The sequence below is a fragment of the Sphaerisporangium sp. NPDC049002 genome, from assembly GCF_040649355.1.
Classification (GTDB): domain Bacteria; phylum Actinomycetota; class Actinomycetes; order Streptosporangiales; family Streptosporangiaceae; genus Sphaerisporangium.
Genome location: NZ_JBEZFH010000002.1, coordinates 1 through 57,523, shown reverse-complemented (window position 1 = coordinate 57,523; position 57,523 = coordinate 1). Strand labels below are relative to the sequence as shown.

51 protein-coding genes (1 of these 51 cut by a window edge) are annotated in these 57,523 nt (G+C 70.4%); 24 read left to right on the top strand and 27 right to left on the bottom strand.

The genetic code is table 11. The annotated features are described in order from the left end of the window. Both xseA and AB0B89_RS00940 read left to right on the top strand, forming a co-directional pair. On the top strand, positions 1-148 hold the 3' portion of the coding sequence (gene xseA / locus AB0B89_RS00945; protein ID WP_358546163.1) for an exodeoxyribonuclease VII large subunit. It extends 1,064 nt beyond the left edge of the window; 148 of the gene's 1,212 nt are visible here — the last part of the coding sequence; its start codon lies off the left edge, out of view; the stop codon is at positions 146-148. Positions 149-161: 13 nt separating this feature from the next. Further along, positions 162-425 (top strand): exodeoxyribonuclease VII small subunit, encoded by a 264-nt coding sequence (locus AB0B89_RS00940; protein WP_358546160.1) that lies wholly within the window; start codon positions 162-164, stop codon positions 423-425. Positions 426-512: 87 nt separating this feature from the next. On the opposite strand, the gene AB0B89_RS00935 is transcribed toward AB0B89_RS00940, so the two are convergent. After that, positions 513-1,085 carry a DUF4245 domain-containing protein gene (locus AB0B89_RS00935; protein WP_358546157.1) on the bottom strand — a complete coding sequence of 191 codons (573 nt, stop codon included), beginning with the start codon at positions 1,083-1,085 and terminating at the stop codon, positions 513-515. A gap of 48 nt (positions 1,086-1,133) precedes the next feature. Next, complete coding sequence (locus tag AB0B89_RS00930; protein WP_358546155.1) at positions 1,134-1,730, bottom strand: TetR/AcrR family transcriptional regulator; 597 nt, start codon at positions 1,728-1,730, stop codon at positions 1,134-1,136. 144 nt (positions 1,731-1,874) lie between these two features. On the opposite strand from AB0B89_RS00930, the gene glpX reads away from it, so the two are divergent. Next, complete coding sequence (gene glpX / locus AB0B89_RS00925; RefSeq protein WP_358546152.1) at positions 1,875-2,909, top strand: class II fructose-bisphosphatase; 1,035 nt, start codon at positions 1,875-1,877, stop codon at positions 2,907-2,909. Positions 2,910-3,008: 99 nt separating this feature from the next. On the opposite strand, the gene AB0B89_RS00920 is transcribed toward glpX, so the two are convergent. After that, positions 3,009-3,704, bottom strand: a complete 696-nt coding sequence (locus AB0B89_RS00920) for a DUF1707 domain-containing protein (protein WP_358546149.1) — start codon at positions 3,702-3,704, stop codon at positions 3,009-3,011. A 188-nt stretch (positions 3,705-3,892) separates the two neighbouring features. On the opposite strand from AB0B89_RS00920, the gene AB0B89_RS00915 reads away from it, so the two are divergent. Both AB0B89_RS00915 and AB0B89_RS00910 read left to right on the top strand, forming a co-directional pair. Then, a complete protein-coding gene (locus AB0B89_RS00915; RefSeq protein ID WP_358546147.1) occupies positions 3,893-4,294 on the top strand; it encodes a hypothetical protein in 402 nt (133 codons plus the stop codon). 174 nt (positions 4,295-4,468) lie between these two features. After that, positions 4,469-5,668, top strand: a complete 1,200-nt coding sequence (locus AB0B89_RS00910; RefSeq protein WP_358546145.1) for an MFS transporter — start codon at positions 4,469-4,471, stop codon at positions 5,666-5,668. A 23-nt stretch (positions 5,669-5,691) separates the two neighbouring features. On the opposite strand, the gene iolD is transcribed toward AB0B89_RS00910, so the two are convergent. The 7 genes from iolD to AB0B89_RS00875 all read right to left on the bottom strand — a co-directional run bounded on the left by iolD (position 5,692) and on the right by AB0B89_RS00875 (position 12,722). After that, entirely contained in the window at positions 5,692-7,533 is a 1,842-nt protein-coding gene (iolD, locus tag AB0B89_RS00905; protein ID WP_358546142.1) for a 3D-(3,5/4)-trihydroxycyclohexane-1,2-dione acylhydrolase (decyclizing), read from the bottom strand. Continuing rightward, positions 7,530-8,408 (bottom strand): 5-deoxy-glucuronate isomerase, encoded by an 879-nt coding sequence (gene iolB / locus AB0B89_RS00900; protein WP_358546140.1) that lies wholly within the window; start codon positions 8,406-8,408, stop codon positions 7,530-7,532. The genes iolD and iolB overlap by 4 nt, the downstream gene beginning before the upstream one ends. Further along, complete coding sequence (locus tag AB0B89_RS00895) at positions 8,408-9,289, bottom strand: deoxyribose-phosphate aldolase (protein WP_358546137.1); 882 nt, start codon at positions 9,287-9,289, stop codon at positions 8,408-8,410. The genes iolB and AB0B89_RS00895 overlap by 1 nt, the downstream gene beginning before the upstream one ends. Further along, positions 9,282-10,253 (bottom strand): 5-dehydro-2-deoxygluconokinase, encoded by a 972-nt coding sequence (iolC, locus tag AB0B89_RS00890; protein WP_358546135.1) that lies wholly within the window; start codon positions 10,251-10,253, stop codon positions 9,282-9,284. The genes AB0B89_RS00895 and iolC overlap by 8 nt, the downstream gene beginning before the upstream one ends. Then, positions 10,250-11,221 (bottom strand): TIM barrel protein, encoded by a 972-nt coding sequence (locus AB0B89_RS00885; RefSeq protein ID WP_358546132.1) that lies wholly within the window; start codon positions 11,219-11,221, stop codon positions 10,250-10,252. Before AB0B89_RS00885 ends, iolC begins: the two co-directional genes overlap by 4 nt. Beyond that, on the bottom strand, positions 11,218-12,201 hold the full coding sequence (locus tag AB0B89_RS00880) for a Gfo/Idh/MocA family oxidoreductase (protein ID WP_358546129.1): 984 nt from the start codon (positions 12,199-12,201) through the stop codon (positions 11,218-11,220). The genes AB0B89_RS00885 and AB0B89_RS00880 overlap by 4 nt, the downstream gene beginning before the upstream one ends. Positions 12,202-12,407: 206 nt before the next feature. After that, positions 12,408-12,722 (bottom strand): hypothetical protein, encoded by a 315-nt coding sequence (locus AB0B89_RS00875; protein ID WP_358546126.1) that lies wholly within the window; start codon positions 12,720-12,722, stop codon positions 12,408-12,410. A 206-nt stretch (positions 12,723-12,928) separates the two neighbouring features. Between AB0B89_RS00875 and AB0B89_RS00870 the strand changes: the two genes are divergently transcribed. From AB0B89_RS00870 to AB0B89_RS00855, 4 genes are all read left to right on the top strand, one after another. Next, positions 12,929-14,584 (top strand): fumarate hydratase, encoded by a 1,656-nt coding sequence (locus tag AB0B89_RS00870; protein WP_358546124.1) that lies wholly within the window; start codon positions 12,929-12,931, stop codon positions 14,582-14,584. An 80-nt stretch (positions 14,585-14,664) separates the two neighbouring features. Beyond that, positions 14,665-15,885 (top strand): protein kinase, encoded by a 1,221-nt coding sequence (locus AB0B89_RS00865; RefSeq protein WP_358546122.1) that lies wholly within the window; start codon positions 14,665-14,667, stop codon positions 15,883-15,885. A 45-nt stretch (positions 15,886-15,930) separates the two neighbouring features. Next, positions 15,931-17,712 (top strand): protein kinase, encoded by a 1,782-nt coding sequence (locus AB0B89_RS00860; protein WP_358546119.1) that lies wholly within the window; start codon positions 15,931-15,933, stop codon positions 17,710-17,712. 15 nt (positions 17,713-17,727) lie between these two features. Further along, positions 17,728-19,140 (top strand): class II fumarate hydratase, encoded by a 1,413-nt coding sequence (locus AB0B89_RS00855; protein ID WP_358546117.1) that lies wholly within the window; start codon positions 17,728-17,730, stop codon positions 19,138-19,140. Here AB0B89_RS00855 and AB0B89_RS00850 read toward each other — a convergent pair. Further along, positions 19,113-21,113, bottom strand: coding sequence for a glycosyltransferase family 2 protein (locus tag AB0B89_RS00850; protein WP_358546114.1), 2,001 nt, complete (start codon positions 21,111-21,113; stop codon positions 19,113-19,115). The two genes, AB0B89_RS00855 and AB0B89_RS00850, sit on opposite strands and share 28 nt — an antisense overlap. Positions 21,114-21,219: 106 nt before the next feature. Further along, complete coding sequence (locus AB0B89_RS00845; RefSeq protein ID WP_358546112.1) at positions 21,220-21,954, bottom strand: lytic transglycosylase domain-containing protein; 735 nt, start codon at positions 21,952-21,954, stop codon at positions 21,220-21,222. Between the two features lie 279 nt (positions 21,955-22,233). On the opposite strand from AB0B89_RS00845, the gene AB0B89_RS00840 reads away from it, so the two are divergent. Genes AB0B89_RS00840 through AB0B89_RS00830 form a run of 3 tightly spaced genes read left to right on the top strand, consistent with a single transcriptional unit; the run spans position 22,234 to position 24,922 of the window. Further along, entirely contained in the window at positions 22,234-22,908 is a 675-nt protein-coding gene (locus AB0B89_RS00840) for a response regulator transcription factor (protein ID WP_248961623.1), read from the top strand. Next, positions 22,905-24,344, top strand: coding sequence for an ATP-binding protein (locus AB0B89_RS00835; protein ID WP_358546108.1), 1,440 nt, complete (start codon positions 22,905-22,907; stop codon positions 24,342-24,344). Before AB0B89_RS00840 ends, AB0B89_RS00835 begins: the two co-directional genes overlap by 4 nt. Further along, positions 24,341-24,922 (top strand): hypothetical protein, encoded by a 582-nt coding sequence (locus tag AB0B89_RS00830; protein WP_358546106.1) that lies wholly within the window; start codon positions 24,341-24,343, stop codon positions 24,920-24,922. Before AB0B89_RS00835 ends, AB0B89_RS00830 begins: the two co-directional genes overlap by 4 nt. Before the next feature lie 38 nt (positions 24,923-24,960). Here AB0B89_RS00830 and AB0B89_RS00825 read toward each other — a convergent pair whose 3' ends face one another. The 4 genes from AB0B89_RS00825 to AB0B89_RS00810 form a co-directional block, all read right to left on the bottom strand. Beyond that, positions 24,961-26,229: a PhoH family protein gene (locus AB0B89_RS00825; protein WP_358546278.1), complete on the bottom strand. Its 1,269-nt coding sequence runs from the start codon at positions 26,227-26,229 to the stop codon at positions 24,961-24,963. 312 nt (positions 26,230-26,541) lie between these two features. Next, a complete protein-coding gene (locus AB0B89_RS00820; protein WP_358546103.1) occupies positions 26,542-27,303 on the bottom strand; it encodes an isoprenyl transferase in 762 nt (253 codons plus the stop codon). Between the two features lie 155 nt (positions 27,304-27,458). Then, the gene (locus tag AB0B89_RS00815; protein ID WP_358546276.1) at positions 27,459-29,255 is read right to left on the bottom strand and encodes a phosphoenolpyruvate carboxykinase (GTP); all 1,797 of its coding nucleotides are present in this window, start codon (positions 29,253-29,255) and stop codon (positions 27,459-27,461) included. 383 nt (positions 29,256-29,638) lie between these two features. Further along, positions 29,639-30,160, bottom strand: coding sequence for a hypothetical protein (locus AB0B89_RS00810; RefSeq protein WP_358546101.1), 522 nt, complete (start codon positions 30,158-30,160; stop codon positions 29,639-29,641). A gap of 143 nt (positions 30,161-30,303) precedes the next feature. Here AB0B89_RS00810 and AB0B89_RS00805 point away from each other — a divergent pair, with 143 nt between their 5' ends. Continuing rightward, positions 30,304-30,912, top strand: a complete 609-nt coding sequence (locus AB0B89_RS00805; protein ID WP_358546098.1) for a TetR family transcriptional regulator — start codon at positions 30,304-30,306, stop codon at positions 30,910-30,912. A gap of 63 nt (positions 30,913-30,975) precedes the next feature. Here the strand turns inward: AB0B89_RS00805 and AB0B89_RS00800 are convergent, their stop codons facing one another. The 6 genes from AB0B89_RS00800 to AB0B89_RS00775 all read right to left on the bottom strand — a co-directional run bounded on the left by AB0B89_RS00800 (position 30,976) and on the right by AB0B89_RS00775 (position 35,921). Further along, positions 30,976-31,995, bottom strand: coding sequence for a TIGR04500 family putative peptide maturation system protein (locus tag AB0B89_RS00800; RefSeq protein WP_358546096.1), 1,020 nt, complete (start codon positions 31,993-31,995; stop codon positions 30,976-30,978). 2 nt (positions 31,996-31,997) lie between these two features. Next, positions 31,998-32,969, bottom strand: a complete 972-nt coding sequence (locus AB0B89_RS00795; RefSeq protein ID WP_358546093.1) for an MvdC/MvdD family ATP grasp protein — start codon at positions 32,967-32,969, stop codon at positions 31,998-32,000. Between the two features lie 54 nt (positions 32,970-33,023). After that, positions 33,024-33,173 (bottom strand): hypothetical protein, encoded by a 150-nt coding sequence (locus tag AB0B89_RS00790; RefSeq protein ID WP_358546091.1) that lies wholly within the window; start codon positions 33,171-33,173, stop codon positions 33,024-33,026. A 190-nt stretch (positions 33,174-33,363) separates the two neighbouring features. Beyond that, on the bottom strand, positions 33,364-34,695 hold the full coding sequence (locus AB0B89_RS00785) for an NlpC/P60 family protein (protein WP_358546089.1): 1,332 nt from the start codon (positions 34,693-34,695) through the stop codon (positions 33,364-33,366). Positions 34,696-34,890: 195 nt separating this feature from the next. Next, positions 34,891-35,394 (bottom strand): transcription elongation factor GreA, encoded by a 504-nt coding sequence (greA, locus tag AB0B89_RS00780; protein WP_358546086.1) that lies wholly within the window; start codon positions 35,392-35,394, stop codon positions 34,891-34,893. An 89-nt stretch (positions 35,395-35,483) separates the two neighbouring features. After that, entirely contained in the window at positions 35,484-35,921 is a 438-nt protein-coding gene (locus AB0B89_RS00775) for a DUF4307 domain-containing protein (RefSeq protein WP_358546084.1), read from the bottom strand. 134 nt (positions 35,922-36,055) lie between these two features. On the opposite strand from AB0B89_RS00775, the gene mca reads away from it, so the two are divergent. The 3 genes from mca (at position 36,056) to AB0B89_RS00760 (ending at position 37,616) form a co-directional block, all read left to right on the top strand. Then, entirely contained in the window at positions 36,056-36,940 is an 885-nt protein-coding gene (mca, locus tag AB0B89_RS00770) for a mycothiol conjugate amidase Mca (RefSeq protein ID WP_358546081.1), read from the top strand. A gap of 74 nt (positions 36,941-37,014) precedes the next feature. Next, positions 37,015-37,269, top strand: a complete 255-nt coding sequence (locus tag AB0B89_RS00765) for a hypothetical protein (protein WP_358546079.1) — start codon at positions 37,015-37,017, stop codon at positions 37,267-37,269. 29 nt (positions 37,270-37,298) lie between these two features. Further along, a complete protein-coding gene (locus tag AB0B89_RS00760; RefSeq protein WP_358546077.1) occupies positions 37,299-37,616 on the top strand; it encodes a GNAT family N-acetyltransferase in 318 nt (105 codons plus the stop codon). 4 nt (positions 37,617-37,620) lie between these two features. Here the strand turns inward: AB0B89_RS00760 and AB0B89_RS00755 are convergent, their stop codons facing one another. Both AB0B89_RS00755 and AB0B89_RS00750 read right to left on the bottom strand, forming a co-directional pair. After that, a complete protein-coding gene (locus tag AB0B89_RS00755) occupies positions 37,621-38,760 on the bottom strand; it encodes a hypothetical protein (RefSeq protein ID WP_358546273.1) in 1,140 nt (379 codons plus the stop codon). A gap of 444 nt (positions 38,761-39,204) precedes the next feature. Next, a complete protein-coding gene (locus AB0B89_RS00750) occupies positions 39,205-39,534 on the bottom strand; it encodes a hypothetical protein (protein ID WP_358546075.1) in 330 nt (109 codons plus the stop codon). Between the two features lie 310 nt (positions 39,535-39,844). Here AB0B89_RS00750 and AB0B89_RS00745 point away from each other — a divergent pair, with 310 nt between their 5' ends. The 5 genes from AB0B89_RS00745 to AB0B89_RS00725 all read left to right on the top strand — a co-directional run bounded on the left by AB0B89_RS00745 (position 39,845) and on the right by AB0B89_RS00725 (position 50,712). Beyond that, on the top strand, positions 39,845-44,086 hold the full coding sequence (locus tag AB0B89_RS00745; protein WP_358546073.1) for an HAD-IC family P-type ATPase: 4,242 nt from the start codon (positions 39,845-39,847) through the stop codon (positions 44,084-44,086). Positions 44,087-44,492: 406 nt separating this feature from the next. Continuing rightward, entirely contained in the window at positions 44,493-45,209 is a 717-nt protein-coding gene (locus AB0B89_RS00740) for a dihydrofolate reductase family protein (protein ID WP_358546070.1), read from the top strand. Next, complete coding sequence (locus AB0B89_RS00735) at positions 45,206-45,667, top strand: deaminase (protein ID WP_358546067.1); 462 nt, start codon at positions 45,206-45,208, stop codon at positions 45,665-45,667. The genes AB0B89_RS00740 and AB0B89_RS00735 overlap by 4 nt, the downstream gene beginning before the upstream one ends. Positions 45,668-46,178: 511 nt before the next feature. Then, the gene (locus AB0B89_RS00730; protein WP_358546064.1) at positions 46,179-48,149 is read left to right on the top strand and encodes a thioredoxin domain-containing protein; all 1,971 of its coding nucleotides are present in this window, start codon (positions 46,179-46,181) and stop codon (positions 48,147-48,149) included. A 439-nt stretch (positions 48,150-48,588) separates the two neighbouring features. Further along, a complete protein-coding gene (locus tag AB0B89_RS00725) occupies positions 48,589-50,712 on the top strand; it encodes a DUF222 domain-containing protein (protein WP_358546061.1) in 2,124 nt (707 codons plus the stop codon). A gap of 23 nt (positions 50,713-50,735) precedes the next feature. Here the strand turns inward: AB0B89_RS00725 and AB0B89_RS00720 are convergent, their stop codons facing one another. After that, positions 50,736-52,904 (bottom strand): transglycosylase domain-containing protein, encoded by a 2,169-nt coding sequence (locus tag AB0B89_RS00720; RefSeq protein WP_358546059.1) that lies wholly within the window; start codon positions 52,902-52,904, stop codon positions 50,736-50,738. 234 nt (positions 52,905-53,138) lie between these two features. Then, positions 53,139-53,618, bottom strand: coding sequence for an Lrp/AsnC family transcriptional regulator (locus tag AB0B89_RS00715; RefSeq protein ID WP_358546057.1), 480 nt, complete (start codon positions 53,616-53,618; stop codon positions 53,139-53,141). A 102-nt stretch (positions 53,619-53,720) separates the two neighbouring features. Here AB0B89_RS00715 and hppD point away from each other — a divergent pair, with 102 nt between their 5' ends. Genes hppD through AB0B89_RS00700 form a run of 3 tightly spaced genes read left to right on the top strand, consistent with a single transcriptional unit; the run spans position 53,721 to position 56,796 of the window. Next, positions 53,721-54,821, top strand: coding sequence for a 4-hydroxyphenylpyruvate dioxygenase (gene hppD, locus AB0B89_RS00710; RefSeq protein ID WP_358546055.1), 1,101 nt, complete (start codon positions 53,721-53,723; stop codon positions 54,819-54,821). A gap of 53 nt (positions 54,822-54,874) precedes the next feature. Then, positions 54,875-55,312, top strand: a complete 438-nt coding sequence (locus tag AB0B89_RS00705) for an RDD family protein (protein ID WP_358546053.1) — start codon at positions 54,875-54,877, stop codon at positions 55,310-55,312. Between the two features lie 32 nt (positions 55,313-55,344). Further along, positions 55,345-56,796 (top strand): M1 family metallopeptidase, encoded by a 1,452-nt coding sequence (locus tag AB0B89_RS00700; protein ID WP_358546050.1) that lies wholly within the window; start codon positions 55,345-55,347, stop codon positions 56,794-56,796. On the opposite strand, the gene AB0B89_RS00695 is transcribed toward AB0B89_RS00700, so the two are convergent. Further along, positions 56,789-57,502: a pyridoxal-phosphate dependent enzyme gene (locus tag AB0B89_RS00695; RefSeq protein WP_358546270.1), complete on the bottom strand. Its 714-nt coding sequence runs from the start codon at positions 57,500-57,502 to the stop codon at positions 56,789-56,791. The two genes, AB0B89_RS00700 and AB0B89_RS00695, sit on opposite strands and share 8 nt — an antisense overlap. Positions 57,503-57,523 lie beyond the last annotated feature (21 nt).

Below are 57,523 nucleotides of genomic sequence, written 5' to 3'. Positions count from 1 at the left end.
GGCCACCCTCGAACGCGGCTACGCCATCGTGCAGCTTCCCTCCGGTGAGGTCGTACGGCTGGCGTCGAGCGTCAGGGCCGGCGAGGAGCTGAGCGTGCGGTTCTCCGACGACCGCGTCGACGTCACGGTGGCGAAGCCTTCGGCCTGAGGCGTCTGGGGCCATGGCTGCCAATAGGGTGGGTGACGTGGCTGAGGAGAAGGCTGAGACCCCGTCGTACGAGCAGGCCCGCGAGGAGCTGACCGAGGTGGTTCGGCGGCTGGAGACGGGCGGCCTCACCCTGGAGCAGTCGATCGAGCTCTGGGAGCGTGGCGAGAAGCTCGCCGCCATCTGCGAGGAGTGGCTCCAGGGAGCCAGGGTCAGGCTGGCGGCGGCGATGGCCCGCCGCGAGGAGCCGGGCGCCGAGCCGGAGAACGCCCCCTTCTAACCGCCCTTCACGACTTCCAGCGGTTTTTCACCACGCGGAGTGCTCCTTCACGACGCGGAGTGCTCCTTCACGACGCGGCGGGCTCTTTCACGACGCGGCGGGGCTCGCCGTCGACGGCTGGGTGGGCTCGATCGTGGAGCTCCCCCTGGGCTGGGCCTTCAGGGAGCCGGCGAGCCGCGCCAGCTCGTCCCATTCGGCGAGGCCGGTGACGACGATCGTGACGCCGGACTGGAAGCTGACCAGCGAGCGCTGGTTCTTGTCGGGGCGGAAGCGCTCCTGCCAGGTCTGCCCGTTGATCTGCCGGGTGCCCGTGACCTTGTCGCTGTTGGCGAGCCGGTTGGCGAAGTCCTGGCCGGGCTGGTCGCTCTGGGCCAGCAAGGCGTGGGAGCGCTTGGCCGTCGCGAACCCCAGCCGCCAGGTGACGTACGGCTTCTCCTCGACGGTGGAGCTGTTCGGCACCCAGCCGGCGGGGACGGGCTCGGGGACCCGCACCTCGTACGGCGCGACGCGGCGCAGGTTGGCGAGGGTGATCGAGTAGTCGACCCTGGGGATGTGCTCTTCGCGGCTCTGCGGCGCGATCAGCAGGAAGACTCCGACGAGCGCCAGGCAGACGAGCACGGCGAACGCGTATCCGTAGAAGCCCTCGGTGAATCGACGCACAACCAGCGAGAATACCGGCCGGGAAGGGCGGCCCGAGACGCGCGGCCCCTACGGGCGCCGGATCCGGGCGATGATCGTGAGGACGTCCTCGGCGAGCCGCCTGGAGGCGGTCACGTCGTCGGACAGCGCCACCTCGGACACGGCGGCGGCCAGCGCGCCCGTGACGACCACCACCAGGGCTCCCCTGTCGTCCTCGAACAGGGCGGCGTTGCGCCGCGCCCACTGCCGCATGCGGTCGCGCATGATCACCTCGAAGCCCGGGGGCCCGTCTCCGCGCAGGAACAGCGCGGCGAGCTCGCGCTCGTCGAAGCACCCTTCGAGGTAGGCGCGGGCACCGGCGATGAACAGGCGCATCGGGTCGGACTCGCCCTCGGTGCGCGCCGCCTGGACCGCCTGCTTGGTGCGCTGGGTCTGACGGGTCTGGAACTCGTCGAAGAGCGTGAGGTAGAGGTCGGCCTTGCCGGAGAAATGGTGATAGAGGCTGCCGACGCTGGCCCCCGCACGGGAGACGACATCGGTGACCCCGGCCTCGGCGAAGCCCCGTGTGACGAATGTCTCCCTGGCGGCGTCCAAGAGGGCGCCGCGCGTGGCGGCGCCGCGCTCGGAGGTGCGCACAGTCACGGGCCGTTCCGTGTCGCTGCTCATGCAGGTGACAGTATCCCTCCGTCGGCCGCGGAAGTGGGACAACTACGATCGTTGGAGTCGGCTGGATTAGAAAGCGCGGAACCTGGTAGGTCCAGTACAGGGCGTCCCGATCGCCGATCGTACGAATTAGAGGGGCTTGTAACCATGTCGGAGCAGACGTCCGTACCGCCCGCGCTGGCCACAGAAGACCGCGCGCCCGATCGCAACCTCGCTCTGGAGTTGGTCCGCGTCACCGAGGCGGCGTCGATGGCCGCGGCACGCTGGGTGGGCCGGGGCGACAAGAACGGCGCCGACGGCTCGGCGGTCAACGCGATGCGACAGCTGATCAACACGGTCTCGATGGACGGTGTCGTGGTGATCGGCGAGGGCGAGAAGGACAACGCCCCCATGCTCTACAACGGCGAGCGCGTCGGTGACGGCAGCGGCGCCGAGTGCGACGTCGCCGTGGACCCGATCGACGGCACCCGCCTGACCGCGCTGGGCATGCCCAACGCCATCTCCGTGATCGCCGTGAGCCCGCGCGGCTCGATGTACGACCCGTCGGCGGTCTTCTACATGGACAAGCTGGTGACCGGTCCCGAGGCGGCGGACGCGGTGGACATCGACGCTCCCGTTGCCGCCAACGTCGCCGCCGTCGCCCGCGCCAAGGGATGCTCGCCGTCCGACGTCATGGTGGTGGTCCTCGACCGGCCCCGCCACGAGCGGCTCGTCAAGGAGATCCGCGAGACGGGGGCGCGCATCAAGTTCATCACCGACGGCGACGTGGCCGGCGCGATCATGGCGGCTCGCCCGGACACCGGCGTCGACCTCATGCTCGGCGTCGGCGGCACACCCGAGGGCATCATCGCGGCGTGCGCCCTGAAGTGCCTCGGGGGTGTGATCCAGGGCAAGCTCTGGCCGCGTGACGACGACGAGCGCCGCCGCGCGCTCGACGCGGGGCACGACCTCGACCGCGTGCTGACCACCGACGACCTGGTGACCTCCGAGGACGTGTTCTTCGCCGCCTCGGGGATCACCGACGGGGAGCTGATGGCCGGCGTCCGCTACCGCAGCGGGGCGGCGGTCACGCACTCGCTGGTCATGCGCGGCCGTTCCGGCACCGTGCGCAAGGTGGAGAGCGAGCACCAGCTGTGGAAGCTCCGGGCCTACAGCGCGATCAACTTCGACACCGCCACCTGACCCCGGCCGGTCCTCGTGAGGACGTACGGCCCCTGAGACGCGGACGGCCGCCCTGCGACGCGGGGCGGCCGTGCGACGGCGAGCGGCGCCGGCTCCCGGTCAGGGCCTGTCGCGCCGGGTCCAGCCGCGTCTCGGCGGCTTCGGGACCTTCGCCACGACGTTGCCCATCATGATCATGCCGGTGATCTCGATCACGGGGGCGTCGGGAGGGGCGGAGTCCGGTACCCGGTTCTTCTTCCCTCCGAGGACGGCGGACGCGGGGATGTCCACGCGTACGCCCGCAGGGACGATCAGCGTGAGCGTCGCGCCCACCACGGTGGCCTGGACGGTGATGTGGCTGCTCTGGAGCAGCGCGTCACGCAGGTCGAGCGTGACGCCGGTGCCGACGGCCGTGACCGAGTAGTTCGAGGGCACCACCCAGCGGCCCTCGCGCTGCTCTGAGCGGAACAGCGCCATCACCGGCCGTCCGTCGGCGCGCAGCGGCTGGAGGTGCTCGGGCAGCAGGTCGGCGGTGAGGGAGGCCAGCTCGCCGAAGGTGCGGGCGTTGTAGACGGCCTCGACGCGTTCCTCGTGCTCGGCGTGGGTGAGTCTGCCGTCGGCCACGGCACTGGCCAGCACGGTGACCACGCGTTCGCGATCGGCGTCGGAAGCTCTCAGCTCGTGGGGAGCCGGGCCCTGCCGGTCGGCCGCCACGCCGTTGAGCACGCCGGACAGGAACTGGCGGAGGGCCGGTGCTCCCTGCCGGCTCCAACGGTCGTTCCAGCGGTCGTAACGCGGTCCGCGTTGGGGTTCCACGCCTCGACATTAACCCGCGAAGCGACCCGTGACGTACCCCTACCGCCATTACTTGGCGGAATACCACCAGGTACGAAGCACATCAGGACAGAAGATCCGTCAGAATTATCTGACTCGGCCGTTATGGCCGCCCCGCTCACCGGGGCCGCCGTGATGATCGCCGACCTGTTCGAGGAGGAGCCGACCGCGTGAGCTACCGGGACGATGCCGCTTTCTGGGCGTGCCCCCACGGGCAGGATGCCCGCCACGGCTGTGTCAGCTGCTATGAGGAGTCGGCCGATCCGGACCCCGGACTGCCTGTCTGGGACGTCGCCGTATGGTTCACCTCCGACCAGCCGATCCCGGTCAAGGCCCTTCAGGATGTCCACCGCCACGGCCGCCGGTTCCTGCTCGACAAGCTGTCGGCTCCCCGCATCTACCTTCTGACCGGCCACGCGAACGCCGCGGTGGGCGGGCAGGCCGTGGCCGGGGTCGTCGGCTTCCTGGTCCACAACCGGCACGTGGTGGACGCCTTCACCGTCCAGGACACCCGAGCGGTACGCCTGTCGCCGTCCTCGGACGTCCCGAGCGGCGAGAGAGTCTGGCCCTGAGCGAGCCGGCCCTGGGCGAGCCGGCCCTGAGCGAGCCGGCCCTGGGCGAGCCGGCCCTGGGCGAGCCGGCCCTGGGCGAACGGCGTCCCCGCGGGGCCATTGACCGGCGTGGGCCATGACCATACCCTGGCGAAACCTGAATTAGCCTCATGTTTCCCCTTCTCGGAGGCCGCGGTGCCTACCCCACGTGACCGGCGCGCCCGCCTCGCCACCTTCGCCGTCTTCTTCGTCCAGGGGCTGACGTTCGCCACCTTGCTCACCCAGGTCGCGGCCCTGCAGAAGAAGCACGGGCTCAGCGACGGCGAGCTGTCCATCCTGCTGCTGATCGTGCCCGTGATCGCGGGTGCGGGCAGCGTTCTCGCGGGGGAGATCGCCAAGCGGTACGGCAGCCGGGTGGTGCTCCGGATCGCCCAGCCGCTGGCCGGTCTCGCGGTCGTGCTGGCGGGGCTCGCGGCCACCGTCCCCGAGTTGGTCGCCGCGAACGTGCTGTTCGGCCTGTGCCTCGGCGCGGTGGACGCGGGCATGAACATGCAGGCCGTCACGATCGAGCGGAGGTACGGCAGGGCGATCCTCACCGGCTTCCACGCCCTGTGGAGCGCCGCGGCGGTCATCGGCGCGGTCTGGGCCTCGGCCGCCGGTGGCATGGGGCTGAACCTTCCCGTCACCTTCGCCGTCGCCATGGTCACCGGCGTCGCCATCGCCGTCGTCGCCGGTCCCACCCTGTGCGCCCCCGAAGAAGAGCATGTGCGACCGGCGGGACCCGCACCCGGCACGGACGTACCCGCTGGAGGCCGGTTCCCATGGAGGCCGATCCTGCCGCTGTGCCTGGCGATGGCCTTCCTCTACGTCGGCGACGCGTCGATCTCCAACTTCGGGTCCGTCTACATGGACAAGATCATGCATGCGTCCGCGGCGGTCGTCCCGCTGGCACTCGGGGCCTACCAGGCCACGACCTTCGTGGTCAGGGCCGGCGGCGACCTCGCCGTCCGCAGGTACGGCCCCGCCGCGATCGTCCGCATCGGCGGGGCGCTCGCCGCCCTGGGCTTCGCCGGAATCGTCGCCGCGCCGAACGAGCCGCTGGCCATCGTCGCCTTCGGCGTGACAGGGGTGGGCCTGTCCGTCGTCGCCCCTCAGTCGTTCTCGGCGGCCGGACGGCTCGACCCCGCCGGTACGGGCGTGGCGATCGCGCGGGTCAACATGTTCAACTACGTGGGCTTCATCGTGGGAGCGGCCCTGGTCGGCGGCATCGCCGACGCCGCCGACTACCAGGTGGCCTTCGCGGCACCCCTCGTCCTCGCCGCGGCCATCATCCTCCTGGCCCGCGGCTTCCAGCCGTCACGAGCCCTTCTGGCGCCGCGGCCCAGTGAGGCCTGAGCCCTGCACAGCGCTGCACAGATCTACAGGTACGGGCGCTGCCCGCGCTTGGCCTCGTTGTAGCGGTGGTGGAGGTCGGGGGTGGAGGAGACCTCGGCGACGGGGACGTCCCACCAGGCGGTCGTGTCGGGAGAGGGGCCGGGCACGGTCTCGACGTACACGACGGTCGTGACCGCGGACTCGCGCGCCTTGGTGAGGGCCACGCGCAGGGAGCCGGGGCCGGAGGCGCGCAGGACGTCGGCTCCAAGGCTCGCGGCGTTGGCGGCCAGGTCCACCGGCAGGTACGGCCCGTCGAGCCCTCCATCCGGGGAGCGCCTGCGGTAGGCCGTGCCGAGCCGTCGCGCGCCCACGGACTCCGAGAGGCCGCCGATCGACGCGAAGCCGTGGTTGTCCACGATCACGACGATCAGCTTGACGCCCTCCTGGACGGCGGTGGCGATCTCCTGGGCCATCATGAGGTACGACCCGTCGCCGACCAGCACGAACACCTCGCGCTCGGGCGCCGCCAGCTTCACACCGAGACCGCCCGCGATCTCGTATCCCATGCACGAGTAGCCGTACTCGACGTGGTACGCCTTCGGATCGGAGGACCGCCACAGTTTGTGCAGGTCGCCGGGCATCGACCCGGCGGCGTTGACCACCACGCCGTCCGTCCCCGCGACCTCGTTGAGCACGCCCAGCACCACCGGCTGGGTCAGCGTTTCCCCCGCGTACAGCGCCGACACCTTGTCGTGCCAGGCACGGCTCAGCCCGGTGGCCCGGGAGGTCCACGACGGGTCGGCCGTCCAGCCGTCCAGGTCGAGCACCGCGAGTCCTTCGCGGGCGTCGCCCACCAGCATGATCCCGGCGTGCTTGGCCGCGTCGAAGGCCGTGACGTTGAGGTTCACGAAGCGCGCGTCGCCGAAGAGCGTGCGCGAGGCCGTCGTGAAGTCGGTGTAGCGGGTGCCGACCCCGATGACCAGGTCGGCCTCGCGGGCGATCGCGTTCGCGGCGGCCGTGCCGGTGTGCCCGATCGCCCCGAGCGCGCACGGATGGTCGTACGGCAGGACGCCCTTGCCCGCCTGGGTCTCCCCGACGGGCACGCCGTGGGACTCGGCGAAGGCGGTGAGCTCCTCCCACGCCTCGCTGTAGATCACGCCGCCGCCCGCGACGATCAGCGGGCGCCGGGAACGCCTGATCGCCTCCGCGGCCCGCTCCACGGCGGCCGCGTCGGGGATGGGCCTCGCCACGTGCCAGACCCTGCGGGCGAACATCTCGGCGGGCCAGTCGTACGCCTCGGCCTGCACGTCCTGCGGCAGGGCGATCGTCACCGCGCCGGTCTCGGCGGGGTCGGTGAGCACCCGCATCGCCGCCATCAGCGCCGAAGGGAGCTGCTCGGGCCGGTTGATCCGGTCGAAGAAGCGCGACACCGGCCGCAGGCAGTCGTTGACGCTGACGTCGTACGAGCGTGGGTCCTCAAGCTCCTGCAGGACGGCCCCGGCGGCGCGGGTCGCGAAGATGTCGCCCGGCAGGAGGAGCACCGGGATCCTGTTGATCGTCGCGAGCGCGGCGCCGGTCACCATGTTGGTGGCGCCCGGACCGATCGAAGACGTGCAGGCGAAGGTCGAGAGGCGGTTGCGCGTCCTGGCGAAGCCCACGGCCGTGTGGACCATGGCCTGCTCGTTCCTCGCCAGGTAGTAGGGCAGCGGATCGCCGAGGCCCGCGCCGCGCTCCGCGAGCGCCTGGCCGACGCCGGCGACGTTCCCGTGCCCGAAGATGCCGAAGCAGCCCTCGATGAGCCGCTGCTCCACCCCGTCGCGCTCGCTCCACTGCTCGCCGAGGAACCGCACCAGCGCCTGGGCCACGGTCAGCCGGATCGTCGTCATGCCTTCGCCTCCGGCTCGCCGTTCGCGGATGCCGGCTCGTGGGTCCTCGGGGGCCGGGTCATGGGGACGCGGGGGTCCACCGGCTGGTCGTGCCAGGTGGAGCGGATCCAGGCGTGGCGGGGGTCGTCGCAGAAGGCCATGGAACGCTTCGGCGCCGGCCCGGCCAGCACGTTCAGGTAGTACAGGTCGTAGCCGGGAGCCGCCATCGAGGGCCCGTGGTAGCCGTGCGGCACCAGCACCACGTCCCCGCAGCTCACCTCCGCCAGCACGTCGATGGGCCTGCCCGGCGATCCGTACACCCGCTGGTATCCGGGGCCGCCCTCGAAGTAGTAGATCTCCTCCAGCACGGCCTCGCCGTCGCCCGGCGTGTCGTGCTTGTGCGGAGGGTAGGACGACCAGTTGCCCTCGGGGGTCAGCACCTCGACCGCGACGAGCTTGTCGCACTCGAAGGCGTCCGGGGCGCAGAAGTTGTTGACCTGGCGGCTGGCCCGCCCCGCTCCCCGCACCTCCACGGGGACGTCCTCGGCCGGGCCGTACCGCACCGGGAGCCGCCGCGTCGCGACGGCCGACGGCAGGGCGAAGCGGCCCCGCCCGCTCAGCCGGACGCCCGACCCGATGGGCAGGTAGGCGAAGTCCGTCACGGCGCCGAAGACCGACTCGCGGCCCCGCAGGTCGAGGCGTACCCCATCGCACTCGACGAGGCAGGACCCGGACAGCGGGACGACGAGCATCTCCTCGTCGCCGGTGCCGAACTCGACCGTCTCGCCGGAGATGTTGAGCGCCCGGAGCCCGGCGTAGGTCCATCCGGCGGTCTCGGGCGAGATCCGCAGCGCCCAGGGAGCCTCGGCGGTGGAGCCGGCGGGGATGTAGGACATCAGGTCACCTCCAGCAGCCCGGCGGCGATGTCGACGGCCGCGGCCACATCGTCGTCGGGCGGGTAGAGCAGCGCGCGTCCGACGACCAGGCCGCGCACACCGGGAAGCCGCAGCGCGTCGCGCCACGATGAGTACACCCGGTCGGGGGCCGCCGTGGGGTCGCCGCCGAGCAGCAGGGTGGGCAGGGTGGTCGCCTCGGTGACCCGCTCCATCTCGTCGATGACCGGGATCTTGAGCCAGGTGCGCGCGGAGGTCGCGCCGAGCCCCTGGGCGACGTGGATGGCGTGGATCATGCCTTCCGGGGACAGGTCGTGGTGGACGACGCCCTCGTCCCTGTGGGACCAGAACGGCTCGATCATGGCGACCAGGCTCTGCCTGGCCAGGCTCGTCACGGCACGCGAGCATGCCTCCAGCGTGTTGACCGTCTCGGCCGAGCGCACGCCGATGCGGCAGAGCATCTTGCCCCCGTCGAGCCGCATCTGGACGATCGACTCGGTGTCGTAGGCCGTGAAGCGGTCGTCGAACTCGAACGCCGTGCCGTGGACGCCGCCCCGGTTCATCGACCCGATCACCACCTTGTCGTGGAGCGCGCCGAGCAGCAGCAGATCTTCGACGATGTCGGGGGTGGCGAGCAGGCCGTCGACCCCGGGCCGCGCCAGCGCGACGCCGAGCCGGTCGAGCAGGTCGACGCGGCTGGCCATGGCCATCGGCCGCCCGCGCACGCCGATCGCGCCTCTGGCCGGGTGGTCGGCCGCGATGATCAGGAGCTGGTCGCGGTCGGCCAGCAGCGGCCTGCGCCGGCGTTCGGCGGCGGCCTGGGCGATCTTCTCGGGATACCTGGCGCGGTACTCGGCCAGCCTCCTGCGATCGTCGTCACGCATGGGCTTCCCCCGGGAGCCCTGAGAGCCCTGAGAGCCCAGAGAGCACGGCCTCGACTTCCTTGGCCGTGGGCATGGCCGGCGCGCAGGCGAGCCGTCCGGCGACGATCGCCCCGGCCGCGTTGGCGAAGCGCAGGGTCTCCTCAAGGCTCCGGCCGGCGAGCAGGCCGTCGCAGAGCGCGCCGCCGAACGCGTCGCCCGCGCCGAGCCCGTTCACCACCTCGACCGGCACCGGTGGCACCTCCACGGTCTCCCCTGCCGTCATGCCCAGCACGCCCGCGGATCCCCGCTTCACGACCGCCAGCTCGACGCCCTGGTCGAGCAGCGCCCTGGCGGCCTCGTACGGCTCGCGCGTGCCGGTGGCCACCTCGCACTCGTCGAGGTTCCCCACGGCCACGGTGACCTGCCCGAGGGCCTTGCGTACCCATTCTCGCGCCGCTTCGGGCGACGCCCAGAACATGGGGCGGTAGTCGAGGTCGAGCACGGTCAGCGGCGCGCGGCCCCTGGCCTCCCAGGCGGCGAAGTGGGCGCTTCTGGACGGTTCCTCGGACAGCCCGGTGATCGTCGCCCAGAACAGGCGCGCCCCCCTGATCGCCGCGAGGTCCAGCTCCTCCGGATAGATCTCCAGGTCGGGGGCCTTGGGGTAGCGGTAGAAGAACAGCGGGAAGTCCTCGGGAGGGCGGATCTCGCAGAAGGTCACGGGTGTCGGCAGCCCCCGGACCTCGGTGACGTGGCGGTCGTCGACGCCGTACGAGCGCAGCGCGTCGTGGACGAACTCCCCGAACGGATCGGCCCCTGTGCGGGTGATCACGGCGGACTCGCGGCCCAGCCGGGCGGCGGCGACCGCGACGTTGGAAGGGCTGCCGCCGAGGTACTTGCCGAAGGTCTCCACCTCGCGCAGCGAGACGCCGACCTGGAGCGGGTAGATGTCGACGCCCACCCTGCCGATCGTGAGCACCTCGGTCATGCGTCGCCTTCCCTGCCGTACCCGGGCAGACCGGACCCCGGCACCGCCTCGGGCGCGGGATGCGAGAGCGCGGACAGGTACGCCAGGCTCTCGCGGACGGCGGCCATCGGCCCCTCGCCGCTCGGCGGCTCCCCGTCGAGGACGACGTCCTGCTCCATGACGTACCAGCCCTGGTAGTGGGCGTCGCCGAGCCGGGTCACGATGCCCGCCACGTCGACGTCGCCCCTGCCGAGGGGGCGGTAGATCCCGGCGCGCACGGCGTCGGTGTAGGTGAGCTTTCCCGCGCGGACCTGCTCGGCGAGCGTGGCGTCCACGTCTTTGAGGTGAACGTGTGCGACTCTGGCTGCTGCCCTGGACACCAGGTCAAGCGGGTCGGTGCCCCCGATGAGAAGGTGGCCGGTGTCCAGGCAGAGTGGCATCTCCGAGCCGTCGAGCACCCGGCCGACCTCGTCACGCGTCTCGATCATGGTGCCGACGTGCGGGTGGAGGGTGACGGCCCGCTCGAACCGCTCGGCCGCCTCCAGCACCCGTCCGAGGTTGGCCAGAAGCGTCTTCCAGCCCTCGGCGTCGAGCACGGGTCTCTCGTCGTAGCCGTCGGCGCCGGTCGCGGCCGCGAGCACGACCGTCCCCACGTCACCGTCGGCGAACGCCCGCAACGTGGCCTGCGCCTCCGGCACAGGGTCGTACGCGGGATCGTGCAGCACGACCGGGACGAAGCCCCCGATGCCGCTCAGGCCGTACGACGCGAGGAGCGTGCGGCGGTGCCCGGGGGACGGGGGCAGGAAGCCGTCGGGGCCCAGCTCGGTCGCGGTGAGGCCGAGCGCGCGCATCTCACCGAGGACGCGGTCGCGGTCGAGCTGGTGGCCCCAGCCCGGCACCTCGCACACCCCCCACGAGATCGGGGCTGCGGCGATCCTGACCGGGCCGGTCACGGCGTCGCCCGAGGGACCGGCCACAGGTGCGCTCATACGGTCACCTCCGCGACCCTCACCAGGCGTCCGGTGCGGCGGGACAGCTCTGCCGCCTCGGCGACGCGCAGGGCGGCGAGCGCGTCCTGGACGGTGCAGGGGCTCTGCCCGCCGTCGCGCACGCTGCCGAGGAAGGCCCCGATCTCGGTGACGTAGGCCGCCTCGAAGCGGGCGCCGAAGTCGGGCCACGGCTCGCCGCTTGGGAACCCGGCGGCGGGCTCGGCCGAGGTCAGGGGCACGCGGTCGTCGAGCCCCACGACGACCGTGCCACGTGTTCCCGCGAGCTCCATCCGCACGTCGTACCCGGCGCCGTTGTATCGAGACCCCTGCATCGTCACAAGCGTTCCGTCGTCGAGGGTCAGCAGGGCGGCGCTGGTGTCCACGTCGCCCGCCTCCGCGAAGAACGCGGCCCCCCGGTTGGCCCCCGTGGCGTACACCGACTCGACCTCGCGGCCGGTCACCCAGCGGAGGATGTCGAAGTCGTGGATGTGGCAGTCGCGGAAGATGCCCCCGGAGAGGGGGATGTAGGCGGCGTCGGGCGGCCGGGGGTCGGCGGTCAGCAGGTGGACCCGGTGCAGGTCGCCCACTTCGCCGCTCCTGAGCGCCCGGCGCGCGGCGGCGTACCCGGCGTCGAAGCGCCGCTGGAAGCCGATGTGGACGAGCGTGCCGCTGCGATCTGCCGCCTCGACGACGCGTGCGGTCTCCTCGATGCCCGGCGCGACCGGCTTCTCGCAGAAGACCGGGACGCCGGCGTCGCAGGCCCGCAGGATGAGCTCCGCATGGGTCGAGGTGGGGGTGGCGACGACCACCGCGTCCGTCTCGAACGCGTCTCCGACCAGCGCTCCGACCCGGCCTGCCACCTCCTTCGCCCGCACCTCGTCGGCGTCCGACACGATCAGCTCGCCGACCTCGGGATGCGCGGCGAGCGTCGTCGCGTGGAACGCTCCGATGCGGCCAAGACCCAACAGACCCACACGCATACTGCCTCCGCGGCTCGATCAGCTGACGACGACCCGTCCACAGTTCTAGGTATCAGAATGCCCGGCGTCAAGAATATGTCCTGACATTCAGACGAACTATGGTCTTGGCGACGTCGTGAGCCGCAGCCTGGGCAGGACGTGCAGGACCGGACATGAATGAGCCCGGACGTTCCGCGGGAAGGTCCGGGCTCGCGTGGGCGGGGGGGTCACCACCATCGTGCCCGTCCCGGGACGGCGTGCTTCTCGTCGTGGGTGCCGACCGGCCGGAGGTCGTCGCCCGCCAGCTCGCGGCCGGTCCACTCGGGGTGGTCCTCTTCATGAGAACCCTTGATCCCTGCGGCGCGCGCTTCCGCGCCGGTGATCTCGGGTTCATGCGGGGCTCGCCTCGTGTCGGGGGTCACCGGCCATTGGGCGTTCTCGCCCCTGATGCCGCACAGAACGATGGTGACGAGCGCGACCCCCAAGGCGGACGCGACCACTATCACTCCGAGGACCACCACCACGACGTTGCCCGGATCCATGATTTCCCCCGATATCGGATTTCGTGCGTACTTCCAGTATCGAACGCACATACACACGCATTCGGCTCATAGGTGACGCGGGGACGTCACGTCTGCCCCAAGGTTCGCCCAATCGTGTACAGCCCCGCGTCAGGAGGACGTCACAGGGAGCCGTACCCTGCACAGGACGGCGGCGAGCGCGCCACGGATACGGAGGAGCACAGGCGATGCCCGAGTTCGACTACACCGACCTGCTTCCGATGGGCCCCGATGAGACGGAATACCGTCTGGTCACGGCTGAGGGGGTGCGGAAGGTCGAGGCGGCGGGCCGTACGTTCCTGGAAGTGGACCCGGAGGCGCTGCGCCTTCTGACCAAGACCGCGATCCACGATATTTCCCACTACCTGCGGTCGTCCCACCTCGCCCAGCTCCGCAAGATCATCGATGACCCCGAGTCGAGCGGCAACGACAGGTTCGTGGCGCTCGACCTGCTCAAGAACGCGAGTATCTCGGCCGGCGGCGTGCTCCCCATGTGCCAGGACACCGGCACCGCGATCGTGATGGGCAAGCGCGGCCGCCACGTGCTGACCGACGGCGCCGACCCCGAGCACATCTCGCGAGGCGTGTACGACGCCTACACCGAGCTGAACCTCCGGTACTCCCAGATGGCCCCGCTGACCATGTGGGACGAGAAGAACACCGGCAGCAACCTCCCGGCCCAGATCGAGCTCTACGCCGAGGACCCCCACGGCCACCCTGACGAGTACAAGCTGCTGTTCATGGCCAAGGGCGGCGGCAGCGCCAACAAGTCCTTCCTCTACCAGGAGACCAAGGCCGTACTGAACGAGAAGCGGATGCTCCGGTTCCTGGAGGAGAAGATCCGCTCCCTCGGCACCGCCGCGTGCCCCCCGTACCACCTGGCGGTGGTCGTGGGCGGCACCAGCGCCGAGTTCGCGCTGAAGACCGCGAAGTACGCCTCCGCGCGCTACCTCGACACGATCCCCACCGAGGGCTCGCCCTCCGGGCACGGCTTCCGCGACATGGAACTGGAGAAGAAGGTCTTCGAGCTCACCCAGAAGCTCGGCATCGGCGCGCAGTTCGGCGGGAAGTACTTCTGCCACGACGTGCGGGTGATCCGGCTCCCGAGGCACGGCGCATCGTGCCCGGTCGCGATCGCCGTCTCGTGCAGCGCCGACCGGCAGGCCCTCGCCAAGATCACGCCGGAGGGCGTCTTCCTGGAGAAGCTGGAGACCGACCCGGCGCGCTTCCTGCCCGAGACGACCGACGAGCACCTCTCGGACGACGTGGTCTCCATCGATCTCAACCGGCCCATGAGCGAGATCCTCGCCGAGCTCACGCGCTACCCCGTGAAGACCCGGCTCTCGCTGACCGGCCCGCTCGTCGTCGCCCGTGACATCGCGCACGCCAAGATCGCCGAACGGCTCGACGCCGGCGAGGAGATGCCGCAGTACCTGAAGGACCACGCCGTCTACTACGCCGGACCGGCCAAGACGCCCGAGGGGTACGCCTCGGGATCCTTCGGCCCGACGACCGCCGGACGCATGGACTCCTACGTCGAGCGCTTCCAGGCCGAGGGCGGGTCCTTGCTGATGCTGGCCAAAGGCAACCGCTCCAAGCAGGTCACCGAGGCCTGCCAGAAGTACGGCGGCTTCTACCTCGGCTCGATCGGCGGCCCGGCGGCCCGGCTCGCGCAGGACTGCATCAGGAAGGTGGAGGTCCTCGAATACGCGGAGCTCGGCATGGAGGCCGTCTGGAAGATCGAAGTGGAGGACTTCCCCGCGTTCATCGTGGTCGACGACAAGGGCGCCGACTTCTTCGAGGACACGAGTGGTCCCGTGCTCACTATCGGTCGCCGAATCTGACTGAATCTGACGGAAGATCTCAACAGAGAATCGGCATGGCCTCTACAGGCGGCGATAAACAAATCGGTAAGCTGCCACCCATGCGCGCCCCGTCCGGATACGAGCTTGCCTCGCGTTACCGGCTCGTAGAGCCGGTCGGCCGCGGCGGCATGGGCACCGTCTGGCGCGCGCACGACGACCTTCTCGACCGTGACGTGGCTGTCAAGGAGGTGCGCCTCCCGCTGGTCCTCGACGAGGAGCTCCGGGCCGAGCTCTGCGCCAGGACCGAGCGCGAGGCGCGCGCGACCGCCATGGTGGCCCACCCCTCTGTGATCACCGTCTTCGACGTCGTGACCGAGGACGACCGCCCCTGGATCGTCATGGAGCTCCTGCACGCCCGATCGCTGGAAGACCTGGTCAAGGAGGAGGGGCCGCTTCCCCCTCGCCGCGTGGCCGAGATCGGCCGCCAGGTGCTCGGCGCGCTGCGGGCCGTGCACGGCAAGGGCATCCTGCACCGTGACGTGAAGCCCAGCAACGTGCTGGTGACCGAGGACCGCGCGGTGCTCACCGACTTCGGCCTGGCCGCCCTCGAAGGCGACGCGTCGATCACACAGGCCGGCATCGTGCTCGGCTCGGCCGGCTACATCGCCCCCGAGCGCGTCCTCGGCGACAAGGCCAGCCCCGGCGCCGACCTGTGGTCGTTCGGCGCCACGTTGTACACCGCCGTCGAGGGCCGCGGCCTCCACGGCAGGCGTACGGCCGCGGCGGCGCTGGCCGCGCTCACGAGCGGCGAGCCCATCCCGATGGACAGGGCCGGGCCGCTCGCCCCCATCCTGCGCGGCCTGCTCCAGATCGACCCCGACGCCCGGCTCGACGGCATGCGCGCCTCCCTCATGCTCGCCCGCGTGGCGGCCGGCGGCTCGGCTGAGGAACCGCTCGGAGGTCCCGCCCACCGCACCACCACCCGCCAGCAGCCCGCGACCGCGACGGGCGGCCTGCCGCCCCCGCCTCACGCCGCGAGGGGCGCCCTGTCGTCGTCGCCCCCGGCTCCCCGCAGGCCCTCGCCCCACCGGGGCCAGCACCGGGCGGACGCCAGGCCCGAGGCCCGGCCCGTCTACCTCCCGCCCCGCGACCCCGGCCCCGTGCCGCAACCTCGTGTGCCCCGCAGGGCGACCGAGGGGGTGCACCGCAAATCGCCTGACCCCGCGCCGGGCCGCCGCCGGGCTCCCTCGAACCCCGAGGTGAACCAGGTGATGCGCCAGTTGTCCGAAATCGTGCGTATGGTCCTGCCTCGCCGCTTCTGGCCAAAAAATATGCGTTAGTGATGCGAAAGCAATTCTCAAGGCACTGTCGCTATCTTCTTACTCATGCCGGAACAGCAGAGGCGGCTGCTCGCCGACAGATACGAGCTGATCATCCCCCTGGGCAGGGGGACGATGGGCACTGTCTGGCGCGCTCACGACCGCCTCCTCGGCCGCGACGTGGCCGTCAAGGAGATCCGCCAGGACTCGGGGCTGAGCAAGGAGCAACGCGACGAGCTGCGCGAACGCATGATCCGCGAGGGTCGCATCGCTGCCAAGATCGCCCATCCCTCCGTGGCCACCGTCCATGACGCCATCGTGGTCGACGGCAGCCCGTGGATCGTCATGGAGCTGGTCGAGGCCAGGTCCCTGGAGCAGGTGATCGACGAGGAGGGGCCCCTGCCGCCCCGGCTCGTCGCCGAGATCGGCCTCGACCTGCTGGGAGCGCTGCGCGCCGCGCACGACCAGGGCATCCTGCACCGTGACGTCAAGCCAGGCAACGTGCTCCTGACCGACACGGGCCGCGTGGTGCTCACCGACTTCGGCATCGCCAAGGCGGCGGGCGACAGCAACATCACCAAGACGGGCATGGTGATCGGCTCACCCGGCTACACGGCCCCCGAGCGGGCCCGGGGAGACCACACCGGCCCCGAGTCCGACCTGTGGTCGCTCGGCGCGACGCTGTACTTCGCGGTCGAGGGGCGGCCCGCGTACGAGCGCGACTCGGTCGGCGAAACGCTGGCCGCGCTGATGACCGAGCAGGCCGACCCCGCCACCCAGGCCGGACCACTCCGCCCCACGCTCGAAGCCCTGCTGGAGAAGGACCACACCAGGCGCCTCACGCACGACCAGGCGGTCTCCAGGCTCCGCGCGGTCGCCAGGACCCGCTCCGCCAAGGCCGCCGCGACCGTGTCCCCCCAGCCGGCCGCATCCCCCCAGCCGGCCGCATCCCCTCAGCCAGCCGCATCCCCTCAGCCGGCCACGGCCCCGAAAGCCCAGCCCACCACGGCCCCGGAACCGGCCGTCCCTCGGGAACCCGCCACGGCCCGGGAAGCCGCCGCCACGCAGGAAATCCCCACCGCCCAGAAGCCCACCACCCCGAAGCCCGCCGCCGCACAGAAGCCCCCCAGCGCTCAGAAAGGCGACAGCGCTCGGAAAGTCGGCAGCGTCCCCGAGCCGGACGCCGGCTCCTGGCCGGACGTCGATCCGGATCAGACGATGACGGTCATCCGTCCCAAGGGGGGCCTGCGCATCCCCGGGGTCCAGCCCTCCCCGGGCGCTCCCTCCGACGAGGACGGCCAGGCGACCACGGTCGGGCGGCTTCCCTCGATGCCGGCCGCCGCCCCTCAGGCGCCTCCCGCGCCACCGGCCCGGCCGGCGCCTCACGCCTCCCCCGTCCCGCCCGTACGGCCGGCGGCGGCCATGTCGTCTGCGGCGACCGGGCTCGCCGCCGGAACGCTCTCCCCCCAGGAAGCGGCACATGGTCCTCGGGGGACGGCGAGCGAGGCGGGCGCCTGGGCCGATCGGCCCACCCCCGAGAACGGGCTGGGGACCGACCTGTTCGCCTTCCAGGGCACCGCGCCGCCCCGGGGCAGCAGCCCCACCGGGATGATCATCCTGGTCGCCGTGGCCCTGCTCGGGCTGGCGGCCATCGTGATGCTCGTGGCCGCCGCGGTGTCGAGCAGCGGCTCCACCGACCCGGCGGGGGCGAAGGCGCCGGGCGGGCAGCGGCCGGGCGGGAGCGTCACCGCCTCCACCGTGCACGCCAACCGGTCACAGTTCGGAGTGGTCCTCTCCTCATTCCGGTCATTCCAGCCCGCCCGCGGGGACACATCCGGCGGCTCGTAGAGCAAAACTGGAGTCATGGAGGATTTCCGGATCGAACATGACTCGATGGGCGACGTACGCGTTCCCGCGTCGGCCAAGTGGCGGGCGCAGACGCAGCGCGCCGTAGAGAACTTCCCGATTTCGGGGCGCGGGCTCGAACCGGCCCACATAGCGGCGCTCGGACTGATCAAGGCCGTGGCGGCGGAGGTGAACGGCGAGCTGGGCGTCCTTCCCGCCGACATGGCCGAGGCCATCTCCGAGGCGGCCACCGACGTCGCCGAGGGCGAGTGGAACGACGAGTTCCCGATCGACGTCTTCCAGACCGGTTCCGGCACCTCGTCCAACATGAACGCCAACGAGGTGATCGCCACGCTCGCCGAGAAGCGGCTCGGCCGCCCGGTGCATCCGAACGACCACGTCAACGCCTCGCAGTCGTCCAACGACGTGTTCCCGTCGTCGATCCACGTGGCGGCGATGGTGGACGTCGCGTACGAGCTGATCCCGGCGCTCGACCACCTGGCCATCTCGCTGCGCCAGAAGGCCGACGTGTTCTCGAAGACGGTCAAGGCGGGGCGCACCCACCTGATGGACGCCACACCGGTGACGCTGGGCCAGGAGTTCGGCGGCTACGCCACGCAGGTGGAGAACGGCATCGCGCGGCTGCGCGCGACGGCGCCCCGGGTCGCCGAGCTGCCCCTGGGCGGCACGGCGGTGGGCACGGGCGTCAACACGCCGCCCGGGTTCGCCCAGGCGGTCGTCCAGAAGCTCAGGGAGGCCACCGAGCTGCCGTTCACCGAGGCCCGCGACCACTTCGAGGCCCAGGGCGCCCGTGACGCGCTCGTGGAGCTGTCCGGCCAGCTCCGCGTGGTCGCCGTGTCCCTCAACAAGATCGCCAACGACCTGCGCTGGATGGGGTCGGGGCCGCGGGCGGGCCTGGGCGAGATCAACCTCCCCGACCTCCAGCCCGGCTCCTCGATCATGCCGGGAAAGGTCAACCCGGTCGTCCCCGAAGCGGTGACCATGGTGGCGGCCCAGGTCATCGGGAACGACGCGGCGGTGACCTTCGCCGGGGCGTCCGGGAGCTTCGAGCTCAACGTGATGATGCCGGTCATCGCGCGCAACGTGCTGGAGTCGATCCGCCTGCTGGCAAGCGTGTCACGGCTGCTCGCCGACAGGTGCGTCCACCGGATCACCGCCAACACCGACCGGCTGCGGGAGTACGCCGAGTCCTCCCCGTCGATCGTGACCCCGCTCAACCGCGTCCTCGGGTACGAGGAGGCGGCGAGCATCGCCAAGCAGTCGCTCAAGGAGCGCAAGACCATCAAGGAGGTCGTGATCGAACGCGGCCACGTGGCCTCCGGCAAGCTCACCGAAGAGCAACTCGACGCCGCCCTGGACGTCCTCGCCATGACCTCCCCAGGTCAGCCCGGGGGTGGTGAGGGGAGGTAGCGCTGCTGGACGGCGTGGGCGAGGCGGACGGCGTATCGGCCGCCGGGGACGTGGGTGGCGAGCCTGCCGAGGATCGAGCGCCGGGCCGAGAGCATGCCGGGCTCTCCCGAGGCCTGGATCCTCGCCCTTCCTCCCCTGCCCATCTCAAGGACGAACCGCAGGTCGACCTCCTTGCCGTCGACGCGCAGGCGCGGCGTCCACAGGCCGGGGGCGATGTGCCCCTCGCCGGGGAACCGGCGTACCGGGACCTTGGCGACGAGCTGGCCGGGGAAGCGGCCCGGCACCCCCGGCTCGACGAGCGCGGGGACCGCGATGACCCGGCTCCGGCTCGCGATGTGCCGCAGCACCAGCTCCGCAGGAGGGCCCCCGCTCGGCGGCACGTACGGGACGGGAAGGACGACGAACACGTTCCCTTCACGGTGGGTGACCGAGGCCCCCGGCGAGACGAGCACGATCGACTCGGAGAACGACCGGGGCTCCACGCACACGCTCAGCTCCCTCTGGTCGGACCAGCAGGGGATGATCAGCTTGTGCGGGTGCCCGGCGAGCACGCCGACGCAGCTCAGCTGGGCGCCCCGGTGTCCCGCGACCCGGGCGCGGGCCTGCTGCGCGCCGCTGTGCATGCGGACGTGCACCTCCCACTCGCCCGGACGGAGTGCACGTCCGAGCGCGGCCGTGCCCACGTCCAGCCCGGCCCGTCCGACGGCCCAGACGCGGACCCTGTCCCCTTCCTGCGACCGGCACACCTCGCCGGCCACCGGAAGGAAGAAGATCAGCCCGCTGTCCATGTGGCGGATGTAGACCTCCATCCGGGCCCGGGCCACCGCATCGGTCACGTCGGTCAGCTCCGGCGGCAGGACGAGGCCGTCGAGCGGGGGCGTCCAGTGGAGGCGGTCGTCCTCGGCCCTGAAGGTCATCGGCGCCCCCTCGGCGTCGACGATCTCCACGGCCAGGTCCATGAGCAGGACACCTTCCTCCCAGCGCACCTCCCGGAGCTCCGCGCGCACGGACGTACCCCTGGAAGCCTCGCTGAGGGCGACCAGGCGCCCCAGCTCGCCCGATCGGACCAGAACCGCCCGGGCGCGCATATGGACCGGCAGATGGCGATCCAGCTCCTCGCGGAACCGCTCGGCGGTCAGCGCGCGCATCTCCGCGAAGAGCGCCACGCGCTGGTCCTGGCGTGGGGACAGGAGTCGTCGCCCGCCCAGCATGCGCAGCACGCCCGTGCGGAACCAGTGGGCGTACAGCCGGTCACGCTGGTCCCCCGGGTCGCTGTGGGCGTCGATGATGTCGAGGATCGCCCGGATCCCCGCGGCGTGGGCGCCCGGGTCCACCAGGCGGTCCGGGGTGGGGGCGACGTGGCAGCAGATGTGGTCGGCGAGGACCGCGACGACCTTCGCGGTCAGGTACGCCTTGACGACGAACGCCTGCTCCGACAGCTCGGGATCGAGGTCGGCGAAGCGGATCTCGCGCGTGTCGAGGAAGGCGCGGCGGAACAGCTTGTGCGCCGTCGGCAGCCCGAGGAGGCGGTCGCGCAGCACGTCGGCGCGCTCGCGGTTGCGGGTGAAGGCCCTCGGCGGCGGCTGGTCCCCGGTGACCAGCCGTCCGATCAGCACATCGGCGTCGGTCTCCACGGCGAAGCGGTACATCATCTCCAGCGCCACGCGCTCCAGCCGGTCGCGCTGGCCGAGAAGGTAGACGTACTCGCCCTGGGCCACGGCCAGGCCCACGTTGCGCCCGCGCGCGGGCGAGCCGGTGTGCTCCAGGTGCAGGACCCTGACGTTGGGCCGGACGGCGGCCACGGCGTCGAGCCGCTCCCGCGTGCCGTCCCCCGACCTGTCGTCGGCGAAGATCACTTCATACTCGTCCGACGGCATCGACTGCTCCAGCAGCGAACGTACGCACGCGTCGAACGCGTCATCGTCCGGGCCTGGCTCTGATACCGGCACCACCACGCTGACCTTGACACCCATGTGGGCAAGGGTGGGGCGCGCACCGCCGGGACGCGGTCAGGCTTGCCGAAACGTCAAACAACCCTGACCAAGAGTTCGCGCTGTCCGGTGACGGCGAAGAAAAGGCTCAGTACCAGCCGGTCGCCTGGGAGTGCCCCCACGCGCCGCAGGGGGTCTTGTAGCGGGCCGCGATGTAGCCGAGACCCCACTCGATCTGGGTGGCCGCGTTGACCTGCCAGTCGCCGCCCGCGCTGGCCATCTTGCTGCCGGGCAGGGCCTGCGGGATGCCGTAGGCGCCACTGCTGCGGTTCATGGCCCGCTCGTTCCAGTGGCTTTCCCTGTCCCACAGCTTCTCCAGGCATCCCCACTCGCCTGACCAGCCTCGCGCGGCGGCCATCTTCTGGCCGAGCGCCTTGTTGCTGCCGGGGTTGGGCTTGGAGCCGGGCGGGAATGCCTGCGGGGTGAAGCCCTCGCCCCCGGGCGCCTTCTTGACGATCTTCACGGGGTCGAAGCCCGCCGCGGCCTTCTTACGGGCGTTCTTGATGTCGTATGCCCGCTGCGCCTGAGCGGCGACGGCCTTCAGCGCGTCGGTCTTGGGGTCGGGCGCGAACGGGTCGTTCACCCGCATCAGGTCGTCGAGCGTCAGAGGGGTGGACGAGGCCGCCTCGTTCTCCTTGACGGTCTTGACCACGAAGACGCCGAGCGCCGCGACCGCCGCCAGGGACAGCCCGACGCCGATCACCCGCTTGGGTGTCAGCCATGACCGGCGTTCGCCCCGCTTACGGGCCTGACCACGCGGCGACGAGGCGTGTTCTTCGTCCCGCCTGCTTCGCCTGTCCCGCAACTGCTGACCTGAGCTCACGGCCTATGAGCTTGCCGTGACATAGGGGGTGGTTCGCAACCCAAACGTCAAAGTTCTTTGGGGGTCACATGACCTAACCGGGGAGTAACGTGCGCTTATCCACCTCAATGTGATTCTCGTCACACCGACGGTCCGGGGGGTCCGCCCTCCGGACCCCCGCACCGGAGGGCGGCCGGATAGCACCCTCAGGCTGCTTCGTTACTGTCGAGGTCGCGTCGGTGCCACGTCACAGTTCTGTGACAGAGAAGGAGATAGGCGAGTTTCGGCAATAATGTCCGGGTGGCCGGCATCCTTCTCGTTGAAGACGATCCCTCCGTCAGGACGGGGCTAGAGCTGGCACTCACGCGGCAGGGTCACTCCGTCACCGCCTACGCGACCGGCGAGGAGGCCCTCGACCACGTGCGCGCCCGCCGCCCCGAGATCGTCATCCTCGATGTGATGCTGCCCGGAATCGACGGCGTGGAGGTGTGCCGCCGCATCCGCAGGCTCGACTCCCTGCCGATCATCCTGCTCACGGCGCGCGGCGACGACCTGGACATGGTGGTCGGGCTGGAGGCCGGCGCGGACGACTACGTGGTCAAGCCCGTGGAGCCGCGCGTGCTGGACGCCCGCATCCGGGCCGTCCTGCGCCGCCTTGAGTCCGCTTCGGCCGACCGGATCAGCTTCGGAGACCTGGTGGTCGACCGGGGCGCGCTGAAGGTCACCCTGGCCAACCGCGAGATCCACCTCACGCCGACCGAGCTGCGCCTGCTGCTCGAACTCGTACGCCACCCCGGCCAGGTGCTCAACCGCCGCTACCTCCTGCGCGCGGTCTGGGACCACAACCACGTGGCCGACTCCCGGCTGGTCGACGCCTGCGTGCAGCGCATCCGCGCCAAGATCGAGCCCGTGCCGGCCGAGCCGGTGTTCATCCACACCGTGCGGGGCTTCGGATACCGCTTCAGTCCCCCGTGAACCTCGGCCGCCGTCACCCGACCGGACTGCGCGGCCGGCTGGTCATCACCTTCATCCTCGTCGCGGTGACCGCCTCGGCCCTGGTGGCGGGCATCGGCTACCAGCTCGTCCGCCGCGCGCTGCTCGACCGTGTCGAGGGCAGCGCCACCGTCGACGTCCGGGACGTCCTCCAGCGCATATCCCTCCCCATCGGCACCAGTGACCTGCTCTGGCCGACCGACGCGGTGGTCACCGAGAGCGATCTCACCAACCTGGCCGAGTCCCTCGGGGGCCCGGACCGCCAGGTGATACTGCGCTACGGCGACCAGGAGCGGCTGAGCACCGGCACGAGCCTCGCGCTCGACGACGTCCCGGCCGAGCTCCGCAGGCAGGCCGCCTCGCGCATGGTCCGCGAGCGGCTGCTGATCAGGGAGCAGCCCTGGCTGCTGATCGGTACCCAGGTCCACCGGCTCACCCGCACCGGGGCGGTCCGCCCGACCGGCATGACGGTCTTCGTGTTCGTCTCCCTGAAGGAGGAGGACAGCGTCCTCGCCCGGCTGCGCACCGCGCTCACCCAGGCCGGGGGGATCACGCTGGCGATCGCGCTCACCGTCGCGCTGGTGTCCGCGCGCAGCGTCCTGCTGCCGGTGCGCAGGCTCGGCGACGCCGCCCGCGCGCTGGGAGCGGGACGACTGGACACCCGCCTGCCCGTACACGGCCGTGACGAGCTGGCCGGGCTGACCGCGACGTTCAACGACACGGCCTCCGCCCTGGAGCAGACCGTGTCGGAGCTGCGCGCCCTGGAGGCGATGTCCCGGCGGTTCGTGGCCGACGTCTCCCACGAGCTGCGCACTCCCCTCACCGCGATGACCGCCGTGACCGACATGCTCACCGAGGAGGCCGAACGGCTTCCCCCGGACGCGGGCAAGGCCGTGGACCTCGTGGTCCGCGAGATCAACAGGCTGCGCGTCCTGGTGGAGCACCTCATCGAGGCCAGCCGGCTGGACTCCGGCGTCGCCGTGCTGACCAGGGAGAACGTCGATGTCGGCGAGGCGCTGGCCGACTGCCTGGAGATCAGGGGATGGACGGGCCGCGTACGCCTGGACGTCCCGCGCGGCCTGTCGTTCTCGCTCGACCCCCGGCGCTTCGACGTGATCGTCGCCAACCTGATGGGCAACGCCCTGCACCACGGCGCGCCCCCGGTGACGGCGACCGCGCGTGCGCTCCGCAACGGCCTGGAGGTGAAGGTGCGCGACCGGGGAAAGGGCATCCCCCAGCAGGCGCTGCCCCACGTCTTCGAGCGCTTCTACAAGGTGGGCGCGGGGCGGGCGCGCAGCGAGGGCAGCGGGCTCGGCCTCGCGATCGCCAAGGCCAACGCCGAGCTGCACGGCGGCACCATCAAGGTGGAGCTGTGCGACCCGGGAACCCAGTTCGTCCTGTGGATACCGCACCCATGAGACTTCCGAGAGCCCTACGACGCGGCGGGCGCCTGGCGCGCCTCGCCGTACCGGCCCTGGCCGTGTCGCTGGCGGGGACGACGGCGTGCGGCGTGGACCCGACGGGCGTCGTCGACGTCGGGCCGGCTCCGGTGATAAGCGCCCGTGGCGCCGCCGCGACCGTCTATCTGCTCCGTGACGGGCGGCTCGCGCCCAAGAACGTCGCCACCGCCTCCGCGGCGGCGCAGGACGTCATCACGGCCCTGTTCGAGGTGGGCAAGCGGTCGGGGGACGGCCTCGGCAGCGCCCTGAAGGGGTTCCGGCTCGAACAGACGGTCCTCGGGCGGTACGGGGTGGACAGCGGGGTCCGCAACGACCCGGAGAACCCCGTGGGCCTGCGGCTGCACGTGATAGTGAACGGTCCCGGCCGTCTCAGCAGGACGGCGATCGCCCAGATCACCTGCACGGCGCGGCTGCGAGAGGAGATCTGGGCCGTGAAGATCACTCAGACCACGACCAAGGGGCCGATGGCGCTGGGCGAGCACACCTGCCGCGAGTACCACGACCTCGCGGCGGCCAACGTCAACCTCCCGCCGTGACCTCGATCACGGCGAGAGTGACGCGGTAGGCGACCCGGTCAGACCGTGATGTCCTCCAGCATCTCGGTCACCAGGGCGGCGATGGGCGAGCGCTCGGACCGCGTCAGCGTGACGTGGGCGAACAGCGGGTGCCCCTTGAGCTTCTCGACGACGGCCACCACGCCGTCGTGCCGTCCGACCCTGAGGTTGTCGCGCTGGGCGATGTCGTGGGTCAGCACGACCCGCGAGTTGGCGCCGATGCGCGACAGCACGGTCAGCAGGACGCCCCGCTCCAGTGACTGGGCCTCGTCCACGATGACGAAGGCGTCGTGCAGGGAGCGGCCACGGATGTGCGTGAGCGGCAGGACCTCCAGCATCCCCCGGTCGAGGACCTCCTCGATCACCTCGGGCGTCGTGACGGCTCCGAGCGTGTCGTACACCGCCTGCGCCCACGGGCCCATCTTCTCGTTCTCGGATCCCGGCAGGTAGCCGAGCTCCTGGCCGCCCACCGCGTACAGCGGGCGGAAGACGATGACCTTGCGGTGCTGGCGGCGCTCCAGCACCGCTTCCAGGCCCGCGCACAGGGCGAGGGCGGACTTGCCCGTGCCCGCCCGGCCGCCGAGCGAGACGATGCCGACCTCGGGATCCATGAGCAGGTCGAGCGCGATGCGCTGCTCGGCCGAGCGCCCGTGCAGCCCGAACACCTCCCGGTCGCCCCGCACCAGCCGCACGGACTTGTCGGGCAGCACCCGCCCGAGCGCGGAACCCCTGGTGGACAGCAGCCGCAGGCCGGTGTGGGCGGGCAGCTCGCGAGCCTCCTCCAGCTCGTGGCTGCCGTTCTCGAAGAGCGACTCGACGTCCTCGGTGGTCACCTGGAGCTCGGCCATGCCGGTCCAGCCCGACTCCACGACCAGGTCGGCGCGGTATTCCTCCGCGGTGAGGCCGATCGAGGCGGCCTTGACCCGCATGGGCAGGTCCTTGGACACCAGCACCACGTCGCAGCCCTCGGCGGCGAGGGAACGCGCGACGGTCAGGATGCGGGTGTCGTTGTCGCCGAGCCGGAAACCGGCCGGCAGGATCGCGGGGTCGCTGTGGTTGAGCTCAACCCGTATGGTGCCCTCGCCTATCGGCATGGGCTCGTCCAGCCTCCCGTATTTCACCCGTAGATCGTCCAGGACGCGAAGCGCCTTGCGGGCGAAGTAACCGAGCTCAGGATGATGCCGCTTGGCCTCCAGCTCGGTGATGACGACGATAGGTAGAACTACCTCGTGCTCGGCGAAGCGGCTCATCGCCGCAGGGTCGGCTAGGAGGACTGAGGTGTCCACAATGTAGGTACGCCTGGACGGCGTCGGGCTACTGGAGGTAGTGGACGGGTTGCTCGAGGACACTGCCACGCGTTCTCCCCCGGGCGCCAGGAGTAAGCGCCCTGCCAGATGAGGTGGTGAACGGACCGGGTCCGGTCGTGCGCCCCCACTTGTGCGAGGCGACGCCGGAGACCGGCCCTCCTCGTCAAAAGGCGACGCAAGGGCGGACCCTCTCCCGAAGTAGGCCGTATGGACTGCCTACCACTTACGGTACGTCGTGGACGCCCCCTACCCAACAGCTCGACCAGGGCCTTTAGGGGGGGTTCACGGGGTGTTTCAGTTTCCGTACCGTCGGTGCCGCGCGGCATACGATCGCAGCGCCCGCAAGAAGTCGACTCTGCGGAAGTCAGGCCAGTAGGCCTCGCAGAAGTAGAACTCCGAGTGGGCGCTCTGCCAGAGCAGGAATCCGGAGAGCCGCTGCTCTCCCGAGGTCCGGATGAGAAGATCCGGGTCGGGGAGGCCGCGCGTGTAGAGATGCTCCGCGATGTGCTCGACATCGAGGACCTCGACAAGCTCCTCGATGCTCGCGCCCTTGCTGGCGTGCTCCTGGAGGAGGGAACGCACCGCATCAGCGATCTCACGTCTTCCTCCATACCCAACCGCAACGTTCACAATCAGCCCAGGTCGGCGTGATGTCGCTTCTTTAGCATCTTTAAGGATGCGAGCCGTGCGATCGGGCAAAAGGTCCAGCGCGCCCATCGTGTTGACGTGCCAGCCTCCGGCGACCAGCCCCTGGACCGTGTCCTCGATGATCTCCATGAGCGGGTCGAGCTCTTCCTTGGGCCGCGAGAGGTTGTCACTGGAGAGCAACCACACCGTGACGACCTCGACACCGGCCTCACGGCACCACACGAGGAGCTCGGAGATCTTGTCCGCGCCCTTCTGGTGGCCGTGCCTGACGTCGCGCAGGCCCATGGCCCTCGCCCAGCGGCGGTTCCCGTCGACGATGACGCCCACGTGCCGGGGTATCTGGTCGGAGGACAGCCTCGTCCCGAGCCGGCGCTCGTAGAGCCGGTACACGAGATCGCGCATGCCCATGGTGACCTCCCCTTCGCCGCCCGTCCGCTTCCGGGCGTTGACAACACGCAATTATCACGTGCCCGGAGCCCTGCCCGCCCCCGCTTCGGTTACCGATCAGTACCGCTACGAAGGCCGGGGGCCACAGCCCCCGGCCTTCGTAGCGGCTCCGGGGATCAGCCCAGACGGCTCACCAGGGAGTGGTACTCGTCCCACAGTCCCTTGGGCATGTGGGTGCCGAAGGTCTCGAAGTGCTCCGGGATCAGCGCGGCCTCTTCCTTCCAGACCTCGGGGTCGACCGACATGAGGGTGGCCATGTCGGCCTCGGAGACGTCGAGGCCCTCGGTGTCGAGCGCGCCCTCGGCCGGGAGCAGGCCGATCGGCGTCTCCACGGCCTCCGCCTCGCCGTTCAGGCGCTCGACGATCCACTTGAGCACGCGGCTGTTCTCGCCGAACCCGGGCCACAGGAACCGGCCGGAGGCGTCCTTGCGGAACCAGTTGACGTAGTAGAGCTTGGGCAGCCTGCTCGCGTCGCCCGTCTCACCGATCTTGAGCCAGTGGGCGAAGTAGTCGCCCATGTTGTACCCGCAGAAGGGCAGCATCGCGAACGGGTCGCGGCGCAGCTCGCCCACCTTGCCCTCGGCCGCGGCGGTCTTCTCCGAGGCCACGTTGGCCCCGAGGAACACGCCGTGCCGCCAGCTGAACGACTCGGTCACCAGCGGTACGGCCGTCGCGCGGCGCCCGCCGAACAGGATCGCCGAGATCGGCACGCCCGCGGGGTCCCGCCACTCGGGGGCGATCGTCGGGCACTGGGCCGCCGGGGTCGTGAAGCGGGCGTTCGGGTGGGCGGCGGGCTCGCCGGAGGCGGGGGTCCAGTCGCGGCCCCTCCAGTCGGTGAGGTGCGCCGGAGGCTCGTCGGTCAGCCCCTCCCACCACACGTCGCCGTCATCGGTCAGCGCGACGTTGGTGAAGATGCTGTTGCCCCAGAGGGTCCTGATGGCGTTGGCGTTGGTGGACTCGCCGGTGCCCGGTGCCACGCCGAAGAACCCGGCCTCGGGGTTGATGGCGTGGAGCCTGCCGTCCTCGCCGAAGCGCATCCAGGCGATGTCGTCTCCGACCGTCTCGACCTTCCATCCAGGGATGGTCGGCTGGAGCATCGCGAGGTTGGTCTTGCCGCAGGCGGACGGGAAGGCCGCGGCGACGTAGCGGGGCTCGCCGGACGGCGGGGTGAGCTTCAGGATGAGCATGTGCTCGGCGAGCCAGCCCTCGTCACGGGCCATCACGCTGGCGATGCGCAGCGCGTAGCACTTCTTGCCGAGCAGCGCGTTGCCGCCGTACCCGGAGCCGTATGACCAGATCTCACGGGTCTCGGGGAAGTGGCTGATGTACTTGGTGGCGCTGCACGGCCAGGGGACGTCCTCCTGGCCGGGCGCCAGCGGGGCCCCCACGGAGTGGACGGCCTTGACGAACTCGCCGTGTCCATGGCCGCGCTCCTCGATGAGCCGCAGGGCCTGCTCGCCCATACGGGTCATGACGCGCATGGAGACGACGACGTACGGAGAGTCGGTGATCTCGACCCCGAGCTGGGAGATCTCGCCGCCGAGCGGGCCCATGCAGAAGGGCACGACGTACATCGTGCGCCCGCGCATGCAGCCGCTGAAGAGCTTGCCGAAAGTCTCGCGCATCTCCTCGGGGGCCACCCAGTTGTTGGTCGGGCCGGCGTCCTCGGGATTCTCGGAGCAGATGAAGGTGCGGTCCTCGACCCGTGCCACGTCCGTGGGATCCGACGCCGCGTGGAAGCTGTTGGGCCGCTTGGCGAGGCGGGTGAAGGTGCCCTGCTTGACCAGCAGGTTCGTGAGGCGAGTCCATTCGGCCTCCGAACCGTCGCACCACTCGACGCGATCGGGACCAGTCAGCTCGGCGATCTCCCGGACCCACGCGACCAGCTCGGCGTGAGTCGTCGGGGCGGTCATCTCAATGGAAACTGACACGGGGCCGGCTCCTTACTCTCAGGCCAAACATCATTAACGACAAACCGCACCGAATCCAATTGGCGTAGACCAGTCGGTAAAACGGAAGTGCAAGAGCTCCTAAAATCAGAAGATCTGCCCTTCCCATTTCGCCGCTGTTTCACGCTCGTGAATTCGGTGCGCCGCCGTGGCCCCTGTCCGCTGCCCGTGCGTACGACGTCACGGCAGGCAGGGACCGCGATGGTTCGTGGGAGTTTACCCACAGTTGACCGAGATAAAAGAGACGACCCCGGCCGGCGGGGGTGCTACCCACCTGGCGCCGGGCAAACATTGGTATAGGCCAATTCGAATGGTCTAGGCCTCTTAAAGAATTGGTTTAGGCCAATCTACGCATTCATCTCCGGGCCCTCGGAACGCACGCGGTCGACGTGCTGGAGCGCATCGCGCAGGTCAGCGAGCCAGGTGTCGGTGTGGCTGCCGACGAGCCGGACGCACCACGCGAGCGCGTCGCTGCGGCTGCGCGCGACGCCCGCCGCGACCAGTGTGTCGAGCACGCGCCGCTCCTGCTGGCGCAGACGGGTCATGACCGGGATCGAAAGCGTGGTGAACATCACTGTCTCGCCGCCCAGGGACACACCCCATGAGACCTTCCGGCGGAACCGGTGCTCGGCCTCGCGGGCGATCTCGATGCGACGCTCGCGGGTCTCCTCCCTGAAGCGCTGGACGAGGCCGTCCAGCAGCGCGGCCCTCTCGGCCCCTTCAGGCGCGTCGGGCGCGTCGGGCACCGGAAGCGTGCCGACCACCGCGATCTCCTCGCGGTCGAGGACGAACTCGTGCCGCCCGGAGAACCACTCCTGCGGCAGACGGCCGGTGAACCAGGAGATGATGACTGCTTCATCTGTTTCCATGTAATTGAGATTACACCTATACCTAGAAGCTTCAAGGGGCGCAGCCCATCCGGGCACGGACAGGCCCGAACCGGCACGGCGAGCTCCGAACTCGGCACGGGCGAAGCGAGACCTTGGGAGGTTCGGCACGCGAGAATCGGAAGATGAGCTCACCTCCGCGCATCGAACAGCAATGCGGTCTTCGCGAGCGCAAGAAGGCCAAGACCCGGCTGGCCATCCGGGAACAGGCACTGCGGCTGTTCGTCGAGCAGGGGTACGAGAACACGACGATCGAGCAGATCGCGGAGGCCGCGGAGGTCTCGCCGAGCACGTTCTTCCGCTACTTCCCCACCAAGGAGGACGTCGTCATCCAGGACGACTACGACCCGCTGCTCGCCTCGGCGTTCCTGGAGCAGCCGGCGTCGCTGTCGCCGCTCGCGGCGCTGCGCGAGGCCGTCCGCCTGGTCTACGGCGAGGTGCTCGCCTACGACGAGCAGACGATCCTCCAGCGCGTCAAGCTCGTCTGGTCGCTCCCCTCACTGCGAGCACGGCAGATGGAGGGGCAGATCGCCACGATGACGATGCTGACGGCCGCCATCGCCGAGCGCACCGGCCGCTCCACCGACGATTTCGCGGTACGGGTCTTCACCGGCGCGGTCGTGGGCGGCTGGATCGCGGCCGTCGAGCGCTGGGTGAGGTCCGACGGCGAGGAGCGGCTCATCGGCCTGATGGACGAGGCGCTGGTCCTGCTGGAGGAAGGGCTGCCACTTTAGGATGGCCCCGCGGCGGCCGGCGTCATGGGCCTTCGGACGGGGCCGGGCCGGTGGCGCGGCGGGCTACGAGAGTGGCGTCGACGAGCTGGTGCGGTCGGTGGTGCCCCAGAACCATTCGATCTTGGCCGTGCCCCTGCGCCGCTCGATCCACTCGTCGAAGATCCGCCGCTCGACCTGGTCCCGTACGTCGTCGAGGACGGCGGGCACCACGGCCAGGACCTTGAACAGCATGAGGCCGTCCTGGGTACGGACCGGGCCGGCGACCGTGCCGGGCTCGGCGCCGAACACCTGGCTCGCCGCCTCCGGGCTCAGCTCTCCTCTGCGCAGGGTGACGAAGATCGGACCCGGCATGGCCGTGCCCGCGGCGAACGCCCGCTCGGCGGCCACGAGGAAGTCCCCGGGCTCCGCCGGGGGCTCGGCCCCGCTTTCCTCGCCGGCGTCCAGCGCCACCCGCACGACGCGGGCGGCGTCGAGCTCGTGGCCGTGCTCGGCGAACCACTCCTCGACGTGCCCGGCGGCCACCCGGGCGCGCAACCGCGCCACCGCCGCCTCGGTCGCGACCAGTTCCTCCAGCTCCGGGTGGGAGATGCCGTTGCGGTCCATCCACTCCCGCGTCGCCTCGCCCGTCAGCAGCCCGCGGGCCCGGCGGAACGCGTTCATCGCGTTCTGGAGCTCCTCGTCGGTGAAGTGCTCCGGCGACTCCTCCAGGGCCTCTCGTACGAGGCTGTCGGTGACGAGCCGGTCGGCCACCGCGGACTCGTCCCAGATGAAGTCCAGGCACGCGATGGCCCTGGCGACCGGGGTGTCGACGCCGTTGACCCGGAGCAGCAGATGCTCGGCGGCCCGGTGGACGCCCCGCAGCGGCCACGGCAGGGCGGTCTCGGGGCACCACGACAGGGAGATGGTGGCGCCGCTCCCGTCCTTGACGAGCAGGGCGTGGTGCAGCGAACCGTCGTACTCCTCCCGCTGCCTGATCAGGCGCGCCCGTACCTCGGGGTGAACGGCCCGGAACGCCGCGAGGTCCCGCTCGGCCGTGCCGCCGCTGAGAAGGCCGACCGCGTCGGCCAGTGTCCGCGCGTCCACCGTCACTTCTCTCCCCTGGTGAGCAGGTCACCGATCGCGGCGCTGATGGGCAGGCCCGTCGCGGCCTCGATCCACAGGAACTGCCCGTTCGGATTGATCTCAAGGAAGACGTAGCGGCCGTCCGGCGTGAGGATCAGGTCGATCGCGCCATAGGTCAGCCCGAGCCGCTCGACCAGCGCCACGCAGCGCTGGGAGATCTCGTCGGGCAGGTCGTGGGCCCGGATCGGCGTGGCGCCCGGGTCGTAGTGCCGCCAGTCGTACTTCGTGTGGTTGCTCACCTGGGAGTGGATCTCGGCGGCGAAGACCGCCGCCCCCACCACGGTCACCCGGATCTCCACCCGCTTGGGCACGTAGGCCTGCACGATGACCGGGCAGTAGCGCAGCGCGTCGGCGTATCCGGTGTCGGCCGTGGACACGGGCGCCGCGAACCGGCCGAACCGCTCTCCCTGGCCTTCCAGCCGGTTGCCATGCACCGGCTTGGTGATCACTTGTCCCTCGTGCCGGTCGTAGAAGTCGAGGAACGTCCCGGGGTCGGTCGTGACCAGGGTCTCGGGAAGCTCGAAGCCCAGCAGGCGGGCCCGTTCGAGCTGGTACGGCTTGCGCGCGGCGCGGTCGATGACGGGCCGGGACGCGGGGACCGCGAGGCAGTCGAGGCTGTCCCACAAGCTGTCGGAGACGGCGCGGAGCTCGTCTTGGATGTAGCCCGCGTAAGCGTAGGGCGCGACCTCGGGATGCGTGACCGGGTTCAGCGGCCTCCGGTACCAGAACGCCGTCAGCTCGTCGAGGACGACCCGGCGGCCACCGGCGTGGAGCACGCGGGCCGTCGAGCCGGTGCCCGAGTGGCTGATCTCCAGGCGGGCTTCGGTGGGGTAGAAGGACGGATCGAAGACGACGACGTCGGCTCCGCCTGCCGTGAGGAACTCGACGACCCGGTCGGCGTGGTCGTCACCAGCGCAGGTCAGTACGAGGATCATGGCAAGCCTCCCGCGGGAGCGGGGGCGCGACGGTCGGCCGCGCCCCCGCGTCCATCAGTTGGAGTCCCCCGAGGTGTGGCTGTGGCCACCGTGGATCTCGATGACCTGGCTCTTCGCGCCGCCACTGACCTGAAGAAGCTGAGCCTCGTCGAGCTCGGGGCCGAAGGCCGCGATGTCCTCGATGGAGGTACGCATCTTGCTCATGCGAATCCCACCCTTTTGTGTAGCACGGAGCACCTTATGTGCCCCGCTCCCCAGAGGGAACCTAACGGGGCGAGCTAGCGCGGGGCGTCCCTCGCGCGGGTGATTGCGACTCATCCGTGAGACGGACGCGCAGGTCAGCGTACCCGGGGAGGGCGGCGGGCGGCTCGCGGGAAAGGCCGCCGAGGCGCGGTCAGCGCACCCGCGCGGCGACCCAGGGGCTCACCCGGACGACTCCGGCGAGATTCTTGGTGTATACGGGTGCGATCTTCACGACGTCACCCGTGTGGGGGGCGTGAAGCATCTTGCCGTCGCCCCAGTAGATCGCCACGTGAGAGATATAGCCGGGGTTGGTCGGATCGTTACGCCAGAACAGCAAGTCTCCGGGCTGTGCCTGCGCGAGGGGCACCTGGGGGCCCGTGACCCACTGCTGGTGGGTCACCCGGGGCATGGTCACCCCGGCCTGGGCGTACGCCCACTGCACGAGGCCCGAGCAGTCGAAGGTGTCGGGCCCTTCGGCGCCCCAGACGTACGGCCTGCCGAGCTTGCTCACCGCGGCCGTGAGGGCCACGCGGAGCTGGTCGGCCGACATGAACGAGCTGACCGGCCAGGTGGTGCGCGCCTGGGCGGGCGGCGTGAGCACCGGGTTGATCAAGGCGACCTGGCTGCCCTTAGGAAGGATCTTCAAGAGCGTCAGGCGCAGCCGCGCGGAGTCGACGCCGGGCGCGCTCACGACCAGCGCGTTGCGCTCAGGGATGCCGAGCGACGTCGCGACCTGCTGGGAGACGACGGCGTTGATCAGGCCCATGCCCACCGTCGCGTATGCGCCGACGCGGAGCTTCCGGCCGCCTCCGTTGACGGTGGAGCCCAGGGCGACGCCGCCGTCGCTGCCGAGGGTGAAGGACACCGCTATGTCGCCCGCCGCGACGCTGTTCCACAGGGCGTCGGACCGTGCGGTGGCGCGCGGGGTGTACGCGCGGAACGTCGAGGGGTCGACCCCCATGGTCTGCACGCGCTTGCCGTCCATCATGACGTCGGCGGCGCTGACGACCTCGACCGCCTTGACTCCCTTGCGGGACTTGACCCGCCGGACGGCGGCGGCCGAGAACGGGCGGGGCGCGACCACGAAAAGGTGCGGCTTGCGCAGCTCACCCAACGGCGCCACCTGCGCCTGCGCGGCAGGGGCGGGCAGGTCCCTGGCGGCCGCGACGAAGCCGGTCTCGCGACTCTGGATCTGCCGGCGCGGGGCAGGCTCGGCGACCTGCGACCGCCGCTGCCCGAGCTCCCCGAGGACCATGAGGTCGGCGGCGAGCACCGTGACGAGCCCGATGGCGATGACCGGGACGGCCCGGCGCAGCATCCGCGGCACCGGGCGCCGGCGACGCCCGGGGTGGGGCGGCGGGCGGTAACCGAGATCCTCACGCGCCTCCGCCAGCGCGCCGCCCAGGTAGTCGCGGACACCGCTCAGGCCTCGGGTGAGGCTCTCTCGGACGACGGTCGTGCCAGGTGGTCGCCGATCGAGCACCTTCAACCCCTTTCGCCCTGGTATCTCGCGTTGAGCAGTCTCGCACGCCAGGCGTACGTCGTCCCCGTCAGTGCCCGATTGTCCTGTACTCCGACGCCGATGTCCGGTGATTCTCCCTTAATCAGCCTCGATCCGCCGAAGCGGCGCTCCGGCGGATCATGTCATGGGGTCGGACGTGGGTGTCGAGCGCGGTGCTCAGTTGCCGATGTACGGCACCGCCTCGAGGATCTCCACGGTGTTCTGCCTGCCGTTCGGCAGCGTATAGGTGGCCCTCTCTCCGATCTTCTTGCCGTTGATCGCGGCACCGAGCGGAGAGCGGGGTGAGTAGACGTCGATCGGGGCGCCGCTCTCCTCGCGGGAGGCCAGCAGGAAGGTCACCTCTTCGTCGTCGTCACCGTCGAACCGTATGGTCACGGTCATTCCGGGGCCGACAACGCCTTCGGCACGCGGGGCTTCCCCCACTCTCGCCTGGTCGAGGAGCTGGCGGAGCTGGAGGATGCGGCCCTCCATCTTGCCCTGCTCCTCCTTGGCGGCGTGATACCCGCCGTTCTCCTTGAGGTCTCCCTCTTCGCGAGCGGCTTCGATCTTCTTGGCGATGTCGACACGCCCGGGCCCCGAGAGATACTCAAACTCCGCCTTCAGGCGGTCGTACGCCTCCTGCGTCAACCAGGTGACGTTCTCTTCGCGGGAGTCGACCACGGGTTCTCCTTGCGTACTCGTGAGAGTTGCGAGCGTTCGAATTCGGGGAGACTAACAAATTAACCCGCCCGAACGCTTTCCCAAAAGTCTCATTGTACGAGATAGCAGTACTGCACGTGGCCCGAAGTGGCCCGAGCGCTGGTCGCAAGGCGCTCCGTCAGCTGGATGTCGGCCTGCCCCGCGGGGAGCGTGACATCGCGGGTGCCCACCTCGACGTGGTCGGTGTCGGTGGCCCGCAGCTTGCACACCGCCGCCCGGTCGGCGGCCTTGTGTGCCTGGAAGGTTATCGTGATCGAGCTCGGTCCGCCCACCTGGAAAGCGATCACTTCGGTCATCACGTCGGGATTTCCCTTGGCGGACATCATGACGTAACCCCAGCCGCCCATCGCGATCGCGATAAAGATCCCGATGATGAGGAAGGCAATGGATCTCCCGCCCCGTCCGAAGCGTCCTTCCCGGTCCGGAAAGGACTCCGGGGTCCCGAGGACCGGCCCGGGCGCGCTCGAACCGACACCACTATCGGTCATGGCGGAATCTCCCAGCGGTCCCTCGTCGTTGCACGAGACGATTGTCCCCTGCGAGGGCTCCGCCCCGCGCGTCGCCCCAGGAGAAACTAGCCTCTCCGGGGAGCTGTTCTGGACACCTGAGGAGAAACCGAGCCGTGAGTGCACCGCTGAGGCTGATGGCCGTACATGCGCACCCTGACGACGAGTCGAGCAAGGGAGCCGCCACGATGGCGCGCTACGTGGCCGAGGGCGTCGAGGTGCTGGTCTGCACGTGTACCGGCGGCGAACGCGGCTCGATCCTGAATCCCAAGATGGAGCGCCCCGACATCCTCGCGAACATCACCGAGGTGCGACGCGAGGAGATGGAGAAGGCGCGTGAGATCCTCGGCGTCGAGCAGAGCTTCCTCGGCTTCGTCGACTCCGGCCTGCCCGAGGACGACAGCGAACCGCTGCCCGATGGGTGCTTCGCGCTCCAGCCGCTGGAGGCGGCGGCGGCTCCGCTGGTCGCGGCCGTGCGCGCGTTCAAGCCGCACGTGATCCTGACCTACGACGACGACGGCGGCTACCCGCACCCCGACCACATCATGACGAACAAGATCTCCGTCGAGGCCTTCGAGGCGGCCGGCGACCCCGACCGTTACCCCGGCACGGGCGACCCGTGGCAGCCGCTGAAGCTCTACTACCACATGGGCTTCACGCGCGCGCGGTTCGAGGCCCTCCACCAGGCCATGACCGACCGGGGCATCGGATCTCCGTACGGCGACTGGATCGCCCGCTGGGAGGACCGCCCGCAGAAGTGGGAGATCACCACGCGCGTGCCGTGCGGCGACTACTTCGAGACCCGCGACCTGGCGCTCCTCGCGCACGCCACCCAGATCGATCCGGACGGCTTCTTCTTCGTCTGCCCGCGCGATCTGCAGCAGGAGATCTGGCCCACCGAGGACTACCACCTCGCCCGGTCGCTGGTCGACACCGCGCTGCCCGAGGACGACCTGTTCACGGGGATCCACGCGGGCGAGGTGTCACGCGCTCACCAGTGACGGCGACGCCCCGGGCGGCAGGTCACCAGCCTGCCGCCGCCGGGGCTGCGGCCCCCTGGTGGCAGACTTGACAGGTGACTGATTTCACCGCACATGCCGTTGCCTCCCTGCCGGGAGTCGCCGCTCCGGCGTCTCCCGTCGGCCCCGGCCTCGTCGGCTTCCTCGTGGTCGCCGCGATCGGCGTCGCGCTCTACTTCCTGGTGAAGTCGATGAACAGGCAGATCTCCAAGATCGAGGTTCCCCGCGAAGCCGATCTGGGCAAGCCGGTGACCGATGAGCCCGAGACCGATGATCAGGAAGCCCACCCACGACCCAACGGGACCCGCTGAGCGCCGAGGTCCACTGAGAGGAATCCCCCATGGACCACGCGGTCGAGGTGACCGACAACCCGGACGCCAAGCGCTTCGAGATCACGGTCGACGGCCGGCTCGGCGGGTTCGCGGAGTACCACCGGCTCACCGGTCGGCTCGTCTTCACGCACACCGAGGTGGACGACGCGTTCGAGGGACAGGGGCTCGGAAGCCGCCTGGTCCGCTACGCGCTCGACTCGGCGCGTGCCGAAGGGGTGTCGGTCGTGCCCCGGTGCCCCTTCGTCGCCCGCTACATCGAGCGCCACCCCGAATACCGCGATCTCGTGGCCGGAACCCGGCCGGACGTGGCGGAGCCCACCGGCTGACGCGTCACTCGGGCGCCCAGGCGCGCTCCAGCGCCTTCGGCAGTCCCCACCAGCCGAGCGGGGTGAGGATCGCCTTCTCGTCGACGATGCCGAGCCGCTGCCACAGCGGCGTGACCGAGGTGAACAGCGCCTCGGTGGTCTCCAGGTCTTCGGGGTCGTCCATCTCGACGTCGATGTCCTCGGACTCGGCGACGAACCTCGCGATGCGCTCGGGCGAGGCCAGCACTCCGGGGCCTCGCCGGGCGAGCGCTATGACGGCGGCGAGCCAGTCGGCGTGGTGGATGGTGCAGATGGCGGCCAGCGCGGCGTCCTCCTGGCTCAGCTCGCCTTCCAGGTCCCAGAACTGGTGCTCGTCCTCGTCCTGCAGGTCGGAGACCGGCGAGGCGATGCCCGCCGCCACCATGAGCCACAGCTCGGTGTCGCTCTCGGGCAGCGGGCCGTCTTCGAGGCCCGCGCAGGCCTTGAGCACACTGCCCGGATATCCCTGCTCGGCCAGGACCGCGCGAAGCCGCCGGGCCGAGGTCTCCAGGTCGTCTTCGGGGCACGGCGGCTCCGGCAGGTCGGCGAGCACGCGGTGCAGCTCGCTGAGCGCGAACGCCTCCTCCTCGTCCCAGGAGGCGAACAACCCCTCGTCGAGCTCGTCGCCCACGGCGATGCTCGGCACCCGCCCGTCCGGAAGCGCGGTGGACAGCCAGCGGTCCTGGATCCCCTCGTAGACCTCGCGGGCCTCGGAGTCGCCCGCCACGAGCCGGTCGGGTTCGATCTCCCCTCCGGTCACGTGCTGCTCCAGATGGGCCACGAGCCGCTCGTAGAGCTCCGCCGCGACCGGGCCGCGCTCGCCCTCCTCGGGCCAGACGAAATAGCTTCGGGTGATGAGGATCGGCTCGGTGCCGGTCGACTCCAGCCACCGCTGGACGTCCCCGACCGTCGCCACGCCGGCCTCGATGCCGGTGAGCGTGGCCTTGGCCGACTCCCAGAAGGCGGCCGACAGGGGGTTGCCCGCCGCCAGCATCGCCCGGCGGAGATCGGGGATCGCCACCAGTGCCTGGCCACTTGGCAGCGCGAGCAGTGCCCGGGCGACATCTCGCCGGGTCAGGCGGGCCGCGGGCCTGCCCGCGTGCTCGCTGACGAAGTCCAGATCCATGCTCACGCCCCGTGAGCCTACGCCCATGTCCACGAAGGTGACAGCGTGACCATCCCCCGCACGCCGTGACGGGCGGGGTGGACCGGTCCGCTGTCCGCGAGACGACAGGTCAGGACGGGACGAAAGGCCCTAGTGATGACCTCTGAAGTGGGCAAAGGGTGAAAAGAGGAGTTTGCTTCGCACCCGAGGAGGGGCCATGACCATGACCCAGACGTCGCGCGTGAGCCGAGATCGCACACGACCGACATCCAGTTCCGACGGCGATCTGATCCAGCTCGACACTCCTGTCGTCAGCTTCCACGTCCACCGCCCGCACATGCCGAAGATGCCTCGCATGCCCGGGATGTCCCGCATGCCTGGCATGTCCGGCAGTCGTGGACAGGAGATGGACAGGGCCATGGAGACCGCCAAGACGTTCTTCCCGCCGCCCGAGCGCATCGCCTACTACGGCGGGCTGGGCCTGCTCGCGGCCCTCGGGCTGATGGAGTGGCCGGTGGCCGCGGCCATCGGAGCCGGGACCATGCTGGCCGCACGGGCCTGCGCCTCCGCCCAGAAGTCCGAACCGGAGTCCAAGGCCGCGGCACGGCCGTCCCGGGCGTCCACGTCCGGCAGGGCCACGACACGTGCCGCCAGGGCGTCGTCCACACGCGCGTCCTCCACACGCGCGGCCTCTTCACGCTCGTCAACACGCGCGTCGACTCCGGCGTCCTCCAGGACGTCCCGGTCGTCCTCGTCGACGTCCACCAGGACGCCCGCGCGGTCGACGTCGCGCACCGCCCGATCCACCGCCACCCGATCCGCTGCCGCCCGATCCACTCCTGCGCGTGCCGGATCGGCACAGACGACGGCAACCACGTCAGAGAGGCGTTCAACCGCCTGACCTGGGCATACTTAGGGTCGAATGATCAGACCGCACGCCACGCGGTCTGATCATCTTGTCGGCACCCGGTTCCCTGGAGGCGTTTTGTTCCCGCTACGAGACCTCAGGGGTCCGGTAGGTCTTCTCACGTCCCTGCTGCCCGAGACGGTGCGCGGCCTGCTTCCCTGCCCCCGGCAGGTCCATACGTTCGCGGGAGGCCTCCGCGTGCAGCTGTGGAACGTCGGCGGCCCGGCGACCTCGCGGGAGGCCCGCGCGCTCGAAGAGGGCCTGGTCGACCTCGGCGGCGCGCGTCGTGCCGAGGTGAACGGCGCGCTCGGCTTCGTCTTCATCGAGTGCGACACCGACTCCGCGGACGTCGGAAAGCTGCTGACGATCGTGGACGAGCTCGACGTGACGGAGGAGGACGGCGACGGCCACCCGGCGCGGCACGCGCTGGAGAACCAGGCCCGGGCGCTCGTGGAGCTGGGCGCCGGCCTCGTGGGCGTAGGCGCGACCCTGTTCGGCCAGGTGACGCGCGTGACCAAGGCGCCCGCGGCGCTGCCGGCCCTCCTCCAGCTCGCGGAGTCCACCCCCCGGGTACGGCACGAGCTGGAGCGTCGTGTCGGGCGGCCCACCGCGAACATGGTGTTCGCCACGACGCGCTTCGCCGCCCAGACGCTCGCGATGCGCCCTCTCGGCCTGTTCATCGACTCGGTGGCGGCGGCCGGCCGTCTCGCCGAGGCCACGGTCGCACGCCGGGCGTGGACGGCGAGGGAGGAGGAGTTCACCGCCCGGAAGGGCGGCTACCGCCACATCAGGACCGCCGTCACCCAGCGCCCGCGTCCCGTGCCGTACGGCCCGATCGAGCGCTACGCGGACACCGTCAGCGTCGGCGCGCTCGCCTCGTACGGCGTGACCGCGCTCGTCAGCCCCGATCAGGAGCGGGCGCTCGCGATGCTGGTCGCGGGGACGCCCAAGGCGGCCCGGCTCGGACGTGACGCCTTCGTCAGCGCCGTCGGCATCGCCGTCGCGCGGCGGGGCGCCCTGGTCCTGGACCGCGACGCGATGCGCTGCATGGACCGCATCGACACGGTGGTGTTCGACGCCGACACCCTGACGATGGGCACCTGGACCGTCCATGAGGTCATCGTCCTGCCCCCGGCCGCCTATCTGGACCCCGGCGAACTGCACGCCCACGTCTACGCGCTGCTCGAAGGCGCGGACGCGACCGTACGCCGGAGGCACGGCGAATGGGCGGCCGAATCGCCGGAGACGGTCCCCGCCCAGGCGGCGCACTGGCGGGAGAAGGGGATCCGGACCGTCACCGTGACCTACCGGGGCGAGGCGGTCGCGCTGGTCGGCGTGGTCCGCGAGGTCCATCCGTTCGCCGAGGCGCTCGTCGGCGCCGCCGGCGACGCGTGCGAGGTGGTCATGGCCGGTGGCGACCCGGACCTCGCGTGGCGGCTCGGCACCGAGCGGCTGGTCGAGGGGGGCGCCCGGCTCCCTCAGGCCGTAAGGGCGCTGCAGGCGGACGGGCACGGCGTCGCCGTGGTGACGCAGCGCTCCCGGCGCGGGCTGCGCGAGGCGGACCTCGGCATCGGCGTGCTCACCCGCTCGGGACGCCCGCCGTGGGACGCGGACGTGATCGGCGGTCCCGACGCGGCCCACGTGCTGCTGAGGTCCCTCCACAAGGCCAGGACCACCAGTGATCGCAGCGTGAAGGTCTCCGCCGCAGGAGCCGTGCTGGGAGGCGCGCTCACCGTCCTCGGGCGCGCCGAGGGCTCCGTGCGCCGGGTGCAGCTCGTCGGCGACTGCACCTCGCTGGTCACCCTGGCCACGGGCGCGTGGTCGGGCCGCGACCTCGGCCGTGGCGGGCTGCCGGAGCGCGCCGACCGCACGCCCTGGCACGCGCTGCCGACTCAGGACGTCCTGACCCGCCTGTCCACGACGGCGGCCGGGCTGAGCGAGGCGGAGGCCGCCCGCCGCAGGACCGTCCCGGCCCCGCAGGAGACCGGGGGCGCCTCGCTGCTCCGCGCGACCGCCGAGGAGCTGGCCAACCCGCTGACCCCGGTGCTGGCCGCCGCCGCGGGCGTGTCCGCCGCCATGGGATCCGCCCTGGACGCCGCTCTGATCGGCGGGGTGCTGGTCGTCAACGGGCTCATCGGCGGCGCGCAGCGGACCAACGCCGACCAGGCGCTGACCCGCCTGACCGACGCCACCGCCGTCCCCGTACGGGTGCGCCGCCCGCAGGGGTCCGTGGACGCCACCGCCGACGACCTCGTACGAGGAGACGTCATCGAGCTGCGGGCGGGAGACGCCGTGCCGGCCGACTGCCGGGTGCTCAAGTCACGCGCGCTGGAAGTCGACGAGGCGCCTCTCACCGGCGAGTCGCAGCTCGTCACCAAGTCGCCCGAGCCCACCCCCGCCCCGGCGGTGGCCGACCGCAGCTCCATGGTCTACCAGGGAACGACGATCGCGGCGGGCTTCTGCCAGGCCGTGGTGGTCGCCACCGGAACGGCCACCGAGGCGGGCCGTACGGCCGAGCTCGGAAAGCGCGAGGCTCCGCCGACCGGCGTCGAGCTGCGGCTGCGCGCCCTGAGCCGCCAGATCATGCCGGTCGCCGTCGGCTCCGGCGCGATGCTGATGGTCACCAACCTGCTGCGCCGCTCCACCCTCGCCTCGGCGCTGGCCCCGGCCGTGAGCCTCGCCGTGGCCGCCGTCCCCGAAGGCCTGCCGTTCATCGCCACGGTCGCCGAGCTGGCGGCCGCAAGGCGGCTCTCGACCCGCGAGACGCTGGTGCGCAACCCGTCGACCATCGAGGCGCTCGGACGGGTGGACGTACTCTGCTTCGACAAGACCGGCACTCTCACCGAGGGGCACATCAGCCTGGGCCGGGTCTCCGACGGCCGCCTGGAGTACCCCGTCGAGGGCCTGCCCGACGACTTCCGGCACATCCTCGCGGCGGCGCTGCGGGCGGGGCCCCAGCTCGGCGGGGAGCGGGCCGTCCCGCACCTCACCGACCGCGCGGTGGTGGAGGGAGCCGAGCGGCTCGGGGTGGTCCCCTCGGAGGGGCTGGGCACCTGGCTGCGGATCGACGAGATGCCCTTCGAGTCGGCCCGGGGCTACCACGCCGTGCTCGGGACACCGGGCAAGCCGGGGACGACCCTGCCCGGCGGTGGGGGCCCGCATCTGCTCAGCGTGAAGGGGGCTCCCGAGGTGGTGCTCACCCGGTGCACCACCCTGCTGAGCGACGGCGAGGTCGAGCCCCTGGACGAGGACGCGGCCGTGGCGCTCACCAAGGAGGTCGACCGGCTCGCCCAGCAGGGCTACCGCGTGCTGGCCGTCGCCGAGCGCTCCGCGACGAGCCATCGCGACCTCGACGAGTCCCGCGTCGAGGGGCTGTGCTTCCTGGGGTTCCTCGGCCTGGCCGATCCGGTCAGGCCGACGGCGGCGAAGAGCGTGGACCGGCTGGTGCGCGCGGGCGTCCGGGTCGTGATGATCACGGGCGACCATCCCAGCACGGCCGAGGCCATCGCCGCGGAGCTGAACGTGCTCGACGGGCTGCGGGTCATGACCGGGCCGGAGCTGGACGTGATCGACGACGCCGCGCTGGCCGAGGTGCTGCCGGACGTGTCGGTGTTCGCGCGGGTCACCCCGGCGCACAAGGCGCGGATCGTCGCGGGCCTCCAGCGGGCGGGCAAGGTGGTGGCCGTGACCGGTGACGGGGCCAACGACGCCCCGGCCATCAGGCTCGCCGACGTGGGGGTGGCTCTCGGCTCGCGTGCCACCCCGGCCGCGCGCGCCGCGGCCGACGTGGTCGTGACCGACGACCGCATCGAGACGATCGTCGAGGCCATCGTCGAGGGGCGGGCGATGTGGAGCTCCGTCCGCGACTCACTCGGCATCCTGCTCGGCGGCAACCTCGGGGAGATCGTGTTCACGGTCGGGTCGAACCTGTTCGCCGGCCGCAACACCCTGAACGCCCGTCAGCTCCTGCTGGTCAACCTGCTCACCGACATGCTGCCCGCCCTGGCCATCGCCATCAGGCCGCCGAGCGCCACGAGCCCGGAAAGGCTGCTGCTGGAGGGGCCGGAGGCGTCGCTAGGCGCCGCCCTCACCAGGGACATCTACGGGCGCGCCGCCACCACGGCGGCGGCGGCCTCGGTCGCCTGGGTGCTCGGGCGGGCCACCGGCACGGAGGCGCGAGCCGACACCGTTGGCCTGATCGGCCTGGTGTCGGCGCAGCTGGTGCAGACCCTGATGGTCGGCGGCAGGGACCGCACGGTCATGGCCGCCGCCTCGGTGTCCCTGGCGTGCCTGTTCGTGGTCGTCTCCACTCCGGGGCTCAGCCAGCTCTTCGGATGCCGGCCGGTGGGGCCGTTCGGCTGGGCGATCGGGCTGGGCAGCGGAACCGTGGCGGGGGTGGCGGGCCGACTGATCAATCCGCCCGAAGGGAACGGTCACTGACCGTTCACCAAACAGACACTTCAATCTGGACATATAGTCACACCGATCCTCAATGCTGTATAAAGCAGTCAAAACACCCCTACTGTGAGGTTCCGGTGTACAACTTCCTTGCCTCTGTGCTGGCCAAGGCGGCCGTGATGTTGGTAGAGGCGCTGGTCGTGCGCCTCGTACAGGTCTGGATCGAGAAGGCCGCTCCCCAGGCGGCCTGACCACCAGACGGGACAGGGCCGACTTCGAGCGGCCTGACCACCAGATGGGCAAGACCGTCCCCGGGCGGTCCCAACTCCTTCTTGGGGTGGTCTGAACGGCCTTGACGGGATCCGTACGCCCCTCGCGGGGGCGGCGATAGCCGGTCGGGCTCGGCGCCTGGGCGCCGGGGGCATGATGGACGTCATGGAGACCCTCGGTGGCTGAGCGCCCGTACATCTTGCTGTCGGTCGCGATGTCGATCGACGGCTTCATCGACGACGCCTCCGGCGAACCGCTCGCGCTGTCCAACGCGGCCGACTTCGATCGTGTCGACGAGGTGCGGGCCGGGTGCGACGCCATCCTGGTCGGCGCGGGCACCGTCCGCGCGGACGACCCCCGGCTTCTGGTCCGCTCGGCGGACCGCCGTGCGGAGCGCGTGCGGCGCGGGCTCGGCGAGACCCCGCTCAAGGTCACGTTGACCGGCGGCGGTGACCTCGATCCCGGCTCCCGATTCTTCTCCCTGGGCGACGTCGAGAAGATCGTGTACGCGGCGGCCCCATGCGTTGACAGGGCTCGCAAGTGCCTCTCCGACGTGGCCACCGTGGTCGACGCCGGGGACCCCTTCGACCTCCCCGGCATCCTCGCCGACCTCTCCGCGCGTGGCGTACGGAGGCTCATGGTCGAGGGCGGCGGCGCCGTCCACACGCTCTTCCTCAGCTCGGGGCTCGTCGACGAGCTTCACCTCGTGGTCGCCCCGTTCTTCGTCGGCGACGCCTCCGCTCCCCGCTTCGTCGGCGACGGGCCCTTCCCGTACGGCCCGGCCAACCCGATGCGCCTCGCCGAGGCCCGCCCGATCGGCGACGTGGTGCTCCTGCGCTATCTTCCCCCGGCCTCCGGCGAGCCTGAGGAGTCCCATGACCGAGGTGTTTCATGACTGAGGTTCATGCTGACGTGGACCGGCGGTGGCTGGACAGGACCGTCGAGCTCTCGCGCCTGTGTCCCGCCTCGGCCACCGCGTTCGCCGTGGGGGCCGTCGTCGTGGACGCCGAGGGCCAGGTCATCGCCACCGGGTACTCCCGGGAGGGCGACCCCCACGACCACGCCGAAGAGGCGGCCCTGGCCAAGATCTCCCGCGACGACCCCCGGCTCGCCTCGGCGACGATCTACAGCTCCCTCGAACCCTGCACCACGCGGGCGTCACGCCCTCGCAGCTGCACCGAGCTGATCCTCGCCGCCGGCATCCGCCGCGCCGTGTTCGCGTGGCGCGAGCCGGACCTCTTCGTCGACTGCACCGGCGTGGAGACGCTGCGCGAGGCGGGCGTCGAGGTCATCGAGATCGCCGCCCTGGCCTCCCGGGTACTCGAGGTCAACGCGCACCTGTTCGACACGTAGGCCGGGAAGCGTCTTGTGCGCTGGTTGCCTGGTCAAGGCTGTCTTCGACGCCCGTTAAGCTGCTTGGCGCGCCATTCGCGGCGTGACAGGTGCTCTAGCAGGTACTCAGTGCTCAGCAGGTATTCAGAGGGAGAAGTTCACGATGTACAAGGAATTCGCAGTCGAGGCCGTGATGTGGCTGATCCCGGTCGTCGTGCTGCTCGGCATCGCCTGGCTGGTCACCGCCACGGCCTGACGCCTCACGGCCCGAAGACTTCCGAAGACGGCGCGCATCCATGAACGCGTGCCGTCTTCGCCATTCTCTCGACCTTCACCGATGCCCTAGAGCGCCGGCGAGCGACTCGTTTTCGCGGCGGCGAGCCACTCCACGCGGGGCGGCGAGCGACTCGTTTTCGCGGCGGGCGGCGCCCGGCCTAGTGTGAGGATTGCCGTGCGGGTAGAAACGGTGGCGCGCAGCTCTGCGCACCTCACGCGACGAGAATGTACGCACCGCGTACGCAGGGAGATCTCGATGAACCGCTTGAAGGACGCGACGAGCCCTTACCTGCTCCAGCATGCCGATAATCCGGTCGAATGGTTCGAATGGGGCGAGGAGGCCTTCGCGGAGGCCCGCAGGAGGGACGTGCCGCTGCTCGTCTCGATCGGCTACTCCGCCTGCCACTGGTGCCACGTGATGGCCCACGAGTCCTTCGAGCATGCGGGGACGGCCCAGATGATGAACGAGCGGTTCGTCAACGTGAAGGTCGACCGCGAGGAGCGTCCCGACGTGGACGCCGTCTACATGAACGCCACCACGGCCATGACGGGCCACGGCGGCTGGCCGATGACCGTGTTCACCACGCCCGAGGGTCACCCGTTCTACACCGGCACATACTTCCCCCGGCAGCGGTTCCAGCGGCTCCTGGCCGGTGTCTCCCAGGCGTGGACCGAGGACCGCGAGGCGGTGCTCTCCCAAGGGTTCAAGGTGGTGGAGGCGCTCAGCCAGGGCTCCGCGCCGGCGGGAGGGCTCCTGCCGACCGCCGAGACGACCGAGCGGGCCGTGCGCGATCTCGCCCGTACCTTCGACCCCGTCCGTGGAGGCTTCGGCGGGGCGCCGAAGTTCCCGCCGTCGATGGTCCTTGAGTTCCTGCTGAGGCACGGCACCCGGGAGGCCATGGAGATGGCCGAGAAGACCCTCGGCGCCATGGCCCGCGGCGGCATGTACGACCAGCTCGGCGGGGGCTTCGCCCGCTACAGCGTGGACGCCGCCTGGGTGGTGCCCCACTTCGAGAAGATGCTCTACGACAACGCCCTGCTCCTACGGGTCTACGCCCACTGGTGGCGGACCACCGGGGCTCCCCTGGCCAGGCGCGTGACCCTGGAGACCGCCGACTGGCTGCTCCGCGAGATGCGCACCCCCGAGGGCGGCTTCGCCTCCGCGCTCGACGCCGACAGCGAGGGCGTGGAGGGCAAGTTCTACGTCTGGACGCCCTCGGAGCTGCGCGAGGTGCTCGGCGAGGAGCGCGGCGCCTGGGCCGCGTCGCTGTTCGAGGTGACGGCCGCGGGCACCTTCGAGCACGGCGCCTCGGTGCTCCAGTTGCTCACCGACCCCTCCGACCGCGCGCTGTCCGACGACGTGCGCGCGGAGCTGCTCACCGCCCGCTCGTCCCGCGTACGCCCCGGCAGGGACGACAAGGTGGTGGCCGCCTGGAACGGGCTCGCCATCGCGGCTCTCGCCGAGGCGGGCGCCCTGTTCGACCGCCGCGACCTCGTCGACGCGGCGCGTACGGCCGCCGAGCTGCTGGCCGACGTCCACCTCCAGGGCTGCCGGCTGGCACGCACCTCGCGCGACGGCCGGGCCGGGTCCAACGCCGGGGTGCTGGAGGATTACGCGGACGTCGCCGAAGGGTTCCTCACCCTGTACGGGGTCACCGGGGAGTCCCGGTGGTTCGAGCTCGCGGGCGCCCTGCTCGACACGGTGCTCGAACGGTTCCCGGACGGGTCAGGAGGGTTCTTCGACACCGCCGACGACGGCGAACGGCTGTTCCAGCGGCCCCAGGATCCCACCGACAACGCCACGCCGTCCGGGCAGTTCGCGGCGGCGGGCGCACTGCTGTCGTACGGCGCCCTGACCGGGTCGGAGCGCCACCGGGAGGCGGCCGAGGCGGCGATCGGCACTGTGTCGGTGCTCGCCGACAAGCACGCCAGATTCGCCGGCTGGGGCCTCGCGGTCGCCGAGGCCGCGCTGGCCGGGCCTGTGGAGGTCGCGATCACCGGCCCTCTGGACGACCCGCGCACCACCGCCCTGCACCGCGCCGCCCTGATGGCCGGCGCCCCCGGGACAGTGATCGCCCTCGGCGACGGAAACGTCCCACTGATGGAGGGCCGAGGTTTGGTGAACGGCCAACCCGCCGCTTACGTCTGCCGCCGGTTCACCTGCCAGGCCCCCGTAACCTCCCCCGCGGCCCTGACAAGGGAACTCCGTACCTCGATCACTCGCTGAGCCCGCCGGCTTCGCCTGCCGGCAGTGTCCTCCTCCTGGCCCCGTGGTCTGTGGTGATCGCTTACGCTCGCGCGGGTCGGATGGGCGATCTCCGCCCGGCTGGGGCCTTTGTCTTGTTACCGTCTTGCCCCGATCGGGCTATGTGTGTACGGGGGTCGGCGAGGCGCGGGTGAGCCTTCGTGGACGCCCCGCAGTACGTACTTCTTTCTCATCCCCCGGTGACGAAACGGGGTGGGCGGCGGCATGACTCCGTCCTAACGGCCCGGACCAAGGTGATCTAGTTCGAATACCACCAATTCCGACAATTGATTTCCTTGTGACAATCGTGATTTGTTTTCTTATTTCACACATTTTTTCTGTGGTGGGAATCGGGTTGCGAGTGACTCTGGAATATGAAAACATTCGTACAGGCTTTCGAATTCATGGGGAGTGATGGCGGGTGGCGGATGTCTCCAGGCTCGGCCGCTCGCACCCGTGGCCGAGCTCGGCGGGCGAAGCGATGCTTGGCCCCGAGTGGTGGGAGGCGGTGGTGGCGCGTTCCTCGGGTTGGTCCAGCGATGGCTCCGCCGCACACGACCTTCACGCGCTGCACGACCTTCATGCGCTGCACGACCTTCACGCGCGAGAAGCAGCCGAGCAGGATCACCTCCACGCCGAAGATTCAGGCGATGCGGCCGAACCCGATGGCAGGGATCCGTACACCAGCGACCGGAAAGATCTTGACTGGCACGACCGCGAGCATGACCGCGAGCATGACCGCGAGCACGAGCATGACCGGCAGGGTGAGTGCGAGCACGACCGCGACCACGGCCCGCGCGGCAGCGGCCGGGAGCCGTATGACCCGGGCCTGGGTAACTCAGAGCTGGGTGGCCTGCGGGACGGCTCTACCGGTGCCGATGACCACGGGGATACCGATGATCAGGCCGACGGTCGCGATGGCGGCCGAGCGTCGTGGGTGTTCGTGGGGCGGGTACGGGAGGCCGCCGAGGCCTTGGCGGTGGCGCCGGTGCCGGAGTCACCGGCGATCTGTGCTGCTGAGGTGGAAGATCTGGCGGTGGCGCGCGATCGGCTGATCTCGGCGATCGCGGCCCGGGTGGGTCGAGTGCACGCGGCGGGTGAGGCCCGGAGCTTGGGGCACGCCTCGACCAAGACGTGGCTGCGTTCGGCGTGCGGGATGAGCATGTCCGGTGCCGGGCAGTTGGTCGGGTTGGCGGTGGAGTTGGCGCGCCTGCCGGTCGTGCGGGCCCGGTTCGCCGCAGGAACCCTCGCCGAGGGCATGGTGTCGGTGATCTGCACGGCCACCGCGCATCTGACCGACGACCAGGCGCAGGTGGCCGAGCCGATTCTGCTCGGTCTGGCTGATGAGGCGAGTCCTGCCGAGGTGGCCAAGGCGGGACGTTACCTGCGTGAAGTGCTCGTCCCCGACGGAACCGCCGACGAGGCCGAAGCCGATTACGCGGCCCGGTTCCTGTTGGTACGTCCGAGTGCTTCGGGTGGGATGGAGGGGGAGTTCCGGCTGCCGCGCGAGGCCGCCGCCCGGCTCAAGACCCTTTTGGACGCCTACGCCAGACCCCGGGCCGAGGGCGATGATCGCCCGCTCAGGGTACGCAACGCTGATGCTTTCATCGCCCTTTTGGAACAGCAGACCGCCACCGAGCTCCTGGTCCTCGTCAACGCCGCATCCCTACCCGATGACCACCCCAACCCCGCGTCCACCCGCCACGCCAACCCCGTGTCCACCGATCATTTCAACCCCACAGGTAGAGACAACCAGCCGGCGAAATCCACAGCATCCACACGCAGACCAGCAGGACCCCCGGGCCATACGGAACCGGCCGGAGCAGCCGAACGGCCCCTGCCCGCCGGAGCAGCCGAGCCGCCCGAGCCCACCCAACCCACCGGAGCAACCCAACCCACCGAACCCACCGAACCCACCGAACCCACCGAACCCACCGAACCCACCGAACCCACCGAACCCACCGAACCACCCGAACCGCTCAGGCCTACCGAACGCGGGTGCGGCCGGTGTGGGCAGCGGGCTGATCGCGGGCTTCCAGCCCTGCTGCCGGCGACCGGACAGTTGCTGCCCGTGGGTGATGTGCACCGCCTGGCGCGTACGTCCGCGTTGGTGCGGATCGTGATGGATGCCGAGGGTCAGGTGCTGGATATGGGGCGGCGGGTGCGGCTTGCCACTCCTGCCCAGCGGCGAGCGGTGATCGCCCGGTACGCGACCTGCTGGGTGGACGGGTGTCCTTTGCCGGCCACCATGTGCCAGATCGACCACGCCGACGGGTGGGCCCAGGGCGGGCCTACCGACCTGACCAACCTCGGTCCGGCCTGCCAGTTCCACAACCGCGACCGCTACCGCCACCCCGGCCGCTACCAGCGCCACCGCACCGGAAAAGACCGGTGGACCTACACCTACACCGGCCCCCCTCCGCCCAGACCCCGCGCGCCCGCACATGAAAGCCCCGTCACCACCAGACATGACCGAACATCAACACGCGTAGCGGAAGGCAACGAACCGGGTGGGCGGCGAACGGACCACCACCCGCGGCGGTGACGCATGGGAGAAGGACGTTTGTCTCAGCCCGGTGGAGGTGGGGTTTCGAGAGGTTGGGTGTCGGGAGGCGGAGGGGCGTTGCCGTCTGGGTTGGTGTTCGGGTTGGTGTTCGGGTTCGGGTTCGGGTTCGGGTTGGGGTCGGGGTTGCCAGTGGGGCCGGGGTTCGACGTGGGCGGGGTGTCGGACTGGCGTGGGTCCGGGTTCGCGGGAGGCTGGTCGCCCCGAGGCGTCCCATTGTTCCTGTTGCCCCAGCCGTTGCCGTTCCCGTTGCCGCCCCACCCGTTGCCGTTGAAGCCGCCGTTCCAGTCGTTGTAGTACGGGTCGTACGACGTGGAGCCTGGGAAGTCCTTGACCGGCCTGCCCGACATCGCCTCCGACATGAACGCCCGCCAGACCTGCGCGGGCAGGGAGCCGCCGAACAGCGCCCCGTACCCGGGGACGCTCACGGTCTTGTTGTCGTCGCGGAACATGTTCACGGCGGTCGAGAGCTGCGGGGTGTACCCCACGAACCAGACGGAGCTGGAGGAGTCGCTGGTGCCGGTCTTGCCCGCCACGGGGCGGTCGTACAACCGGGCGGCCGTGCCGGTGCCGCCCTCCACCACCTGCTCCATGGCGTACGTCGCGTCCGCGGCCGTACGCTCGCTGAACGCGCGGACGCCCACCACGGTGAACTTTCTGATGGTGCCCTTGGCGTCGGTCACCGAGCGGATGACATGCGCTTCCCTGTGAACGCCGTTGGCGGCGAACGTACCGAATCCCGAGGCCTGCTGGACGGCGCTGACCGACGCGGTGCCGAGCGGGAAGGTCGGGTAGTCCTTCTGCTTGGCGATCTGTTCGGCCGGGATGCCCGCGGCCTCGGCGGCCTTGGCGACCTTCTTCAGCCCGACCTTCTGCGCGAGGTCGACGAAGGCGGTGTTCACCGAGTTGCGGGTCGCCTCGACCAGGTCAATGGAGGAGCCGTACGAGGTGCCGCCGGAGTTGGGGATCGGGTCTTTCGCCGAGGCGACCCGTATCGGCGAGTTGCCGTTGACCCGCGTGTTCAGGTCGAGCCCGCTCTCCAGCGCGGCGGCCAGCGTGTACGGCTTGAACGTGGACCCGGCCTGGACCTTCGCCGAGAACGCGTTGTCGTACTGGTTCTCCGTGTAGTCCTTGCCGCCGTAGAAGGCGACGACCTCACCGGTCTCCGGGTCGACGGCGGCGAGGCCGGTGCGCACCTTGCCGGACGTGTCCGGGGGCAGGGTCTCCTCGACCGCACGCTCGGCGATGGCCATGAGCCCCTTGTCGAACGTCGTTGTGATCTTGAGTCCGGCCTGGTAGATGTCCTCGTCGCTGTAGCCGTGGCGGTTCAGCTCCGCCCGCACCTGGGCCAGGATGTAGCCCTTCTGGCCGCTGACCGAGAGCGGGTTCTTCTGCTTGGCCAGCTTGGGGAAGGTCAGCGTCGCGGCCTCCGACGGGTCGAGGGTGCGCGTCTGCACCATGGCGGAGACCACGGCCTGCCAGCGGGCCTTGGCGGCGTCGAGGTCGGCGCCCTTGGGCGAGGCGAAGCGCGACGGCTGCTGGATCACGGCCGCGAGGTAGGCGCCCTGCGAAACGGTCAGCTTGCTGACGTCCTTGCTGAAGTACGCCTGCGCGGCGGCCTGGATGCCGTGGGCGCCCCGGCCGAAGTAGATCGTGTTGAGGTACTGCTCAAGCACCCAGGACTTGGACTTGGAGCGATCCACCTTCAACGAGATCATGATCTCTTTGAACTTGCGCGTGGCCGACCGTTCCTGGCTGAGCCCGCTGTAGTAGTTGCGCACCAACTGCTGCGTGATCGTCGAACCGCCCTGGACCTGGTTGCCGGTGACGGTCGACCACATGGCTCGGGCCGTACCCGGCAAAGACACGCCCTGGTCCTGGTAGAACGTGCGGTTCTCGATGGAGATGACCGCATCGCGCACTGCCTTGGGCACTTTTTCGAGCGGGACGTTCTTGCGGTTCACGCCCTGACGCGCCAGCACCGTCTTGCCGTCGCGGTAGTAGATGAGCGAGCCCTGCGCGGTCGCGAGCTTCTGGGTGGTGTCGGGGATCGGCGTGAGAACCCACACGACGGCCACCATCGCGGCGATGCCGAGAACGGCGATGCCACCGGCGATGAGGAATCGGCGGAGAAGACGACGCCTCGACCGGCGCTTCTTCCCTTCGTCCCGCACGGCTCAACCCCCGATCTACTGCTCAGCAAACCCCCGTAAGCTGGGCGGATCGTCCACAGTAAACGATAGATACCGGTGCTGCGCTCGTCGAGTGATCCCACGATCTCCGCATGGCACAGGCTCGCAGATTTCCAGGTCCGGGTATGGGACATGCTCGCGGCTTCCCTGATCTGCGTACGGGACAGACCTGCCGATTGCCACGTCTTCGTACAAACACGTCTTCGTACAAAACCGCTAGCGGTCGCGGTGACGCGGAGTGCCGGCGACAAGGGGCAGCACCCGGTAGGCGACGGGGGTGTCCAGCGCGATCACCGACGACGTGCGCACCACCCCCTCGACGTCCACGATCAGGTCGATGACCCGTTGGAGGTCGGCGTTGCTCCGCGCGACCACCCGGCACAGCATGTCACCACCCCCGGTGATCGTGTGGACCTCCAGCACCTCCGGGATGGCCGCGAGCAGGTTCGCGACCGGCTCATGGCCGCTGACCTGCCGAATCTGCAGCGTCACGAACGCGGTCACCTGGTATCCCAGCGCGGCGGGGTCGACGTCGGGACCGAACCCGGTGATCACACCGCTCTCCACGAGCCGGTCGAGCCTCGCCTGGACCGTGCCCCGCGCCACGCTCAGCCGCCGGGACGCCTCAAGGACCCCCACGCGCGGCTCGGAGGCGAGAAGAGAGATGAGCCGTACGTCCAGCTCGTCAATCGTCATGCTGTACAGGATTACCCCTGGTGACCCAGGATCGCTAGTCAATCTGCCTACCTGTTTGGGTAACACTTGCACATATAGGCCACATCATCTGAGAGTGACCTCATGAGTGATGTATTTCCCGTACACGGCATGGATTCGGTGGTCTTCGCGGTAGGCAACGCCAAGCAGGCGGCGCACTACTACTCCTCGGCCTTCGGGATGCGCCTGGTCGCGTACAAGGGGCCCGAGACGGGAAGCCGGGACGAGGTGGCCTACGTGCTGACCTCGGGAAGCGCGCGCTTCGAGCTGCGCGGCTCGGTACGGCCGGGCACCGAGATCGCCCGCCACGTCGCGGAGCACGGCGACGGCGTGATCGACCTCGCCCTCGACGTGCCGGACGTGGAGGGCGCCTACGCGCACGCCGTCGCGGCGGGCGCCCGGGGGCTGACGGAGCCATACACGATGGAGGACGAGCAGGGCAAGGTCGTCATCGCGGCGATCGCCACGTACGGCGAGACGCGGCACACGCTCGTCGACCGGTCGAACTACAGCGGCACCTATCTGCCCGGCTACGTGCCGGCCCGGCCGCTGGTCGAGCCCCCGGCCAAGAGGTACTTCCAGGCCGTGGACCACTGCGTGGGCAACGTCGAGCTCGGCAAGATGGACGAGTGGGTGGAGTTCTACAAGCGGGTGATGGGCTTCACCAACATGGCGGAGTTCATCGGCGACGACATCGCCACCGAGTACTCCGCGCTGATGTCGAAGGTCGTCGCGAACGGCACGCGCAAGGTGAAGTTCCCGCTCAACGAGCCGGCGATCAGCCGCAAGAAGTCGCAGATCGACGAGTATCTGGAGTTCTACGGCGGCCCCGGCGTCCAGCACATCGCGCTCGCCACGAACGACATCATCCGGACCGTCGAACAGATGCGCGCGGCCGGCGTCGAGTTCCTGGACACGCCCGACTCCTACTACGACGACCCGGCGCTCCGCGCGAGGATCGGCGAGGTGCGCGCGCCCATCGAGGAGCTGAAGAGGCAGCGCATCCTCGTCGACCGCGACGAGGACGGCTACCTGCTGCAGATCTTCACCAAGCCCGTGCAGGACCGTCCGACGGTGTTCTTCGAGTTCATCGAGCGCCACGGCTCGCTCGGCTTCGGCAAGGGCAACTTCAAGGCCCTGTTCGAGGCGATCGAGCGGGAGCAGGACCGGCGCGGCAACCTCTGATCGTTTGCCCGCGACCCCGTTTGCTGTGAGGACATCCTGGTGATCACATAGGCATGCGATCACCAGGATCCGCGCCGCTCGGGGGGCGGTGGAGGCGCCTGTTCGCCGGCATCCTCGACGGCCTGATCGTGGGACTGATCACCTCGCCCTTCTCCACCACGGTGGCCGAGCGGATGCCCGACGGGACCTTCGAGGTGGTACATGCGAACCACGGCGCCGTCGTCGCGATCGTCTGGTTCCTGTACTACTGGCTGCTGACGGCGTTCTGGCGCGGCCAGACCGTGGGCAAGAAGCTGTTCGGGCTGCGGGTCGTACGCGACCCTGCCCAGGAGCCGGTCACGCCGGGGCAGGCTGCGGTCCGCGAGGCCGTGTACGGGATCCTCGGCGTGGTGTGCTGCCTCGGACTGGTGGACATCGCGTGGATCCTGTTTGACGGAAAGAAGCAGGCTTTGCACGACAAAGCCGCCGGGACCATTGTCGTAGATGCCTGATGACCTGGGCTTTCTCCCGTAGGCTGCATGACATGCAGCTGAAGGGGCCCAAGCGGCTGACCACCGCCATGCTGTCCGCCACCGTGCTCGGACTGAACGCCTGCACCGCGTCGAGCGGGGCGACGACGCAGAGCCCCGCGCCCGACGCCGGCAGCGCGCAGTCCGCCGAGTCCGAGGTCGGCACGCCCGGTGCGGCGGGTATCGGCGATCCCGACTTCCCCATGGACGGCAACGGGGGGTACGACGTCGGCCACTACACGCTGAAGCTGACCTACGACCCGCCGACCAAGCACCTTTCGGGCACGGCGAGCATCAGGGCGAAGGCCGTCCAGAACCTTTCACGGTTCGACCTCGACCTGCACGGGCTCACCGTGCGCAGGGTGAGCGTCGACGGCAAGGACGCGAAGTTCGCGAGGGAAGGCGACGAGCTCACCATCACCCCCGCCGCCGTGATCACCAAGGGCGCAGAGTTCGACGTCGCCGTCGACTACGCCGGCAGGCCCGACCCCGTCCGCAACTCCTCCAACCTCGGCACCTACGGCTTCATCCCCACCAAGGACGGCGCGTTCGTCACCAGCGAGCCCAACGGCGCCAAGACCTGGTTCCCGTGCAACGACCATCCGTCCGACAAGGCGACGTACGACTTCGACATCACCGTCCCCGCAGGGACCACGGTCATCGCCAACGGCGAGTTGCGCGGCGACCCGGTCACCTCCGGCGGCACCTCGACCTTCGCCTGGCGCGAAGGCCACCCGATGGCGACCTACCTCGCGACGATCACGCTTGGCAAGTTCGACGTCAAGACCGGCACCTCGCCCGGTGGCATCCCGATGTACGCGGCGACCGACCCGGCGTTCCGGCACGACCTCGACTTCCTGTACTCCACCTCCGCCAAGGTGACCGACTACTGGTCGAAGGTGTTCGGGCCGTACCCCTTCAACTCCACGGGCGGCGTGATCGACGACTTCTCCACCGGGTACGCCCTGGAGAACCAGACCAAGCCGATGTACGGAGGGTTCGAGCCGGACGAGAGCATCATCGCCCACGAGCTCGCCCACCAGTGGTTCGGCGACAGTGTGAGCATCACCCGCTGGAAGGACCTGTGGCTCAACGAGGGCTTCGCGACGTACGCCGAGTGGCTCTGGACCGAGCACAACGGCGGCCTCACCGCCGAGAAGACCTTCCAGGACCACTACTCGGCCAAGGGCGCCTCCCTGTGGAAGTACCCGCCCGGCGTGGCCCAGCGGCAGGACCTGTTCAACACCTCGGTCTACCTCCGGGGCGCCATGACGCTGCACGTCCTGCGCAAGCGCATCGGGGACGAGACGTTCTTCACCCTCCTGCGCACGTGGACCGACCAGCACAAGTACGGCGGCGCCACCACCGACGAGTTCGTACGGCTCGCCGAGAAGCTCTCGGGCAAGCAGCTCGGCGACCTGTTCGACGCCTGGCTCTACAGGCCGCAGCGCCCCGCGCTCAGCTGAAGATGAGCTTGTAGCCGTACCGGCGCAGGCCCGTGAGGACCTCGTCGCAGTGCACGGGCCCCTTGGTCTCCAGGTGCATCAGCACCTCCGCCTCGTCGAGGTGGAGCCGGGGGTCCATGCGCTCGTGGCCCACGTCGAGCACGTTCGCCCCGAGGTCGGCCAGGCGGCTGAGAAGCGTCGCGAGCGCACCCGGCCGGTCGGGGAGCCGGATGCGGAAGGCCAGGTAACGACCCGCCACCGACAGGCCGTGCCGCAGCACCTTCGACAGCAGCAGCGGATCGATGTTGCCCCCCGAGAGCACCACGACCACGGGCGGCTCGAAGGCGTGCGGCCAGTCGAGCAGCGCGGCGACCCCGGCCACGCCCGCGGGCTCCACGACCATCTTGGTGCGCTCCAGGCAGAGCAGCAGTGCCCGCGACAGCGTCTCCTCGGAGACCGTGACCACGCTGTCGACCAGGTAGTGGATCATCTCGAAGGTGATGTCGCCTGGGCGGCCGACCGCGATGCCGTCGGCCATGGTCGACACGGGCTCCACCACGACCGGGTGCCCCGCGGCGAGCGACGCGGGGTAGGCGGCGGCCCGCTCGGCCTGCACGCCCACGATGCGGACGCCCGGCCGCATGGACTTCACGGCGAGGGCGACCCCCGCCGCGGCCGGTTGTCGTGGAGGACGAGAATGGTCAGGTGGGTGAGGTCGCCGAGCGATTCCGGCACCGTGTCCAGGCCG

Excerpts from the sequence above, each read along its gene's own strand:
- AB0B89_RS00940 (WP_358546160.1), top strand. The coding sequence starts at position 162 with ATGGCTGCCAATAGGGTGGGTGACGTGGCTGAGGAGAAGGCTGAGACC.
- AB0B89_RS00930 (WP_358546155.1), bottom strand. The coding sequence starts at position 1,730 with ATGAGCAGCGACACGGAACGGCCCGTGACTGTGCGCACCTCCGAGCGC.
- glpX (WP_358546152.1), top strand. The coding sequence starts at position 1,875 with ATGTCGGAGCAGACGTCCGTACCGCCCGCGCTGGCCACAGAAGACCGC.
- iolD (WP_358546142.1), bottom strand. The coding sequence starts at position 7,533 with ATGACGACGATCCGGCTGACCGTGGCCCAGGCGCTGGTGCGGTTCCTC.
- iolB (WP_358546140.1), bottom strand. The coding sequence starts at position 8,408 with ATGTCCTACATCCCCGCCGGCTCCACCGCCGAGGCTCCCTGGGCGCTG.
- AB0B89_RS00895 (WP_358546137.1), bottom strand. The coding sequence starts at position 9,289 with ATGCGTGACGACGATCGCAGGAGGCTGGCCGAGTACCGCGCCAGGTAT.
- iolC (WP_358546135.1), bottom strand. The coding sequence starts at position 10,253 with ATGACCGAGGTGCTCACGATCGGCAGGGTGGGCGTCGACATCTACCCG.
- AB0B89_RS00885 (WP_358546132.1), bottom strand. The coding sequence starts at position 11,221 with ATGAGCGCACCTGTGGCCGGTCCCTCGGGCGACGCCGTGACCGGCCCG.
- AB0B89_RS00880 (WP_358546129.1), bottom strand. The coding sequence starts at position 12,201 with ATGCGTGTGGGTCTGTTGGGTCTTGGCCGCATCGGAGCGTTCCACGCG.
- AB0B89_RS00875 (WP_358546126.1), bottom strand. The coding sequence starts at position 12,722 with ATGGATCCGGGCAACGTCGTGGTGGTGGTCCTCGGAGTGATAGTGGTC.
- AB0B89_RS00870 (WP_358546124.1), top strand. The coding sequence starts at position 12,929 with ATGCCCGAGTTCGACTACACCGACCTGCTTCCGATGGGCCCCGATGAG.
- AB0B89_RS00865 (WP_358546122.1), top strand. The coding sequence starts at position 14,665 with ATGCGCGCCCCGTCCGGATACGAGCTTGCCTCGCGTTACCGGCTCGTA.
- AB0B89_RS00860 (WP_358546119.1), top strand. The coding sequence starts at position 15,931 with ATGCCGGAACAGCAGAGGCGGCTGCTCGCCGACAGATACGAGCTGATC.
- AB0B89_RS00855 (WP_358546117.1), top strand. The coding sequence starts at position 17,728 with ATGGAGGATTTCCGGATCGAACATGACTCGATGGGCGACGTACGCGTT.
- AB0B89_RS00850 (WP_358546114.1), bottom strand. The coding sequence starts at position 21,113 with ATGGGTGTCAAGGTCAGCGTGGTGGTGCCGGTATCAGAGCCAGGCCCG.
- AB0B89_RS00830 (WP_358546106.1), top strand. The coding sequence starts at position 24,341 with ATGAGACTTCCGAGAGCCCTACGACGCGGCGGGCGCCTGGCGCGCCTC.
- AB0B89_RS00820 (WP_358546103.1), bottom strand. The coding sequence starts at position 27,303 with ATGGGCATGCGCGATCTCGTGTACCGGCTCTACGAGCGCCGGCTCGGG.
- AB0B89_RS00815 (WP_358546276.1), bottom strand. The coding sequence starts at position 29,255 with ATGACCGCCCCGACGACTCACGCCGAGCTGGTCGCGTGGGTCCGGGAG.
- AB0B89_RS00810 (WP_358546101.1), bottom strand. The coding sequence starts at position 30,160 with ATGGAAACAGATGAAGCAGTCATCATCTCCTGGTTCACCGGCCGTCTG.
- AB0B89_RS00805 (WP_358546098.1), top strand. The coding sequence starts at position 30,304 with ATGAGCTCACCTCCGCGCATCGAACAGCAATGCGGTCTTCGCGAGCGC.
- AB0B89_RS00795 (WP_358546093.1), bottom strand. The coding sequence starts at position 32,969 with ATGATCCTCGTACTGACCTGCGCTGGTGACGACCACGCCGACCGGGTC.
- AB0B89_RS00790 (WP_358546091.1), bottom strand. The coding sequence starts at position 33,173 with ATGAGCAAGATGCGTACCTCCATCGAGGACATCGCGGCCTTCGGCCCC.
- AB0B89_RS00775 (WP_358546084.1), bottom strand. The coding sequence starts at position 35,921 with ATGACCGATAGTGGTGTCGGTTCGAGCGCGCCCGGGCCGGTCCTCGGG.
- AB0B89_RS00760 (WP_358546077.1), top strand. The coding sequence starts at position 37,299 with ATGGACCACGCGGTCGAGGTGACCGACAACCCGGACGCCAAGCGCTTC.
- AB0B89_RS00755 (WP_358546273.1), bottom strand. The coding sequence starts at position 38,760 with ATGGATCTGGACTTCGTCAGCGAGCACGCGGGCAGGCCCGCGGCCCGC.
- AB0B89_RS00735 (WP_358546067.1), top strand. The coding sequence starts at position 45,206 with ATGACTGAGGTTCATGCTGACGTGGACCGGCGGTGGCTGGACAGGACC.
- AB0B89_RS00730 (WP_358546064.1), top strand. The coding sequence starts at position 46,179 with ATGAACCGCTTGAAGGACGCGACGAGCCCTTACCTGCTCCAGCATGCC.
- AB0B89_RS00715 (WP_358546057.1), bottom strand. The coding sequence starts at position 53,618 with ATGACGATTGACGAGCTGGACGTACGGCTCATCTCTCTTCTCGCCTCC.
- hppD (WP_358546055.1), top strand. The coding sequence starts at position 53,721 with ATGAGTGATGTATTTCCCGTACACGGCATGGATTCGGTGGTCTTCGCG.
- AB0B89_RS00705 (WP_358546053.1), top strand. The coding sequence starts at position 54,875 with ATGCGATCACCAGGATCCGCGCCGCTCGGGGGGCGGTGGAGGCGCCTG.
- AB0B89_RS00700 (WP_358546050.1), top strand. The coding sequence starts at position 55,345 with ATGCAGCTGAAGGGGCCCAAGCGGCTGACCACCGCCATGCTGTCCGCC.